The organism is Rhodococcus sp. 2H158 (genome assembly GCF_053764755.1).
This window is the reverse complement of sequence record NZ_JBSNCE010000024.1, coordinates 1-56207: the sequence shown is the minus strand read 5'-3', so window position 1 is coordinate 56207 and position 56207 is coordinate 1. Positions and strand designations below refer to the sequence as shown.

General features: G+C 70.5%; 53 protein-coding genes, 2 pseudogenes and 1 riboswitch (1 of these 56 running past the window's edge). Of the genes and pseudogenes, 25 read left to right on the top strand and 30 right to left on the bottom strand.

Going from position 1 to position 56207, the window contains the following annotated elements; all coding sequences use genetic code 11:
• A protein-coding gene (locus tag ACWPOB_RS21805; protein WP_455402085.1) for a phospholipase D family protein crosses the window boundary here: on the bottom strand, positions 1-1846 show its 5' portion. 161 nt of this gene lie to the left of the window's left edge; the window shows 1846 of its 2007 coding nt (coding positions 1-1846); it begins with the start codon at positions 1844-1846; its stop codon lies beyond the left edge, outside the window.
• Positions 1843-3132, bottom strand: coding sequence for a hypothetical protein (locus ACWPOB_RS21800; protein ID WP_455402084.1), 1290 nt, complete (start codon positions 3130-3132; stop codon positions 1843-1845). The genes ACWPOB_RS21805 and ACWPOB_RS21800 overlap by 4 nt, the downstream gene beginning before the upstream one ends.
• Positions 3133-3513: 381 nt before the next feature.
• Between ACWPOB_RS21800 and ACWPOB_RS21795 the strand changes: the two genes are divergently transcribed.
• Positions 3514-4551, top strand: coding sequence for an excalibur calcium-binding domain-containing protein (locus tag ACWPOB_RS21795; RefSeq protein WP_455402083.1), 1038 nt, complete (start codon positions 3514-3516; stop codon positions 4549-4551).
• Positions 4552-4887: 336 nt separating this feature from the next.
• Here the strand turns inward: ACWPOB_RS21795 and ACWPOB_RS21790 are convergent.
• Positions 4888-5265 (bottom strand): annotated as a pseudogene (locus ACWPOB_RS21790) (aldehyde dehydrogenase family protein); the annotation flags it as partial.
• Between ACWPOB_RS21790 and ACWPOB_RS21785 the strand changes: the two are divergent.
• From ACWPOB_RS21785 to ACWPOB_RS21775, 3 genes and pseudogenes are all read left to right on the top strand, one after another.
• Positions 5265-5396 (top strand): annotated as a pseudogene (locus tag ACWPOB_RS21785) (bifunctional 3,4-dihydroxy-2-butanone-4-phosphate synthase/GTP cyclohydrolase II); the annotation flags it as partial. The pseudogenes ACWPOB_RS21790 and ACWPOB_RS21785 sit on opposite strands and share 1 nt — an antisense overlap.
• Before the next feature lie 145 nt (positions 5397-5541).
• Positions 5542-6822, top strand: coding sequence for a glutaminase (locus ACWPOB_RS21780; RefSeq protein ID WP_455402082.1), 1281 nt, complete (start codon positions 5542-5544; stop codon positions 6820-6822).
• Between the two features lie 70 nt (positions 6823-6892).
• Positions 6893-8107, top strand: coding sequence for a GNAT family N-acetyltransferase (locus ACWPOB_RS21775; RefSeq protein ID WP_455402081.1), 1215 nt, complete (start codon positions 6893-6895; stop codon positions 8105-8107).
• Between the two features lie 28 nt (positions 8108-8135).
• Here ACWPOB_RS21775 and ACWPOB_RS21770 read toward each other — a convergent pair whose 3' ends face one another.
• The 4 genes from ACWPOB_RS21770 to ACWPOB_RS21755 all read right to left on the bottom strand — a co-directional run bounded on the left by ACWPOB_RS21770 (position 8136) and on the right by ACWPOB_RS21755 (position 10740).
• Positions 8136-8816: a DedA family protein gene (locus ACWPOB_RS21770; RefSeq protein WP_455402080.1), complete on the bottom strand. Its 681-nt coding sequence runs from the start codon at positions 8814-8816 to the stop codon at positions 8136-8138.
• A 47-nt stretch (positions 8817-8863) separates the two neighbouring features.
• Positions 8864-10012, bottom strand: coding sequence for a serine hydrolase domain-containing protein (locus tag ACWPOB_RS21765; protein WP_455402079.1), 1149 nt, complete (start codon positions 10010-10012; stop codon positions 8864-8866).
• A 103-nt stretch (positions 10013-10115) separates the two neighbouring features.
• Complete coding sequence (locus tag ACWPOB_RS21760) at positions 10116-10250, bottom strand: hypothetical protein (protein WP_455402078.1); 135 nt, start codon at positions 10248-10250, stop codon at positions 10116-10118.
• A 37-nt stretch (positions 10251-10287) separates the two neighbouring features.
• Entirely contained in the window at positions 10288-10740 is a 453-nt protein-coding gene (locus tag ACWPOB_RS21755) for a DUF5994 family protein (protein WP_455402077.1), read from the bottom strand.
• 190 nt (positions 10741-10930) lie between these two features.
• Between ACWPOB_RS21755 and ppk2 the strand changes: the two genes are divergently transcribed.
• The 3 genes from ppk2 (at position 10931) to ACWPOB_RS21740 (ending at position 12920) form a co-directional block, all read left to right on the top strand.
• The gene (gene ppk2, locus ACWPOB_RS21750; RefSeq protein ID WP_072634924.1) at positions 10931-11878 is read left to right on the top strand and encodes a polyphosphate kinase 2; all 948 of its coding nucleotides are present in this window, start codon (positions 10931-10933) and stop codon (positions 11876-11878) included.
• A 103-nt stretch (positions 11879-11981) separates the two neighbouring features.
• On the top strand, positions 11982-12191 hold the full coding sequence (locus ACWPOB_RS21745) for a hypothetical protein (RefSeq protein ID WP_100056134.1): 210 nt from the start codon (positions 11982-11984) through the stop codon (positions 12189-12191).
• Positions 12192-12224: 33 nt separating this feature from the next.
• A complete protein-coding gene (locus ACWPOB_RS21740) occupies positions 12225-12920 on the top strand; it encodes an alpha/beta fold hydrolase (protein WP_455402076.1) in 696 nt (231 codons plus the stop codon).
• Between the two features lie 19 nt (positions 12921-12939).
• Here ACWPOB_RS21740 and ACWPOB_RS21735 read toward each other — a convergent pair whose 3' ends face one another.
• Positions 12940-15030, bottom strand: coding sequence for an elongation factor G-like protein EF-G2 (locus ACWPOB_RS21735; protein ID WP_455402075.1), 2091 nt, complete (start codon positions 15028-15030; stop codon positions 12940-12942).
• A 147-nt stretch (positions 15031-15177) separates the two neighbouring features.
• Between ACWPOB_RS21735 and ACWPOB_RS21730 the strand changes: the two genes are divergently transcribed.
• The 3 genes from ACWPOB_RS21730 to ACWPOB_RS21720 all read left to right on the top strand — a co-directional run bounded on the left by ACWPOB_RS21730 (position 15178) and on the right by ACWPOB_RS21720 (position 18339).
• Entirely contained in the window at positions 15178-16251 is a 1074-nt protein-coding gene (locus ACWPOB_RS21730) for an alpha/beta hydrolase (RefSeq protein WP_455402074.1), read from the top strand.
• Positions 16252-16346: 95 nt separating this feature from the next.
• Complete coding sequence (locus ACWPOB_RS21725) at positions 16347-17771, top strand: aldehyde dehydrogenase family protein (protein ID WP_455402073.1); 1425 nt, start codon at positions 16347-16349, stop codon at positions 17769-17771.
• Positions 17772-17865: 94 nt separating this feature from the next.
• Positions 17866-18339, top strand: coding sequence for a hypothetical protein (locus tag ACWPOB_RS21720; RefSeq protein WP_455402072.1), 474 nt, complete (start codon positions 17866-17868; stop codon positions 18337-18339).
• Between the two features lie 99 nt (positions 18340-18438).
• On the opposite strand, the gene ACWPOB_RS21715 is transcribed toward ACWPOB_RS21720, so the two are convergent.
• Entirely contained in the window at positions 18439-18738 is a 300-nt protein-coding gene (locus ACWPOB_RS21715) for a chorismate mutase (protein WP_006939464.1), read from the bottom strand.
• Between the two features lie 374 nt (positions 18739-19112).
• Between ACWPOB_RS21715 and ACWPOB_RS21710 the strand changes: the two genes are divergently transcribed.
• Positions 19113-19964 (top strand): hypothetical protein, encoded by an 852-nt coding sequence (locus tag ACWPOB_RS21710; protein WP_455402071.1) that lies wholly within the window; start codon positions 19113-19115, stop codon positions 19962-19964.
• Positions 19965-20079: 115 nt separating this feature from the next.
• On the top strand, positions 20080-21264 hold the full coding sequence (locus ACWPOB_RS21705) for a thiolase family protein (protein ID WP_455402070.1): 1185 nt from the start codon (positions 20080-20082) through the stop codon (positions 21262-21264).
• A 63-nt stretch (positions 21265-21327) separates the two neighbouring features.
• Here the strand turns inward: ACWPOB_RS21705 and ACWPOB_RS21700 are convergent, their stop codons facing one another.
• Both ACWPOB_RS21700 and ACWPOB_RS21695 read right to left on the bottom strand, forming a co-directional pair.
• Positions 21328-22884, bottom strand: a complete 1557-nt coding sequence (locus ACWPOB_RS21700) for a long-chain-fatty-acid--CoA ligase (RefSeq protein WP_455402069.1) — start codon at positions 22882-22884, stop codon at positions 21328-21330.
• A gap of 129 nt (positions 22885-23013) precedes the next feature.
• Positions 23014-24306: a hypothetical protein gene (locus ACWPOB_RS21695; RefSeq protein WP_455402068.1), complete on the bottom strand. Its 1293-nt coding sequence runs from the start codon at positions 24304-24306 to the stop codon at positions 23014-23016.
• 255 nt (positions 24307-24561) lie between these two features.
• Between ACWPOB_RS21695 and ACWPOB_RS21690 the strand changes: the two genes are divergently transcribed.
• The gene (locus tag ACWPOB_RS21690; RefSeq protein WP_006939453.1) at positions 24562-25056 is read left to right on the top strand and encodes a MarR family winged helix-turn-helix transcriptional regulator; all 495 of its coding nucleotides are present in this window, start codon (positions 24562-24564) and stop codon (positions 25054-25056) included.
• Positions 25049-26839: an AMP-dependent synthetase/ligase gene (locus tag ACWPOB_RS21685; protein WP_455402067.1), complete on the top strand. Its 1791-nt coding sequence runs from the start codon at positions 25049-25051 to the stop codon at positions 26837-26839. The genes ACWPOB_RS21690 and ACWPOB_RS21685 overlap by 8 nt, the downstream gene beginning before the upstream one ends.
• A gap of 20 nt (positions 26840-26859) precedes the next feature.
• Here ACWPOB_RS21685 and malQ read toward each other — a convergent pair whose 3' ends face one another.
• Genes malQ through ACWPOB_RS21670 form a run of 3 tightly spaced genes read right to left on the bottom strand, consistent with a single transcriptional unit; the run spans position 26860 to position 31472 of the window.
• Positions 26860-28995 (bottom strand): 4-alpha-glucanotransferase, encoded by a 2136-nt coding sequence (gene malQ / locus ACWPOB_RS21680; protein WP_455402066.1) that lies wholly within the window; start codon positions 28993-28995, stop codon positions 26860-26862.
• Between the two features lie 48 nt (positions 28996-29043).
• The gene (locus tag ACWPOB_RS21675) at positions 29044-29709 is read right to left on the bottom strand and encodes a response regulator transcription factor (RefSeq protein ID WP_455402065.1); all 666 of its coding nucleotides are present in this window, start codon (positions 29707-29709) and stop codon (positions 29044-29046) included.
• The gene (locus tag ACWPOB_RS21670) at positions 29706-31472 is read right to left on the bottom strand and encodes a sensor histidine kinase (RefSeq protein ID WP_455402064.1); all 1767 of its coding nucleotides are present in this window, start codon (positions 31470-31472) and stop codon (positions 29706-29708) included. Before ACWPOB_RS21670 ends, ACWPOB_RS21675 begins: the two co-directional genes overlap by 4 nt.
• Before the next feature lie 266 nt (positions 31473-31738).
• Here ACWPOB_RS21670 and ACWPOB_RS21665 point away from each other — a divergent pair, with 266 nt between their 5' ends.
• Positions 31739-33391 (top strand): protein kinase domain-containing protein, encoded by a 1653-nt coding sequence (locus ACWPOB_RS21665; RefSeq protein ID WP_455402063.1) that lies wholly within the window; start codon positions 31739-31741, stop codon positions 33389-33391.
• An 84-nt stretch (positions 33392-33475) separates the two neighbouring features.
• Here the strand turns inward: ACWPOB_RS21665 and ACWPOB_RS21660 are convergent, their stop codons facing one another.
• Both ACWPOB_RS21660 and ACWPOB_RS21655 read right to left on the bottom strand, forming a co-directional pair.
• A complete protein-coding gene (locus ACWPOB_RS21660; protein ID WP_455402062.1) occupies positions 33476-34861 on the bottom strand; it encodes a T3SS (YopN, CesT) and YbjN peptide-binding chaperone 1 in 1386 nt (461 codons plus the stop codon).
• Between the two features lie 134 nt (positions 34862-34995).
• Positions 34996-35991 carry an alpha/beta hydrolase gene (locus ACWPOB_RS21655; protein ID WP_455402061.1) on the bottom strand — a complete coding sequence of 332 codons (996 nt, stop codon included), beginning with the start codon at positions 35989-35991 and terminating at the stop codon, positions 34996-34998.
• Positions 35992-36282: 291 nt separating this feature from the next.
• Between ACWPOB_RS21655 and ACWPOB_RS21650 the strand changes: the two genes are divergently transcribed.
• On the top strand, positions 36283-37644 hold the full coding sequence (locus tag ACWPOB_RS21650; RefSeq protein WP_455402060.1) for a WS/DGAT/MGAT family O-acyltransferase: 1362 nt from the start codon (positions 36283-36285) through the stop codon (positions 37642-37644).
• 6 nt (positions 37645-37650) lie between these two features.
• On the opposite strand, the gene ACWPOB_RS21645 is transcribed toward ACWPOB_RS21650, so the two are convergent.
• The 4 genes from ACWPOB_RS21645 to ACWPOB_RS21630 form a co-directional block, all read right to left on the bottom strand.
• Positions 37651-38415, bottom strand: coding sequence for an ABC transporter ATP-binding protein (locus tag ACWPOB_RS21645; protein ID WP_100055984.1), 765 nt, complete (start codon positions 38413-38415; stop codon positions 37651-37653).
• Positions 38412-39206: an ABC transporter permease gene (locus ACWPOB_RS21640; protein ID WP_100055981.1), complete on the bottom strand. Its 795-nt coding sequence runs from the start codon at positions 39204-39206 to the stop codon at positions 38412-38414. Before ACWPOB_RS21640 ends, ACWPOB_RS21645 begins: the two co-directional genes overlap by 4 nt.
• Positions 39187-40221, bottom strand: coding sequence for an ABC transporter substrate-binding protein (locus tag ACWPOB_RS21635; RefSeq protein WP_100055980.1), 1035 nt, complete (start codon positions 40219-40221; stop codon positions 39187-39189). The genes ACWPOB_RS21640 and ACWPOB_RS21635 overlap by 20 nt, the downstream gene beginning before the upstream one ends.
• Positions 40218-40937 carry a TenA family protein gene (locus ACWPOB_RS21630; protein ID WP_455402059.1) on the bottom strand — a complete coding sequence of 240 codons (720 nt, stop codon included), beginning with the start codon at positions 40935-40937 and terminating at the stop codon, positions 40218-40220. The genes ACWPOB_RS21635 and ACWPOB_RS21630 overlap by 4 nt, the downstream gene beginning before the upstream one ends.
• Positions 40930-41029, bottom strand: a riboswitch (TPP riboswitch). Its footprint overlaps the gene before it by 8 nt.
• A gap of 124 nt (positions 41030-41153) precedes the next feature.
• On the opposite strand from ACWPOB_RS21630, the gene ACWPOB_RS21625 reads away from it, so the two are divergent.
• The 3 genes from ACWPOB_RS21625 to ACWPOB_RS21615 all read left to right on the top strand — a co-directional run bounded on the left by ACWPOB_RS21625 (position 41154) and on the right by ACWPOB_RS21615 (position 44221).
• Positions 41154-42695 carry a carboxylesterase/lipase family protein gene (locus ACWPOB_RS21625; RefSeq protein WP_455402058.1) on the top strand — a complete coding sequence of 514 codons (1542 nt, stop codon included), beginning with the start codon at positions 41154-41156 and terminating at the stop codon, positions 42693-42695.
• Between the two features lie 129 nt (positions 42696-42824).
• A complete protein-coding gene (locus ACWPOB_RS21620; RefSeq protein ID WP_455402119.1) occupies positions 42825-43559 on the top strand; it encodes a FadR/GntR family transcriptional regulator in 735 nt (244 codons plus the stop codon).
• On the top strand, positions 43556-44221 hold the full coding sequence (locus tag ACWPOB_RS21615; RefSeq protein ID WP_455402057.1) for a sterol desaturase family protein: 666 nt from the start codon (positions 43556-43558) through the stop codon (positions 44219-44221). Before ACWPOB_RS21620 ends, ACWPOB_RS21615 begins: the two co-directional genes overlap by 4 nt.
• 19 nt (positions 44222-44240) lie before the next feature.
• Here ACWPOB_RS21615 and ACWPOB_RS21610 read toward each other — a convergent pair whose 3' ends face one another.
• Entirely contained in the window at positions 44241-44984 is a 744-nt protein-coding gene (locus ACWPOB_RS21610; protein ID WP_455402056.1) for an IclR family transcriptional regulator, read from the bottom strand.
• Positions 44985-44986: 2 nt separating this feature from the next.
• Positions 44987-46483, bottom strand: a complete 1497-nt coding sequence (locus ACWPOB_RS21605; protein WP_455402055.1) for an APC family permease — start codon at positions 46481-46483, stop codon at positions 44987-44989.
• Between the two features lie 201 nt (positions 46484-46684).
• Here ACWPOB_RS21605 and ACWPOB_RS21600 point away from each other — a divergent pair, with 201 nt between their 5' ends.
• The 4 genes from ACWPOB_RS21600 (at position 46685) to ACWPOB_RS21585 (ending at position 50077) form a co-directional block, all read left to right on the top strand.
• The gene (locus ACWPOB_RS21600; protein WP_455402054.1) at positions 46685-48298 is read left to right on the top strand and encodes an FAD-dependent oxidoreductase; all 1614 of its coding nucleotides are present in this window, start codon (positions 46685-46687) and stop codon (positions 48296-48298) included.
• A 28-nt stretch (positions 48299-48326) separates the two neighbouring features.
• Positions 48327-48998 carry a Rid family hydrolase gene (locus ACWPOB_RS21595; RefSeq protein ID WP_455402053.1) on the top strand — a complete coding sequence of 224 codons (672 nt, stop codon included), beginning with the start codon at positions 48327-48329 and terminating at the stop codon, positions 48996-48998.
• A complete protein-coding gene (tatA, locus tag ACWPOB_RS21590) occupies positions 48998-49183 on the top strand; it encodes a Sec-independent protein translocase subunit TatA (RefSeq protein WP_100055976.1) in 186 nt (61 codons plus the stop codon). Before ACWPOB_RS21595 ends, tatA begins: the two co-directional genes overlap by 1 nt.
• Before the next feature lie 207 nt (positions 49184-49390).
• On the top strand, positions 49391-50077 hold the full coding sequence (locus tag ACWPOB_RS21585) for a DUF998 domain-containing protein (protein WP_100055975.1): 687 nt from the start codon (positions 49391-49393) through the stop codon (positions 50075-50077).
• Between the two features lie 73 nt (positions 50078-50150).
• Here the strand turns inward: ACWPOB_RS21585 and ACWPOB_RS21580 are convergent, their stop codons facing one another.
• Positions 50151-50429 carry a GNAT family N-acetyltransferase gene (locus ACWPOB_RS21580; protein ID WP_006940123.1) on the bottom strand — a complete coding sequence of 93 codons (279 nt, stop codon included), beginning with the start codon at positions 50427-50429 and terminating at the stop codon, positions 50151-50153.
• Positions 50430-50603: 174 nt separating this feature from the next.
• Positions 50604-51125 carry a hypothetical protein gene (locus tag ACWPOB_RS21575; RefSeq protein WP_455402052.1) on the bottom strand — a complete coding sequence of 174 codons (522 nt, stop codon included), beginning with the start codon at positions 51123-51125 and terminating at the stop codon, positions 50604-50606.
• A 128-nt stretch (positions 51126-51253) separates the two neighbouring features.
• Between ACWPOB_RS21575 and ACWPOB_RS21570 the strand changes: the two genes are divergently transcribed.
• Complete coding sequence (locus ACWPOB_RS21570) at positions 51254-51571, top strand: hypothetical protein (protein WP_455402051.1); 318 nt, start codon at positions 51254-51256, stop codon at positions 51569-51571.
• Between the two features lie 22 nt (positions 51572-51593).
• Here ACWPOB_RS21570 and ACWPOB_RS21565 read toward each other — a convergent pair whose 3' ends face one another.
• From ACWPOB_RS21565 to ACWPOB_RS21540, 6 genes are read right to left on the bottom strand one after another with little or no spacing between them, the layout of a single operon-like run.
• Complete coding sequence (locus tag ACWPOB_RS21565; protein WP_100055972.1) at positions 51594-52217, bottom strand: Type 1 glutamine amidotransferase-like domain-containing protein; 624 nt, start codon at positions 52215-52217, stop codon at positions 51594-51596.
• 11 nt (positions 52218-52228) lie between these two features.
• Complete coding sequence (locus tag ACWPOB_RS21560) at positions 52229-53101, bottom strand: maleylpyruvate isomerase family mycothiol-dependent enzyme (RefSeq protein ID WP_100055971.1); 873 nt, start codon at positions 53099-53101, stop codon at positions 52229-52231.
• Entirely contained in the window at positions 53098-53538 is a 441-nt protein-coding gene (locus ACWPOB_RS21555; RefSeq protein ID WP_100055970.1) for an HIT family protein, read from the bottom strand. Before ACWPOB_RS21555 ends, ACWPOB_RS21560 begins: the two co-directional genes overlap by 4 nt.
• 4 nt (positions 53539-53542) lie before the next feature.
• Positions 53543-54313 carry an SIR2 family NAD-dependent protein deacylase gene (locus tag ACWPOB_RS21550; RefSeq protein WP_100055969.1) on the bottom strand — a complete coding sequence of 257 codons (771 nt, stop codon included), beginning with the start codon at positions 54311-54313 and terminating at the stop codon, positions 53543-53545.
• A 4-nt stretch (positions 54314-54317) separates the two neighbouring features.
• Entirely contained in the window at positions 54318-54488 is a 171-nt protein-coding gene (locus ACWPOB_RS21545; RefSeq protein WP_455402050.1) for a hypothetical protein, read from the bottom strand.
• The gene (locus ACWPOB_RS21540) at positions 54485-54850 is read right to left on the bottom strand and encodes a DUF488 domain-containing protein (RefSeq protein ID WP_100055968.1); all 366 of its coding nucleotides are present in this window, start codon (positions 54848-54850) and stop codon (positions 54485-54487) included. Before ACWPOB_RS21540 ends, ACWPOB_RS21545 begins: the two co-directional genes overlap by 4 nt.
• 259 nt (positions 54851-55109) lie before the next feature.
• Here ACWPOB_RS21540 and ACWPOB_RS21535 point away from each other — a divergent pair.
• A partial coding sequence (locus ACWPOB_RS21535) for a Re/Si-specific NAD(P)(+) transhydrogenase subunit alpha (protein WP_455402049.1) occupies positions 55110-56207 on the top strand: 1098 nt, incomplete at its 3' end.

Sequence of the window (56207 nt, the reverse complement as noted above, 5' to 3'; positions counted from 1 at the left end):
CCGACCACGGAACTCGCGAGACGGACAGGGCAACCTCTGCAAGGGTGAACAGCGCCTCCGCACTGCTCAGGTGACCGGCTGCCGCATCCTTGACGACCTTCGTCGCCAAAAAACGCGGGCCCAGTGGTCCTGACAACCGTGCTGCGAGCATCTCTGTGGTGACCACCGGGCGGGAGAGCCGTCGCTCGAAAGCGGTCAGTGCCGCGCCGAGCGCCCGCCCGCGTCGCATCAGGGTACTGAGCGAATCGAAGCGCTTCAGCGGATCGATGACCGCGACGGGGGCGCCAGCCTTCGCAATGCCCTGTTCTTGCAGCTCTCGCACGATCTGAGTGACCGAGCGACCCGACGAGAGGGCAGCAAACAGGTGGGAGGACAGCAGATCCTTAAGGCCGAATCCGGGGGGCAATGCATGACGATCATCGACGAGTACCGCCCATGTCGAGGTGTTGCCTGTCCACTGAACGTCGACAAACAACGGAATTTGATCCTCTCCCACAGCGAAGGAGAACCGACCCGGTCGTCCCTCGACATTCCATTTCTCGGAATCGAGAAGTGTTGTTCCCGAGGGAATTCGGATTTCCCAGTTGTCCGGACCGGGTTCCGAAGTGAGCGAGATCGTCAGCTTCCAGCCTTGATGATCAGTGCTCAGGCGGCAGGTCCCGAAAAATGCGGGCAGTGCGACGATCTCGCCGACGTCCTCATCTTCGTCGTCAGGAGCTTCGAACGGGATATCCGACGCGAGCTCCTTGCCGCGAGGGATCAACCCTGACAGAGCCCTACCTTCTTTGCTGTCCAGAGATGCGCCAAGCCAGACATTGAGTTCGCGGTGACGGCGAGGCCCTTTGAGGCCCAGGCCTGCTTCGGTGTGATTGGAACTGCCGACCATCAGGGCGATCCACGCCTTGCTGTACAAAACGAGGCATTTGGCGTGGAGTCGCCTGATCTCCTCGTCCAAGGGTCCGAGCTGCACAACGGAGTCCACGTACTTCTCGGCAAGGAACTGTGGCGGGAACGTTGTCTCACCGGTCGGGCCGAGTACGACAGCAACATCGTGATGCCGTGCCGATGGCGGACGTCCGGTCAGTAGCTCACGGACCGTGGTCAGAACAGTGGGCGAGGTCGAATCCCAGTACGCAGAGACATGCGTGGCCCCCAGTGGCCGGCTGCCTTTCCACACCGACTCGAAGGCGTCCAAAGGGTGAACTGCCGTATTGGTGGGAGCGATCGCCACCGCTACGGAAGACGACGTACTTGATTGAGCGGCGATACGACCTCGGAATTCATCGATCAGCGCGACGGCACGTTGTCGCGCTGGGACGTCATCGGTGAGGCCGGGAACGAGCTCGAGATAGGACTGCAGCTCATCTGCGATGGACTGCAGTACGTTCGCGGGAAACAGACAGCGAGGTCCGAGATCTGCTGCCAGCGCCATTTCGATGTTCCGGCGGTACCCGGCATCAGTGAGATTCGCCGAACCGATCACGACCCGGGTTGCGTGCTCCCACAGGAGTACGACCACTTTGGAATGGAGAAGTCCGCCGTCGACATGACAGTGGAGGACATCCCACCGAAGACTCGATCGTTCCGACTGAGTGTGCCGATCGGCGAGCACGGTTACGGTCGTCGACCGCAAACCCTCTTCGAGCTCGAGCCGTGCAACAAGATCGTCGACCGAGCCGGTGTCCTCGTCGACACTCTCCACCGCGAGAAACCTAGCGAGGCAGTTTCGTTCGAAGAACTCGGGTTCGAGGGTGAACGTCGTGGCAATCACGGCGACGGGTTCACCGGCACCGGTGGGTGCCTGCCAATGGTCGAGTAACGGTGAGGTCTTCGTCTGCTCTTTCACATGGTCTCCCGAACGAATGTGGCGAGCGTGTTGACCCGCATCGGGTGGGTCCAGTACGCGTTGTCGAGCTCCAGACTCTGGTTTCGGTAGGGTGGTCGGACAACCCATCGGTTGTTGAGGTGATCGAGCCACATCCGCTTGTGCTTCGCGTCCTGCACCTCTTGATGTCGAAGGATCAATGAAGTGACGAACTCCGAAGGGGTGAGCTTGCGGTCGAAGCGGGACAGAACCTGGGAGACATCGCTCGCCAACTGCTCATCGAGCGCAGCTACCGCTTCGACGGACCGAGCGGTAAGGTCCTCGAGCTGCGCAGCCGTGTCTGCGATGAGCGGGGTTTCGCAGCCTTGCTCCACGGAAAAAGCCCCGCCGAGGCTTGCGGCGTAGGCGAGCAATCGTCGATACGCATATTCAATTGCAGTAGCGCACCGTTCGAACTTGATTGCAGCGTCCAAGGCGACTCGTGTAGGTGCTGATGCGCGCGGCAGCAGATTCTCGGCAACTACCTGCTGGGGTGCGTCCGACGCTGGCATGTCGGTACGCAGTAGCGCGGCGAGCTCGTCGTGAATCGGGTGCCCAGTGGCGGTTACCAAGTTTCTCAGTTCGGCACGTTCCCGTGCGCGAACTCCTCCAGGCGCGAGAATCCCCGCGAGGCGTCGCATCAACCATCCGGTCGGGGGTGCCACGCTGTGGTTCGCGGCGAGCGCGCGCTGTACCTCACGCTCGATCTCGCGACGAAGCTTGTCGCCATCCGACCGATAAGCACCGTCGGTGAACCCCGGTACGTCGTAGTCGATCTCCCATTCGCGGACGAGGCGATAGGCAGCCTCGCTCGGAAGCCCTTCCTTGGTGAGAACTTCCGACGCGACAGAAAAAGGCCTGTACACGCCCGTGAATCCGAATACCCGAGGTCCGGACAGGTATGTCGAAGGGCCCAGTCTTTCCTTGGCTCTTTGTGCTCGCCGTGCTTTCTGGATGCCGGGAAGTCCGCGGATAGCGTCTGGGTCTGCGTGGCGTACCAGAGCTTCGACGAGGATCCACTCGAAGGAAATGTCCGGCCTGGTCTTGCCGTCCGACGAGACCACGTCCACAAGCTGCTGACAAGCAAACGCGCCTACCCCTGCAAGAGTCACGAATCGCGGTTGGGCCATACGCGCTCGTAAGGCCGGAACGAGGTGGTGCGCGATTCGCTCGGCGACGGAGCCCAGCCCGAGCGGATCGAGACTGCCCTCGCCTTCGGCGCCGGGGTCGTATTGGGAAAAGTGGGGGAGCTGGTCGAGAAGCGTCACGACAGTCGTCGGCCCTCGTTGTGGAGGGTGGGGAGACTCCACCTGTGCTTCCCTGTGTCGCTGTACACGCGTCCTCGCAGTTCCCTCCGCCGGATGCATCCCCCATAGCAACCAGACCAGTTGTAGTGCTTTGTTCGAGAAACTAGATCGTCGGCACGCCGCGATTCGTTTCACTACCGCCGAATGTAAGCGCAGTTGCTGGGCGCGGTGACCATTAGCGAAGCGGTCCAGTGGAGACGGTCTACCTCCGTCTGCTGTACGTCTTCGGTGCGTAACGGTCTATTCGTGCCGAACGATTACTTCAGTGAGTGAATCAGCGTGCATGCGCTTTCGCATTAATGATCTTGAAATGGGACCGGCGAGGGCATTATGGCCGAGAGCATGACTCCATCAGAGGCGAAAACCATCGCTGAGCGCCACCTGAGGTCTCTCGGGTTCGTCCCCACTGCCGGCGGTGGATCGAGCCGCATGAATATTCGGGCGCCGGGGTTGGTTGCGAAGGTAACTGTTCGTGCCGCCCCCGTCAGCCGATCCGAACTGACGAGCTTTTACATGGATCGCGATATGGGTACGGCCGAGGCGCGAGCGTACTTTGCGCTCAACGGCTACGGACCAACGGCTGTCGACTACGCAACGGCGCATCGGATCCAACTGTTCGACATCGATCATGCCGGTCGAGCCACCGAGCGCAACAAGGTAGGACTCCGCGCGCCCGATAGGGTGGCGCCTCCGTCGTCGCCTTCGCAGAAGAAGGCCGAGTCTCGTCGTGAGCGGCCGTCCGACCCCCGAGACCAGGCGATAAAGGCGTGGAAGAGTCCTGAAGCGGAGCAAGTCAGGAGACTGCTACTTGCGGCCGCCAAGTCTGTCGGTGCCGCGATCTTTGCCCGTTTGTCGAAGTTGGCCGAGACGGTGCCTGAGCGGAGGGCGGGGAAGACTTCAGCGAATCAACGTGCAAACAGGGGGCTCGTGGCGGTCGGTGTCGTGATGTTCATCGTTGTCGGGGGAAGCGTGTTGGCCGCCGTGAACAGCTCGAACCCCGACCGCTCCGTAGAACCGGCGCAAGTGTCATCCTCGACGACCACTCGTGAACTCTCCTCGGCAGCCACGACACAGCAGACCGCACCAGAGGTGACTCGCACACCGTCGGAGATCGAGTCATCGGGCGCTGTACCGACGACCACCGTGTTCAGCCCGCCGCCTCCCCTGTACATGCCGTCGGAGACTACGACGTACGTGCCCGCACCGCGGGTGAACACGCCCGAGTACACCCCACCATCCCCCTCGGCCGAATCGTTTGTCTATTACGAGAATTGCGACGCTGCCCGCAATGCCGGCGTTGCACCGCTCTTGCGCGGTCAGGCGGGCTATAGATCCGAACTCGATCGGGACGACGACGGCGTAGCTTGTGAGTGGAATTGATCGTCCCAGGAACAACGCGAGCGCTGAGTGCGGCCGACCACCAAATTCGGCAATCACCGCGCGTGCCGCATCCTGAACATCCGCTTCGCATTCTCACGTCACGCTCAGGGGCGTCGACCGTGCACGGGGTCAGGGGCGGGCGGAACCGTTTCCACCGGCACCGCATGCGGCCGGCTGAATTCGCGTAAGCCGTCCGCGCCGTGGATCGTCCCGAACCCCGAACCCCGAACCCCGACTCGCCGATACCGCCGAAGGGGAGAGCGGGGACGGCACCGAAGGTGAAGACACGGTTCACGGCGACTCTGCTGCTACGAATCCGACGGGCGGCTTGCAGAGAAGAATCGGCTGGTCGGGAGGGATGGAGTTCCATGTGTTCTCGAGCCACATGCCGACACCCGGTGTCAATTCGGACGGCTTGAACATCACCGCGTTGCCTGCAGCGAGGGCGTACGAGATCGAACTCATCGGCGTGAAGGCAGGGATGTTCCACGGACCGATGACTCCGATGACAACGAGAGGCAGGTACTAGAGGATCGCGTTCTGATTCATCAACGGCATTGCGGCGAGAACCCGTCGTGGCCGAAGGACCGTCTGTGCGTTCCGTGCCGCCCAGTCGAGGTGCTCCACAGTGAGCATCACTTCGAAGAATCCGTCGTCGTGCGGCCTTTCTGTTTCGGCGGAGATGAGTGATGCCAGTAAATCTGCTTCAGTGGATCGCCGGCCTCGAGGCCAACGGCATCGTCGTGTCGGGACGGGTGCCGCTGCACGTGGGCAGCGTCCCGGCCAACGCGCGGTACCTGGAGACGAAGAGACGGCGGATGGGGCACCTGCTGCCCGCGGCGGAAAGGTACGCCGCACAGCGATATCGGCGCATGCGGGATCCGCGCTGCCGTCAGTCGTCCGCGGTGACAATCGTTGGGGTGGATGACTGACGGGCGAGCGGGTACGGTGCGCGCCGCCGATACCCCGACGTTCGGGAAGGATGGGGGCATGCGCTCTCCGATACCGGACTACCTGACCGAGGTGCTCGACACGTGCACCGCCGATGTGAGCGGGACCGTCGCCGACTACATCCCGGAACTGGCCGCCGCTGACCCGGATCGTTTCGCGGTTGCTCTGGTGACGGCGGACGGGACGGTGTATTCGGCCGGCGACGCCGAGCACGCCTTCACGATCCAGTCGATCTCGAAGCCGTTCGTGTACGGCATGGCGCTCGACCGGCTGGGCTTCGATGCGGTCCTCGACAAGATCGATGTGGAACCGTCGGGGGAGGCGTTCAACGAGATCTCCCTCGAACACGACTCCGGGCGCCCGCTGAATCCGATGATCAACGCAGGGGCGCTCACCGCCCACGCCCTGCTGTCCGACGATGCGTCGCCGCACGCGCGGGGCGAACAGGTGCGGTCGTTGTTCTCTGAGTTGGCCGGCCGCGACCTCGCCATTGATGAGCGTGTCGCCGCCTCCGAGCTGACCACCACGTACCGCAACATCGCGATCGCGAATCTGCTGCGCAGCTACGAGGTGTTCTTCGACGACCCGGAAGACGTGGTCGCCGGGTATGTGCGTCAGTGTTCGGTGTCGGTGACGGTGACCGATCTCGCGATGATGGCGGGCACGCTCGCTAACGGTGGGATCCAGCCGCGCACGGGGTCCCGGGTCTTCTCCCGGCCCACGGTGCGTCAGGTGCTGTCGGTGATGGCCACGTGCGGGATGTACGACGCGGCCGGCGACTGGCTGACCACCGTCGGCATTCCCGCGAAGAGCGGGGTGTCCGGCGGCATCATCGGGATCCTGCCCGGTCAGCTTGGTATCGCCGTGTTCTCGCCGCGGCTGGATCGGCACGGCAACAGCGCGCGGGGTGTCGTCGCCTTCGAACGTCTGTCCCACGACATGAATCTGCATCTGATGGACGCCCCGATGGTCGCGCATTCGGTGCTGCGCCGGCGCGAGATCGTCGGCGAGGAGCCGGAGGCGGTCACCGTGCTGGAACTGCAGGGCGACATCCAGTTCACCAACGCCGAGACCGTGGTGCGGGCCGTGGTCGACGAGCGGGTGACCACGCGGCGGGTGGCGCTCGACCTGACGTTCGTGCACTCGGTGCTGCCGGTGGGCCGGCGGATGATCCTGGAAGTGCTGCGGCGGCTGTTGCTCGACGGGCACGACGTCACGCTGGTCGACCCGGACGAGCACCTGCCGGACCCCGACGTCGGCGACGGTCGCCGCCCGGACATCCATCGGTCGGTCGACGACCTGCTCGCGGCGTCGGCGTGACCGCAGGGCGGGCACCGTCAGCGGTCCGCGTCGGGACCCGTCCCGGACCGGCGGCCCGTATGCTGCGGTAATGCCGGAGATTCGAGTCCTGGACACCGAGGCCGAGCTGCTGACGGCGGCGAAGCTGTTCCGTACCGCGATGATCGGGATGCCGGCGCCGAATCCGCTCGAGCCGGGGCAGATCCTCACGCAGCGCGAGCAGGGCCGCACCCTCGGGGCGTTCGTCGACGGGCAGATGGTCGGCACGGTGGAGTCGGCGTCGAGCGGCATGGTGCTGCCGGGCGGCCACAGGGTTCCGCACGCCGCCGTGACGCACGTCGGCGTGCTGCCCACGCACACGCGGCGGGGTGTGCTCTCGGCGCTGATGCGTCGTCAGCTGAGCGATGCTCAGGACCGGGGTGAGGTGGTGACGTCGCTGCGGGCCTCCGAGGCGACGATCTACGGCCGCTTCGGGTACGGCGTCGCGACCACGACGCACACCGTCGAGCTCGACGTGCGGCGGGCGGTGCTGCGCCCGTCGGTGGGTGAGGGCGGGCCGGTGCGGCTCGTCGATCCGCACCGCGCGTGGGACCTGCTGTCGCGCATTGCCGACGACAATCCGTCGTCGCGTCCCGGAAGCATCGATCGCATCCCGCCGTGGTGGCGGTCGCAGGAGCACCGGATCGTCGGGGACCGTGAGCCCCGGTACGTCGCGGTGCACGGCGAGCCGGGGGCGGAGACGGGCTTCGCCCGGTATCACCCCGTCGGCACCGACATGTGGTTCGGCAGCCGGGATCGGACGGTCGTCGTCGACGACTTCTTCGCCCCGACTCGCACCGCCTACCTGGGCCTGCTCCGGTTCCTGCTGAACCTCGATCTCGTCGACACGTTCGTCTTCGCCGCGCTCCCGCAGGACGATCCGCTGCCGTGGCTGCTGACGGACTCGCGCGCGGTGCGCTTGCGCAGTGCCGGCGACGAGACGTGGCTGCGCATCGTCGACGTGCCGGCCGCGCTGCGTGCGCGGACCTTCGCCGGTGCCGGAGAGGCGCGGCTGGCCGTCCTCGACGAGCGTCTCCCGGAGAACACCGGGACCTATCGGATCTCGGCGGCGGGGGCCGAGCGGGTGGACGAGCCGGCGCAGCTCGAGGTGGAGGTGTCCGCTCTTGCCGCGACGCTGCTCGGCGGCACGCGGTGGCATCAGCTGGAGGTCGCCGGCTTGGTGCGGGTGCACGACGCGGAGGCGCTGCCGGTGGTCGAGCAGCTGTTCGCGACGGCATCGGCGCCGTTCGCCGGCGTCATGTTCTGACCGCGCCGCCCGGGTGCAGTGTCGTGGGTCAGTTCGCGTCGCTTTGCGCGCGACGTTTCCGGACGCGCTTGACGATGGCGTAGCCGAGGAACAGGACGACGGCGGCGATCACGATGTTCTGGAACACCGCCGCGTACGGCTCGACGCGCGCCCAGTTCGCGCCCAGCCCGTAGCCGGCGAGGACGAAGATCGTGTTCCAGACGAGGCTGCCGGCAGTGGTGAACAGCACGAACCGCCACGCGGGCATGCGGGTGACGCCGGCGGGGATGGAGATGAGGCTGCGGAAGAGCGGGACCATGCGGCCGAAGAACACGGCCTTGCTGCCGTGCCGCTCGAACCATGCGGTGGTGCGGTCGAGGTCCGCGACGTCGACGAGGGGGAGCCGGTCGACGATCCGGCGGATGCGGTCGGGTCCGACGCCGCGCCCGGCCGCGTAGAGGCCGAGGGCGCCGGCGAGCGAGCCGAGGGTGGTCCAGAACAGCGCCCCGAAGAGGGTGAAGCTGCCCAGGCTCGCGGCGAACCCGGCCAGCGGCAGGATGACCTCGCTGGGCAGCGGCGGGAAGAAGTTCTCCAGCGCGATCGCGATGCCCGCTCCGACGCCGCCGAGCCGGTCCATGAGGGACAGCGCCCAGCCAGCGAGGCCCTCGGTGGGGACGGCGGCGTCGGCGGGGATGGCGGCGAGGAGTGGGGCAGTCACCTGATCCACCATAACGACCGATCACACCGGATCCGGGCGACGTGAGGGCCGCCACGGCCTCAGGAGCCGGCGAGCGCGGCCTGCAGCTTCTGCACCACGGCGGGCGCCGGGTTCTGATTCTGGGCGTTCGGGATGTCGCTGTTGACCGCGACGAGGACGATGTCGCGCGTGTCCTGGTTGTAGCCGAAGTAGGTGTTGAAACCGGGCAGCTCGCCGGTGTGGCTGAGCCAGCCGTCGGCGTCGCCGAGACCGAGCCCGTACGCCGCGGTCGCGGTGTTCGGCGGCAGGCCGTACAGGAACGACGACATGCGCACGTCCTGGGTCTGCTGGTCGTAGAGCCCCTCGCCGGTGCCGATGGCCTTCGCCCAGATCTGCAGGTCGTCCAGGGTGGAGATCATCGCCCCGGCGGCCCATGCCCACGAGGGATCCCAGTTGGTGGGGTCGGTGGTCTGTCCCTCCGGCTGTCCCTGTTCGGTAATGCCTTCCAGGTGGGGGGAGGGGATCTCGTCGGTGTCGGGGAAGGAGGTCTCGCGCATCCCGAGCGGCTCGATGATCTTCTCGGTGATGTAGTCGCCCAGGCTCTGCCCGCTGACCTGCTCGACGACCAGGCCGAGGGCGATGAGGTTCGAGTTCGAGTACTCCCACTTCTCCCCGGGCGGGAAGTTCGGCGGCGCGCCGCGCACGATGTCGAGCAGCTGCTCGGGAGTCCAGGGCTTGGTCGGATCGCCGAAGAGCTGGTTCTGGAAGTTCTCGTCGAAGGTGTAGCTGGGGATGCCGCTGGTCATGTCGGCGAGCTGGCGCAGGGTCGCGGTGTCGCCGTTGGGCAGGCCCGGCACGTACTTGCCGATGGGGTCGTCGAGCGACAGCTTGCCGTCCTGCATCAGCTGGAGCACCGCGGTGACGGTGAACGTCTTGGTGATGCTGCCGATGCGCGTGTGGTCGGAGGCGGTCGGGGGCTCGGTGGAGTCCTGGCCTGCCGTACCGGAACTGCCGGTCCACTCGTAGTCGGCGGTGATCACCCGCGCGACGACGCCTGGGAATTTGAAGTCGTCGCGCACGTCGTCGAGCGCGGCCTGGAACTTCTCGGCCTGGGCCGAGTCGGGCGCGCGTGTGGTCGTCGTCGCGGAGTCCTCGGTGCCGGTGTCGGAGCCGCAGGCCGCGGCCACCATCACGAAGGCACTCATGGCGAGGATCGAAAGACGGCGCATCGCAGCTCCCAGAGTCGGCAGGATGACAACATCATCGGACCTCAGTGTGAACCCTGCACCGGCGCAGCGCGTGCAGTTCGATCATGAAAGCGGCGGCGGGCGCTCAGTTCGGTGCGGAGAAGAGGCCGGAGTAGTCGTACGGTCCGTGACGCCGGGTGTCCGCCTCGAGGTCGGCGGTGGTGTCCGGCTCGGCGGGCTTGCCGGGCTGAAGGAAGATCGGGTACTCGTGGGGCTGCATGATGTCCTGTTCTGTGGAGTGATGGGGGAGGGAAGGGTCAGTGGTCGCCGGGCGCCTCGGCGACGGTCCGCATGATTTCGTAGGCGCGGTCCGGATCGGTGTGGGGATCGACGATCGTCAGCGCGATCCGCGCGTCGTGTTCGCCGAACAGATACATCAGGTTCGACGGCTGTCCGGGAATCGGACCGGTGATCTCGATGCCGTCGACGTCGTCGATGCGGCGCTGGGCGGAGCTGACCGCGTTCCATTCGAACGCGATCCGTGCGACGGACCCGAGCCTCGGGGCGAGCGCCGAGATCAGGTCGTGCAGCTCCGAGGTGATGTTCGAGGTCCAGGGGAACCATGCGCCGTCGACGGACGATGTGGGCGCCCCGGCAGGGCGCAGCAGCAGCCGCGGGGTGCGCGTGGGCTCGGGGAACGGTTGCGTTCGTTCGGGCACCGACGAACCACGGCTCATGTCCGGGTGTGCAGGTACGGGCCTGCGCGTCATGGGACGCTCCTTGGTCGGCCGCGAATCGGCCGGAGGTTTTCCGATCGGGGCCCATCGGGCGGAAGCCCGACGCGAATTGCCCATCGATACCCGAAGCGTACACGAAGGGGTGAAACCGGGCGGCCGCGCTGTCGGCCCGGCCGGCCGTGGAACCGCGGCACGTGCACGCGGGCGGCGGTAATCTCGCTGGGTGGACGAGTTGAACGAGAACGGTGAGCCGTTCGAACTCGCGTCGGACGGCCAGGTCGACGTCACCCCGGAGATCGACGAAATCGGCGAGCTGCTGCGCAAGTCGGGCCGCAAGAACCTGGTCGCCGACGTCGACGAACCGTGGCGGCACGGGTATCCATACGACACGAAGATGACGCGACGGCAGTACGAGGCCCGCAAACGCAGGCTGCAGATCGAACTGCTCAAGCTGCAGGCCTGGGTCAAGGAGTACGACGAGAAGATCGTCATCATCTTCGAGGGCCGCGACGCGGCCGGCAAGGGTGGGGCGATCAAGCGGTTCACCGAGCACCTCAATCCCCGCGGCGCGCGGGTGATGGCGCTCGAGAAGCCCACCGAGCGCGAACGCACGCAGTGGTATTTCCAGCGCTACGTCGAGCACCTGCCGGCGGGTGGGGAGATCGTGCTGATGGACCGGTCCTGGTACAACCGGGCCGGCGTCGAACGGGTGATGGGGTACTGCACCCCGAACGAGTATCGCGAATTCACCCGCTCCGCACCGGAATTCGAGCGGATGCTGGTGCAGTCGGGGATCCATCTGGTCAAGTTCTGGTTCTCGGTGGGCCGCGAGGAGCAGCACGCGCGGTTCGTCGCGCGCAGCACCGATCCGGTCAAGCAGTGGAAGCTCTCGCCGACGGACCTCGCGAGCCTCGACAAGTGGGACGCGTACACCGAGGCGAAGGAGGCGATGCTGTTCTACACCGACACCCCGCACGCGCCGTGGACCATCGTCAAGGCGAACGACAAGAAGCGCTCGCGGATCGAGGCCATGAAGTGGGTGCTGCACCGCTTCGACTACACCGGCAAGGATCCGCGCGTGGTTCGCACCCCGGATCCGTTGATCATCGGCTCGCCCGAGACGGTGTACGACGAGGGGGAGCGCCCCTCGGAGTCCTTTCCGACGATGTGATCTGCGCCCGGCGGCCGCCGCGCCGTTTCGGGGTGCGGGAGACCGGGTAATGCGAGAGGGCCGCACCGGCCGAGGCCGGCCGACATCGAAAGGACGTCACACCGTGGGAAGTCCGGAAAAGCGCGATGACCGCGAAGAGCCCGTGGAGGCCACCGACCGCCCCGCCCCGGTCACCCGGGAAGACCTGGAGAACCTGGTGGACGACATGGAGAAGCGGGTCGAGACCGAGCGCGAGGAGGAGGGGGTCGAGGGCAGCGTCTCGGACCGCGAGGAGCAGAAGCCGATCGTGACGGGCGACGAGGCGCCGGACTGACCGGGCCGTGTCGTCACCGACCGGGAGCCGCCGATGCCCGACGCCATGACCCGTGCCTTCGTCCTGCTGCCGGGGGCCGGCTCGGACTCGTGGTACTGGCACCGGGTGGTGCCGCTGCTGCGCGAGTGTGGGCACGAGGTCGTCCCGGTCGACCTGCCGTACACCGATCCCGGCGCCGACCAGTACACCTACGCGGACGTCGTGGTGGCGGCCGGCCGGGACGTCGCGCGGCCGCCGACCCTGGTGGCGCAGTCGATGTCCGCGTTCACCGCGGTGATCGCCGCCGAGCGGATGTCCGTCGACGGACTGATCCTGGTGGCCCCGATGATTCCGGCGCCGGGTGAGTCGCCGGGGCAGTGGTGGTCGGCGGTGGGGCAGGCCGAGGCGAAGCGCGCGCAGGACGTCGCCGAGGGGCGCGATCCGGACGCGCCGCTGGATCCGCGCGAGTTGTTCTTCCACGACGTGCCGGCCGACGTGGTCGACGAGGCGTTCGCGCACGAGCAGCCGGACATGTCGGAGACGGCGTTCGAGCCGGCGTGGCGGGCGCAGCGGTGGCCGGACGTGCCGGTGCGGGTGATCGCGGGCCGCCACGATCGGCTGTTCCCGTTGCCGCTGATCCAGCGCCTCGCTCGCGAGCGGCTGGGCGTGGAGCCCGAGGTGATCGACAGCGGGCACCTGCCCGCCCTCGGCCGCCCGGCAGAACTGGCGTCGCTGCTGCTGCGGGAATGAGGATCCGCCGCCGGACGCGTTACCGGCTTCCGCTGCGGGACTTGCCGTTCGACGCGGTCGTCTCCTGGACGCCGGTGAACTGCGCCGCCACCGCGGCGGGCATCGCCTCGTAGCGCAGGTGCATCCGGGCGAACTCGGCGGTGCCCTGGGTGAGCGACCGCAGATCGACCGGGTAGCGGGCGAGTTCGAGCTCGGGGACCTCCGCGCGCAGCAGCGTCCTGCCCGGCTCGGCGCTCTCGGTGCCGAGGACCCGGCCGCGCCGGGCGGACAGGTCGCCGAGGACGGCGCCGAGGTACTCCTCGGGCAGGATCACCCGCACCGCGGCGACGGGTTCGAGCAGCTTGACCTCGGTGTGCGTGGCGGCGTCGCGCAGCGCCAGCCCGGCCGCGGTCTGGAACGCGGCGTCGGAGGAGTCCACCGAGTGCGCCTTGCCGTCGACGAGGGTGACGCGGACGTCGATGAGCGGGTTTCCGGTGGCCACACCCTTGGCGGCCTGCGCACGCACGCCCTTCTCGACGGACGGGAAGAACTGCCTGGGCACGGCGCCGCCGACGACGCGGTCGGCGAATTCGATGCCGCCGCCGATGGGCAGCGGTTCGACCTCGACGTCGCACACCGCGTACTGGCCGTGGCCGCCGGACTGTTTGACGAGCCGGCCGTGGCCCTTGGCCGGGGTCGCGAACGTCTCGCGCAGCGCCACCCGGTACGGGACGGCGTCGACGTTCACGCCGTGGCGGGTGCGCAGCCGGTCGAGGACGACCTCGGCGTGGGCCTCGCCCGTGCACCACAGCACCAGCTGGTGGGTGTCGGGGTTCTGCTCGAGACGCAGCGCCGGGTCCTCGGCGGTCAGCCGGGAGAGGGCCTGCGAGAGCTTGTCGTCGTCGCTGCGGCTGTGGGCCTCGACGGCCACGGGCAGCAGCGGCTCGGGCAGCGGCCAATGGTCCAGCAGGGTCGACGCCCCCGATTCGGAGAGGGTGTCGCCGGGCTGGGCGGTGACGAGCTTGGCGATGCACACCAGATCGCCGGCGACGGCCTCGGGCACCGGTCGCTGTTGCCGGCCGAACGGGCTGGTGAGGGTCGCGACGCGTTCGGTGGTGTCGTCGTCGCCGGCGGACCCGGCCAGCCGGATCGTCGTGTCGGGGCGCAGCGTTCCGGAGAACACCCGCACCAGGCTGATGCGCCCGACGTAGGCGTCGCCGGCGACACGGATCACCTGCGCCGTCAAGGGCGCCGCGGGATCGGCGGCGGGGGCGGGCGGGCGACGGTGGGTGGGGTCGGGGAAGGCCATCGCGACGAGATCGAGCAGTTCGGCGGCGCCGACCCCGTAGTCGGTGGTGGCGAGCGCGGGATGCAGTGCACAGTCGACGATCTCGTGCCGCAGCCCCTCGTCGAGGGATTCGGTGTCGAGGGCCTCGCCGGCGAGGTAGCGCTCCATGAGGGTGTCGTCCTGGCCGGAGATCGCCTCGACGAGGCTCTCGCGCGCGGCGCCTGTGTCCGGCACGGCGGCGGGATGGCCGTAGCCGCGGCCGGTGAGCAGATCGATCGAGCCGCACGGGCGGCCGCCGTCGAAGACCGGCACGTACACGGGGCGCAGGGTGTCCGGACCGAGGTCGAAGGCGTCGTGACAGGCGGTGAGCATCTCGTCGAAGTCTGTGCGGGCGACGTCGAGCTTGGAGACGACGATGGCGCGCGGGATCGCGGTCTCGGCGCACTCGCGCCACAGGGTGCGCGTGGCGGCAGAGATGGGATCTGTTGCGGAGACGACGAATACGGCCGCGTCGGCGGCGTGCAGTCCCGCGCGGACCTCGGCGTCGAAGTCCGGATGCCCGGGGGTGTCGATGATGTTGATCTTCACGCCGTTCCACTCGAGCGGCAGCACGGCCAGTTGCACCGAGCGGCGGTGCTGCTGCTCGATCGCCTCGTAGTCGGAGACGGTGGTGCCGTCGGCGGTGCGCCCGGCGCGGCCCACGGCGCCGGCGGCCAGGGCCAGGGATTCGGCGAGGGTGGTCTTGCCGACCCCGCTGCAACCGACGAGGACGACGTTGCGGATCTGTGCGGGGCGCTCGACGGCGGGCGCCCGTTCGGTGCGTGCGGCAGAGCGGTCGGGCATCGGCGACTCCTCCCGTGGCCTGTGCCAAGTGTAGGAGGCGGTTCCGCCGCCGTGGCGTCTTTCGGGATCGGCGGCGGTCCGAAAAGACGCCACGGGGGCGACGCTCGAGCTACTCTCAACCTGAACTTGAGGTTTAGGGAGGCCCTCGTGGTTGATGTTCAGCGCCCGGCACTCGTCCGCCTGTTCACGGCCGGGACGGCGCTCGCCGCCGTCTCCGTGCTGGGGGCGGGGGTCGCCGTCGCGGCACCCGGCACCGGGTCGAATTCCGGCTCGTCGGTGCCGGCGGCCTTCCAGGAGGACCCCGGCCCCCTGCCGGAGCTGCGGGACATCGCGACACCGGCCATCGTGGGGGAGACCCCGATCTCCGAACGCGCCGTGCGGCTGACCGTCGCGAGCCCCGCCCTGCGCCGCGACGTGGGCGTCGAGGTCCTGCTGCCCGCCGACAACTCGGCCCCGCGCCCCACCCTGTACCTGCTCGACGGGGTCAGCGCCCGCAACCACACCAGCGGCTGGATGAACATCGGCGGCGCGCCCGCCTTCTTCGCCGACAAGAACGTCAACGTCGTCATGCCCAACGGCGGCCGCGGCAGCCTCTACAGCGACTGGCTGCAGTCCGACCCCAAGCTCGGCCTGAACAAGTGGGAAACCTTCCTTACCGAGGAGCTTCCGCCGCTGCTCGCCGCGCGGCTGAACAGCAACGGGGTCAACGCGATCGCCGGGAACTCGATGGGTGGGCAGGCGGCCATGATGCTCGCCCACCGGCACCCCGAGCTCTACCGGGGCGTCGCCGCCTTCAGCGGCTGCTACTCGACGGGCGACCTGCTCGGCAGCGCCGTCGTGCAGACCAGCACCTCGTCGCAGGGCGGCGACGTCGTGAACATGTGGGGTCCGCCCGGCAGCCGGGAGTGGGCCGAGCACGACACCGTCGCGCATGCCGAGAACCTCGCCGGCAAAGAGCTCTACCTGTCCGCCGCGACGGGCGTGCCCGGCCCTCACGAGACGCCCGAGACCCCGGACCTGGCGCGCACCGTCGTCGCCGGCGGCATCCTCGAGGCCGGCTCGCGGATGTGCACCCAGCGGCTCGAGGAACGCCTCGGTGCCCTGAAGATCCCCGTCACCGTCACCTACGAACCCGTCGGCGTGCACGCCTGGGACTACTGGCGCGACCAGCTGCCCAAGGCGTGGCCGACGCTCCAGCGCGCCCTCGACACCCGGCCCTGACGCGCCGCGACGGGGCCGGTCCCGCTTCCCACGGCCCGACGGGGACGCGTCGTACGCTGCGTGTGAAGCACATCACTCGGCGGAGAAGGAACGACATGAACAACGTGCTCGACCGCACGAAGATCTACATCGGCGGCGAATGGGTGGACTCCGACGGCACCGGCCGGATCGACGTGATCGCCCCGGCCACCGAGGACGTCATCGCCGTCGTCGCCGAGGGCACGGCACAGGACGTGGACCGGGCCGTACGCGCGGCACGGGCGGCGTTCCCGGCGTGGTCGGCGCTCACCGGCGCCGAACGCGGTGCCCACCTCGGCAAGGTCGCGGCCCTCATGGCCGAGCGCATCGACGATCTCGCCGCGCTGGTCTCCCGCGACATGGGCATGCCGGTGACGCTGGCCAAGCCGGTCCAGATCGGCATGCCGCTGAAGAACATCACCCGCTACGCCGAACTCGCCGCGACCTACGACTTCGACGCCGGCGAGGTGGGCAACGCCCTCATCGTGCGCGAGCCGATCGGTGTCGTCGGCGCCATCACGCCGTGGAACTACCCGCTGCACCAGGTGGTCCTGAAGGTGTTCGCCGCCCTCGCGGGTGGCTGCACCGTCGTGCTCAAGCCGACCGAGGTGGCGCCCCTGATCACCTACGCGCTCGTCGAGATCTGCGACGAGGCGGGCCTGCCGCCCGGCGTGTTCAACCTCGTCAGCGGGTACGGGCCGGTCGTGGGGGAGGCCATCGCCGCGCATCCCGGCGTGGACATGGTCTCGTTCACCGGCTCCACCCGCGCCGGCAAGCGCGTCGCCGTCGTCGCCGCGGAGACGGTGAAGAAGGTGGCCCTCGAACTCGGCGGCAAGTCCGCCAACGTCATCCTCGACGACGCCGACCTGACCCGGGCCGTCACCGACGGCGTGGCCCAGTGCTTCCTGAACTCCGGGCAGACCTGTTCGGCGCTGACCCGCATGCTCGTCCCCGCCGAGCGCATGAACGAGGTGGCCGCCCTCGCCGAACAGGTCGCGCGGGCCTACACCGTCGGCGATCCCGCCTCGGCCACCACCCGGCTCGGCCCGCTGGTCAACGCCAACCAGTTCAAGCGCGTGCGGTCCTACATCGACCAGGGCATCGAGGAGGGCGCCGAACTGGTCCTCGACGGCCGCGAAACCGGCCTCGGCACCGGCTATTTCGTCGGGCCGACCGTGTTCGCGAACGTGACCGAGGACATGACGATCGCGCGCGAGGAGATCTTCGGTCCGGTGCTGTCGATCATCGGATACCGCGACGAGGACGACGCCGTGCGCATCGCCAACGACAGCGACTACGGGCTCTCCGGCGGGGTCTGGTCTGCCGACCGCGCCCGGGCCGAGCGGGTCGCACGACAGCTGCGCACCGGGCAGGTCTACATCAACGGGGGCGCCTTCAACACCGACGCACCGTTCGGCGGCTACAAGCACTCCGGCGTCGGGCGCGAAGCCGGCGTCTTCGGTCTCGAAGAGTTCCTGGAGGTCAAGGCACTCCTGCGGTGAACGTATGGGGTACGTCACGTTCGGGTACCGCAGAACGATAGACGGGAAGACAGGATCGGTTTCCCCGACAGGGAAAGCGCGGAGGGAGCGGACGATGTACATCATGCCGCCGGACCCGAGTGGCGGGTCCGCGGGCAACCTGGACGTTCCCCCGCGTGGCCTGCGTGAGGTCATGGAAGGCCAGCTCCCGGACCTCGCGGCCTGCGCGCGGCTGCTGTCCGTCGGTTCCGAGCACGCGGCCCCGGTCTTCGATCGGGCGCTGGCGCGTGCGGTCGCGACGTGGCGGGGCCCGATCGGTCCCGAACTGTGCGCGTACGCCGTGTCGTGGTTCGTGTACCTGTTGCACGCCGAGACGCCCGCGCATCGGCGCGCGGAAGGCTGCGGCGACGACGCCGTCCTGTTCTCGACGTTGCCGCCGGTCGAGCAGATCGCCCTCGTGCTCGGTGAGTTCGAGGAGCTGCCGCCGGCGGGCATCGCCGCCGTCGCCGGCCGCGCGTTCGCCGAGTTCGAGCTGGAGACGCCGCAGCCGGCCTCGGTGCGGGACGGCCTCCTGCATGCGAGGCGCTGACCGCCGTACCTGCGTTCGGGCGGCCACGGCTCTTCGGGCGGCGACGACGACGCGGCCCCCGCACCGATCCGGTGCGGGGGCCGCGCGAAGTCGTCGGGTCTAGGAGGACAGGCGGGTGCGTCCGAGGCGGAGCAGCGTCATCGCCAGGGTCTTGCCGTCGGCGCCGAGCTCGGCGAAACGGTCGAGGACCCGCATCTCGTGGTTCTGGGCCTGCCGAGCGGTCCCGGACTCCTTCGCAGCGATGCCCGCCCGGCGCGACAGCTCGCTGCGGCGCTCGATCGCCTCGAGGATCTGCGCATCGAGCGTCCCGATCTCGTCGAACAGTCGACCGAGGTCTTCCTGGGCCGAAACCACCTCGCGGGCGGACTCGAAGCCAGGCGAATCAAGCTGGACAGTCATGCAGATTCCTCCGGTCTCGTCTGGATCGTCGATGATTGTGTCGTTCCCGTCGGCGCCAGTGTTACTCATCCGTAGACAAGATTTTCGTGTCCCGCGTCCGGCGGCCGGCCAACGTGAGTTGAACACCTTTTGAACTGGGCTTTATGTCCGCCCCGTGGCATTTGTGGCAATGGTCACACCATCGGGTTTCCGCCTCGTCCGGCCCTCGGACGTAGGGTCGAAGGTCCCTTCTCCACCGTGGACGCCCGCCCCGGCGCGTGTCGTGAACCACAATCCGCAGGCCCTGCGGTAGCGTTCCCCACCTACCGGCAACCGGTCGGGGCGGTGGGATCCCCGGCGCTTCCGGAAGGGGAACTCAGTGGGACGGGTGTTTTGTGCACGGCACCGATGAAGACGAGTCCGACGCCGTGCCGCTGATCCGCCCGGAGGAATGGCCGCCCCCGAAGTTCAGCGCCCGGGTCGCCGCCGCGATCGCCCTCGCCGGTGTCGTGATCCTCGTCTCGCTCTGGCGGGCCTGGGATGCCGGGCAGGCGGGAGCCTGGGCGGTGACCCGGTTCTTCCTCATCCTGTCCGGCCTGATGGCCCTCACGGCGCTCTTCGGATACGTGTACTGGCGTCCGCGCCGCGGCGACCCCGAGATCCGGTTCGTGGAGTCCCGGGGCCGCGGGGCCACCGAGATCCGCGCTTCCGGCGCCGTCTTCCACCTGATGGGGGCGATGACGACGAGCGCGGCGTTGCTCTCGCTCGGCGCGGCCGTCGAGATAGTCCTGTTCGACGACGGCGTCCCGTGGGTGAGTGTGCTGCTCGCCGCCTTCGGGCTGCCCTGCGCGGCGTTCGTCGTGGAGGTGCTGCGCGGGGGGATCCGCCGAGGGGCGCTGCTGCTGACCGCGGACGGGATCCGGCAACGCGGCTGGACCATCGAGTCGTATCTGCCGTGGGTCTCGGTGGCCGGGGTGCACGCCGTCCATCACGGATTCCCCGAGATCTGGGTGCTGGGCACGCCGGCCGCCGCCTGGGCGCGACGACGGACCAGCCGGCTGTTCCGCCTGGACCGGTTGCCCCGCGAACCGGTGATCGAGGTCGACTCCCGCAAGTTCGACGGCGACCCGGTGCTGCTGTATCGGATGCTCGACTTCTACGCGAGAAATCCGCAGGCCCGGGCGGAGCTCGGGTCGGCCGCGGCGGCCGACCGCGTGCACCGGGGCGACCTGAGCGACCCGGCCTGACGGCTGCCCGTCTTGCGCCGCAGTGCCACCCGACTGTGTTGCGGCTCACTGCTCCGGTAGCATCGAGGGCAATAAATGGCACTCGGTGCCGTTCCTGCGAGAGATGGGACGTGAGATGAGCACTCCGGAACGGATCGTCGTCGTCGACGGTGCGCGTACCCCGGTCGGCAGCTTCGGCGGCGCGTTCAAGGACGTGCCGGCCCACGAACTCGGCGCGACCGCCGCGAAGGCGGCCCTGCAGCGCGCCGGCGTGGCGGCGGAGGACATCGACGAGGTCGTCATGGGCTGCATCGGGCAGGTCGGCCCGGATGCCTACAACGCGCGTCGCGTCGCGCTGGCGGCCGGGCTGCCGGTCTCGGTGCCGGCCTACACCGTCAACCGGCTGTGCGGCTCGGGCCTGCAGGCGATCTGGTCGGCGGCGATGCAGATGCGCTGGGGCGGGGTGGATCTGGCCCTGGCCGGCGGCGACGAGAACATGTCCCGCATGCCGTTCTACGACTTCGGCGCCCGCTCCGGCTACAAGCTGGGCGACCGCACCCTCGTCGACGGCACCGTCGGCATGCTCACCGACCCGTTCCACGGCATCCACATGGGTGTCACGGCCGAGAACGTCGCCCGCGAGTACGGCATCAGCCGCGAGGCGCAGGACGAGTTCGCCGTCGAATCGCAGCGCCGCGCGGCCACCGCCGCTGCCCGCGCCGCGTTCGCCGAGGAGATCACCCCCGTCGAGATCGGCGGCCGCAAGCCCGTCACCGTCACCACCGACGAGCACCCCAAGCCCGACACCACCGTCGAGACCCTCGCGAAGCTGCGCCCGGCGTTCGCCGCCGGCGGCACGGTCACCGCCGGCAACGCCTCGGGTATCAACGACGGCGCCGGCGTCGTCGTCCTCGCCCGCGAGTCCGTCGCGCAGGAACGGGGCCTGGGTGGGCTCGCGGTGATCGAGTCCGTCGCCACCGCCGCGCTCGAGCCGGAGTTGATGGGCTACGCGCCGGTCCTCGCCCTGCAGAAGCTGTTCGAGCAGACCGGCACCACCCCGGCCGACATCGACACCATCGAGCTGAACGAGGCGTTCGCCTCGCAGGCCGTCGCCGTGATCCGCGACGCCAAGCTCGACCCGGCCCGCACCAACCCGTACGGCGGGGCGATCGCCCTCGGTCACGCGGTCGGCGCGACCGGCGGCATCCTGACCCTGCGGGTGGCCAAGGACCTGGTGTGCCGCGACCTCGAACTCGGCATCGTCACCATGTGCATCGGCGGCGGCCAGGCCCCGGCCGCCCTGCTGCGCCGCGTGCGCTGAGTCGGGCCGCTCCGCGGCCGGTGCTTCCTTTGGGCTGCTGCAGCAGCCCAAAGGACGCACCGCTCAGATGGTCCGTTCGTGACCGGCCCAGTAGGGGGCCCGCAGGGAGCGCTTGAGGATCTTCCCGGTGGGGTTGCGCGGCAGCATGTCGACGATGTCGATGGTTGCGGGGCACTTGAACTTCGCCAGGTGCCGGCGGGTGTAGTCGATGAGTTCCTGCTCGTCGGCCTTCTGGTCCGGGGCGAGCACCACCACCGCCTTGACCGTCTCGCCCCACTTCTCGTCCGGGACGCCGATGACCGCGACCTCGGCGACGGCCGGATGTTCGACGAGGACCCGCTCGACCTCCGGGCAGTACACGTTCTCGCCGCCGGTGATGATCATGTCCTTGAGCCGGTCCTCGATGAACACGAAGCCGCCGTCGTCGACCCGGCCCATGTCGCCGCTGCGCAGCCAGCCGTCGGTCGTGATCGTCTCGGCCGTGGCGTCGGGCCGGTTCCAGTACCCGGGGGTGGTCTGCGCCGAGCGCCACCACAGTTCGCCGATCGCGCCCGGGGCCGCGTCCTCGAGCGTGGCCGGATCGACGATGCGCATCTCCACGCCGGGAATGGGGGTACCGGCCGACGCCATCCGCGCCTCCTGCGCCGGATCGCGGTGCACCTCCGGCAGCAGCGCCGTGATCACCCCGGCGAGCTCGGTCATGCCGTACACCTGGACGAATTCGGTGTCCGGCCACGCGGCGAGCGCGCCGCGCAGCAGCGGCAGCGGCATCGGCGCGGCGCCGTAGGTGATGCGCTTGAGGCGGGAGAACGCCCCGATCGCGTGTGCGCCCGCGCCGAGGACGGCCGCGATCACGGGCGGCACCAGGAAGGCGATGTTCGCGCCGGCCGCGAGACCCGTGAACAGCGACGGCGCGTCGGCTTCCCGGGTGAACACGCACCGGCGGCCGTCGTGGATGCCCATGATCGCGTAGCAGGTGCCGCCCACATGGAACAGCGGCATCGCCACGAGCAGGCAGTCGCCCTCCGTGAACGGAAGCACCGCGAGGACGTCCTCGGAGTGCGCGAACAGGTTGCGGTGCGTCAGCTGCACACCCTTGGGCCGGCCGGTGGTGCCGGAACTGTAGAGCAGCAGCGCGGTGGTCTCGGGCGCGACGTCGGGCAGGGTCGCCGGCGCGGCCGCCGCGAGCCACGGCTCGAACTCGTCGTTCTCCCCGCCCACGACGACGATCTTCTGCACCGTGGACAGCCGGGGTCGCAGCGACTCGATCTCCTGCGCGAATTCCGCTCCCACGAACAGGATCCGGGCGCGCGAGTCGTTGATCACGTAGTCGAGTTCGTCGCCGGCGAGCCGGAAGTTCGGGATGGCGTTCGCCGCGCCGAGCGCGGAGGCGGCGAAGGTGACCTCGAGGCACGCGAGGTTGTTCTTGTCGACGAATGCGACGGTGTCGCCGGGTCCGACGCCGTCGGCGGCGAGGGCGCCGGCGAGGTGGAGCAGTCGCTCGTGCCACTGCGCCCACGTGTGGGTGCGGTCGAGGTACTGCACCGCGACCTCGTCCGGCTTGGTCTGCGCCCAGTGCGCGACGCGGTCGAGGATGACGGACGGGGCGGGGACGGACATGCGTGAGCCTCCTGGGGGAACAGGTGCCGCCGTGTGGCGGGTGTCACACAGGTTATTGCCGGCGGGGCGTGGCGTCTCGGAATCGGACGTATCGCCGCCGGGCGGGTCCCGTGGTCCGGCTCCGCGAGGTCAGGGCAGGCAGGCGGCGTAGCCGCCGGCCTCGAAGGCGGCGGTGTCGCAGTACGCGGCCCGCGGGTAGTAGGGACCCATCGTCGCGGCCGGATCGCCGCCCTGTGCGGCCTGCACGGACTGCGGGTAGAACGCGTCGGCCGGCAGCATGTTCCGGTAGAGCAGAGTCTTCTTGGGGAGCTCGGTCGAGCCCCACGGCAGCACCGTCACCGTCGGATCGGCCGTGGCGCGGGCGGGAACGTCCTGGGGTGCCGCGACGACGTAGGTGAACCAGCCCTCCGCGTCGGTCGCCGTCTCGAAGTCGGCCGCGCACGCGACGACCGGGTACGGGGTGACCTGGTCGTTCTGGCACATCGACCAGTACCGCACCTGGCGGCCGGGCGTGGTGACGGGCTCGCCGGCGCGGGTGTCGGGGAACGTGGGGGCCTTGCCGCGCACGACGAGGATCCGGCCCGGCTGGTACGTCAGCACGGAGCCGATGTACTTGTTGTCGCCGTTCGGGAACAGCCCGGACGTGGTGGCCGGGCTGACGAAGGTCGCCTCGGGGTTGTTGCCGGGGAAGGCGCCGGACGCCGCGCCCTCGACGATGCGGTCGACGGCCGCCTCGGCGGCGCGCTCGACCGGTCCGCTGCCGTAGTCGGCGGGGTCGAAGTCGGAGCTGCACGTGGGCACCGGCACGGCGCGCCCACCCTGGTGCAGCGTCACGTCCGGTAGCGGGACCCCGCCGGTCGGGGAGGCCGGGTCGTCGGGCACATAGACCCGGACGATGAGGAATCCGGCCGGTGCGGTGGGCGACCCGCCGGTGGGCAGCGCGCCGATCTCGTTGCGGGCGTGGTCGGCCGGACCGGTGACGACGGTGGCGCTCCAGCGCCGGGCCGACGCGGGCAGCCCCTCGGCGGCCGCGTCCGCGAACGGGTTCCCGCTGCCCGGATCGGGCGCGATCTGCGCGTCGCGCAGGGTGTCGACCGTGTCGAAGTTCGTTCCGTAGGTGTTGAGCGAGAAGTACCGGGCCGCCGGATAGGTGCCGTGCAGTTCGATGCTGTCGCCCGGGGCCAGCGCGTACGGCAGCACCCAGTAGGTGGCATCGACGTCGGGGAACGCGATGTCCAGCACGGTCGAGTCGGACCGGAACTGCCACGCGCACGACCCGACGGGTTCCTGGGCCGCGGAGGTCGCGGGCGTCAGCAGTGCGTGCGCCGCCGCGAGCAGGCCGACGAGCACGGCGGTCCGTCGCCGGCCGCGCACGGCCGTCGCAGGATCGGGTTCGGCCGTCGAACGATCGGGTGCGGCCACAGGAACTCCTTCGCCGGGGGCCTGGTCCTGTCGCATCATCTGTACCGGAAACGGGCAGGCCGGGACTGCGGTTCGGGGAAATTCGCGATCGACGCCGTGCGTCTCGACGGCCGCGGTCGGGGCCCGGTGCCGGCGACGGTGCCCTCGTCGACGGGGGCCGCGACGAGGTGCTGGACCCGGCCGTCGACGCGTCTGTGCGGTGCCGCGGGGAGAGGCGATTGGGGTGTCGAGCGGCACAGGGCTTACAGTTGCGTCGTGCAACACAAGCGGGAGGTTGCGGCGCAGTCCGCAGCGGCCGGTGTATCCGAGGTATACGACGAGTTCGTGTACCTGATTCGCCATCTCACGGCGGGGGAGCGCGCCCACGACGACGTGCTCTCGCTGGCGCAGCATTCGATGCTCGGCTTCATCGACCGCAACCCGGGCTGCCGAGCCACCGACATCTCGGATGCGTTCAGCGTGAATCGGTCGACCGTCTCCCGTCAGCTGCGCAGCTGCATCGACGCCGGGTTGGTCCAGGCGCAGGCCGGACCCACCCGGCTCGGCCACCCGCTCCGGCTCACCGACCGGGGCCGCGAGACCCTCGCCCGCACCGTCGCCGGACGTCACGACGAGATCCGCGCGGCGCTGACCGGCTGGGGCCAGGACGACATCGATCGGTTCGTCGACATGCTGCGCCGCTTCCGCCAGGGAGTGGAACACCGGTCCACTGCCCGCCCCGACCACAACGAGGGAGACGCTCGTGCGTGAGTACACCACCCCCGCTCAGTTCACCGTCGGCGACGACGAATCGGTCGTCCGCACGGTCTTCACGCACGCGGAGAAGACTCCGCACCGCGTGATGTACTCCCGCCCGGAGGGAGAGGACTGGGTCGCCGTCACCGCACGGCAATTCGCCGAGCAGGTCTCGGGGGTCGCCAAGGGCCTCGTCGCGGCGGGCGTGCAGCCCGGCGACCGGGTGGCCCTGCTGTCGGCCACCCGCTACGAGTGGGCGCTGTTCGACTACGCCATCTGGGCCGCCGGCGCCGCCACGGTGCCGATCTACGACTCCTCGTCCACCGAGCAGATCCGCTGGATCCTGCAGGACTCCGAGGCGGTCGTCGCCGTCGTCGAGACCGCGCGCCACGAATCGCTGTTGGTCGACATGCCGGACACCCTGCGCCGCACGCTGCGGATCGAGGGCGGCGCCGTGGAGACGCTGATCGCCGAGGGTGCCGGCGTCGACGACGCCCAGCTGCAGGCCCGCCTCGACGGCATCCGCGCCGACGACCTCGCCTCGCTGGTGTACACCTCGGGCACCACCGGCCGGCCCAAGGGCTGCATGCTGACCCACCGCAACTTCTACAGCGAGGTCCGCGGCATCCTGACCGCCTCGATCGGTGAGGTGGCCAAGCCGGGCAGCCGGGTACTGACCTTCCTGCCGCTCGCGCACGTGCTGGCCCGTGCCGTCTCGCTGGCCGTCTTCGAAGGCGGTGCGGCGCAGGCGCACTGGTCGGACTTCGGCACCATCTCCGCCCAGTTCGAGCGCTACGCCCCGAACACCATCCTCGGCGTGCCGCGCGTCTTCGAGAAGGTGCGCGACGCCGCCGCACGCAAGGCGGCGGCCGGCGGCAGGTTCAACGCGGCGATCTTCGCGTTCGCCGAGGAGACCGCCGTCGCCTACAGCGAGTCGCTCGACCACGGCGGTCCGTCGTTCGTGCTCAAGGCCAAGCGCAACATGGCCGACAAGCTCGTCTACGCCAAGCTGCGGCAGGCGATGGGCGGTGAGTGCTGGTTCGCGATCTCCGGTGGCGGCGCCCTGAGTCCCCGTCTCGGCCACTTCTTCCGCGGCGTCGGCGTCCCGATCTACGAGGGCTACGGCCTGACCGAGAGCACCGCCGCGCACAGCGTGAACGTGCCCGGCGCCCAGAAGATCGGCACCGTCGGCCAGCCCATGGGCGGCAACAGCACCCGCATCGCCGAGGACGGCGAGATCGAGCTCCGCGGCGGGGTCGTGTTCCAGGGCTACTGGCGCAACGAGAAGGCCACCGCCGAGGCCTTCCACGACGGCTGGTTCCGCACCGGCGATCTCGGCGAGATCGACGAGGACGGCTACGTGAGCATCACCGGCCGCAAGAAGGACCTCATCATCACCGCCGGCGGCAAGAACGTCTCGCCCGGGCCGCTCGAGGACCGGATGCGCTCGCACACGCTCGTCTCGCAGGCCGTGGTCGTCGGCGACGGGCGCACCTTCATCACCGCGCTGCTCACCGTCGACCCCGAGGTGCTCGACAACTGGAAGGCCGAGAACGGGAAGGCGCCGACGGCCACCATCGCCGACCTGCGGCACGACCCGGCGCTGCACGACGCGCTGCAGTCCATCGTGGACGATGCCAACTCGATGGTCTCCCACGCCGAGGCCATCAAGAAGTTCGTCATCCTCGACCGGGACCTCACCGAGGAGACCGGTGAGCTGACGCCGACACTGAAGATCAAGCGCAACGTCGTGACCGAGCGCTTCGCCGCCGACATCGAGAGCATGTACGCGAAGTGACGCGCGGCCGGCCGAGACGCTCAGGCCTCGTCGGCTGCGGAGGGATCCGGGGCCGGCGCCACAGCGGCGAGCAGGGCCGCGAACCGCTCGTTGCCGGGCAGATCGTCGAGCAGCACGGTCCTGCCCTTCTCGTCGGCCAGCGGGATCCGCCAGTTGGGGTACTCGTCGGTGGTGCCCGGCTGATTCTGGCTGCGCCGCTCACCGACCGCGTCGGCCAGCGACACCCCGATCAGCGCCGACGGACTCGCCGCGACGAACCGGTGCAGTGCCTCGACGGTCCGCTGCTCGTCGGCGTCCTCGTCGAGCAGTTCGCGCTCCCGCAGCACCGCCAGCACGGCGTCGCGTTCGGCGGCCGCGTCGGCGGCCTCGGTCTCCAGGTCCCGTTCGAGCAGACCCAGCTCGGATCGCAGCGTGATGTGTTCTCCGGCAAGGAAACCCGACGTCGGTGGCAGGTCGTGCGTGGTGACCGACGTCAGGCACAGCTCCCGGTAGCTCTCCGGGGGCCGAGGGTCGTCGCCGTCGCGCTCGAACCACAGGATCGACGTCCCGGCGATACCGCGGCGGGCCAGGTACTCCTGTACCCAGCTCTCGAACACGCCGAGGTCCTCGCCGATCAGCACGGCGTCGGCCCGGTGCGCCTCGAGCGCCAGGATCCCGATGAGGGCCTCGTGGTCGTACGTGACGTACGTGCCCTGATCCGGCGTGCAGCCCTCCGGGATCCACCAGGTGCGGAACAGGCCCAGGATGTGGTCCACCCGCAGGCCGCCGGCGTGGCGCAGCGCGGTGCGCACCACGTCGCGGTAGGGCCGGTAGCCGAGCTCCGCGAGCCGGACCGGATGCCAGGGCGGCTGGGTCCAGTCCTGACCCTGCCGGTTGAAGTCGTCCGGCGGCGCACCGACCGTCATGTCGCGGATCAGGGCGTCGCCGAGCGTCCAGGCGTCGGCGCCGTCGGGACGGACACCCACCGCGAGGTCGTGCACGATGCCGACGTCCATGCCGGCGGCGCGCGCCGCGGACTGCGCCTCGGCGAGCTGCTCGTCGCACAGCCACTGCAACCAGCAGTGGAACTCGATGCGCTCGGCCAGCTTGGTGCGCTGCCGCGCGACGTACGGCTCGTCGGGAGTCGCCGCCAGGGTCTCCCAGCGGGCGCTGCGGTCGCCGAACTTCTCGGTGAGCGCGCCCCACAACGCGAAGTCGGTCAGCGCGTCCCCGCCCGCGGCGCGGAACGCGTCGAACTCCGCCTGCCGCGCCGGGCTGCGCGGCACCCGGAACACGTGCCCGAGCACGTCCAGCTTGGCCCGGAACGCGGCGTCGCGGTCGATGCGCTTGTCCTTGCGGTTCGACTTGGCGAACTTCCCGGCGTACGCCTCGAGCGTCTTGCGGTGCTTGCGCGGCAGGAACGCCGCCTCGCGGATGTTCTCCACCCGCAGATAGATCGGGTGGACGAACCGCCGCGAGCTCGGCAGGTACGGCGACGGCTCGAGCGGCGGCTGCGGCTCGCCCGCGTGGACGGGGTTGACGAGCACGAAGTCACCGCCGTCCACCGAGGCGGTGATCGCGGCGAGGTCCGCCAGGTCCGCGAAGTCGCCGACGCCCCACGACCGCTTCGAGCGCACCGAGTACAACTGCGCGGCCAGGCCCCGGCGACGTCGCTCGAGGAGCCGGTCGGCGGTGCCGAGACGCGCGGGTGTCACCACCAGGGTGGTCTCGGCCTCGGTGTCGTCGCTGCGGGCGTGCAGGGTGTGCCACCCGAGCGGCAGGTCCGGGACGGCGAACGTCGCGCGGCCGACGAGCCGGCCGTCGACCTCCCGCGGATCGACCCACACGTCGCGCTGCGCGACGTCGACGACGTCGCCGTCCTCGGTGCGCACCTGCACCTGCACCGGAGTGCCGTGAGGCACGTGCACGGGGAAGGTGCGCTCCTCGCCCTGCACGACCACCAGGACGGGTGGCAGCATGCGCCGCCACGGCTCGTTCGGCAGATCCGCGAGGACGGCGTCGATCTCCGCCTCGGTGCCCGCGGACACGCCCAGGGAGGCCAGGACCCGGCGCAACGTGTCGTCGCTCGCGTAGTGGTCCTGCTTGTCCCACCCCACATACGAGGTGGCGATCCCGAATCGCTCGGCCAGTTCACGCAGCTTCACCGTCGATGTCACGACACCCGATCATGCCAGGTCGCGGACCACTCGGCAGACCTGGCGATGTCAGTTGCGGACTGCGGGGCCGAGGTAGGCGAGCACGGCCAGGACGCGGTGGTGCTCGTCGGGTTCGGGGGGCAGACCGAGCTTGTCGAAGACGGCGCGCACGTGCGCGCCGACGGTGCGTTTCCCGAGGGACAGGGCGGCTCCGATCGCCCGGTTCGAACGGCCTTCGACCAGGAGGGTGAGGACCTCCCGTTCCCGGGGGGACAGTTCGTCGAGGGCCACCCGGTCGCGGTGCGGCCGCGAGACCAACCGGCCGACCACGTCGGGATCGATCGCCGTTCCGCCCGCCGCGACGCGGTGCAGCGAGCCGAGGAACCCGTCGATGTCGGAGAGGCGGTCCTTGAGCAGGTACCCCAGACCGGCGGTCCCGCCGGCGAAGACGTTCATGACGTTCTCGGTTTCCACGTACTGGGACAGCAGCAGCACGGCGGTGCCCGGGAAGCACCGGCGAATGGTGAGGGCGGCCTCGATGCCCTCGGTGGTGTGGGTGGGAGGCATCCGGATGTCGACGACGGCGAGGTCCGGGCGCTGCTCGCCGACCAGCTGCAGCAGGGCCTGCGCGTCCGCGGCCTGGCCGACCACCTCGATTCCTTCGTCGTGCAGCAGGCCGGCGATGCCCTCGCGGAGCACCGCGGAGTCGTCGGCGAGCACCACCCGGAGGTTCACGACGGCTCCCCGGATGTCCCGGTGGTGAGGGGAAGGGACAGCGTCAGCGTCGTTCCGCCCCCCACGGGACTGTGCACGGTGAGCACCCCACCGAGGGCCGTGGCCCGGTCCGCCAGTCCGCTCAACCCACCGCCGGCGGTCAGCGTCGCACCGCCGCACCCGTCGTCGGTGACGACCATCCGCAGCATCCCACCGTCCCGGCGAAGGTCGATCTCGATGTGGGTGGCGCCGGAGTGCTTGGTGGCGTTGGCCACCGCCTCGGCGGCGATGAAGTAGGCGGCGAGTTCGACAGAGGCGGGAGCCCGCACGGTGAGGGTGTCGACGATCTCCACCGGCAGCGGCGCGCGCTCGGCCAGGGCGGTCAGCGCGGCGGCGAGCCCGTGTTCCTGCAGCACCGGGGGATAGACACCCCGGGCCAGTTCCCGCAGCTCCACCAGCGCCGAGTCCAGTTCGGCCGTGCCCTCGTCGAGCAGCTCCTGCTTGCGCTCCGGCTGGGATGCCCGCTGCGCACGCCGCAACAGGATCGTCGCGGCAACCAGGCGTTGCTGCGCGCCGTCGTGCAGGTTTCGTTCGAGCCGCCGCCGTTGGGCGTCCCCGGCGGCGACGATCCGCTCCCGGGACCGGCGGACCTCGGCGAGCTGAGCCTGCAACTCGGACTGGAGGCGCTGGTTGTCCAGCGCGAGGGTCGCGGCGCTGCGCACCGCCGCGAGCAGTTGCGGCTGATGTCGCAGCGACCGGTCGTACACCAGCGCTCCGACCGGGACGCCGTCGCGTTCGAGGACGGTCGCCGCGCGGGGGCCGTCGTCGTCCGGCAGGCTCTGCGGCTCCCCGTTCGCGTCGAGGTAGCTGTTCCACTGTGGTGACCACGACCACAGGATCAAACCGGGGTCGCGCAGTGCCTTGCGCAGCGCGTGGACGAACTCGTCCCCGAGCGGGGCCGCGCCGACCTCGATCATCACGTCGCTGACCGCGCTGCGCGCGACCCGGTAGCGCCACAACCCGATCAGCACCGCCAACGGAAACAGCGCGGTCGCCAGGTAGCTCAGGTAGGCCGTCCACACGTTCCCCACGCCGGAAGACCGCGCCGTGACCAGCCCCGTTCCGATCACCGTGGCGAATCCGAGAATGCCGGCGATCCACAGGGGCGCGAACGCGGCCCGGTAGGCCGGGGACCCCGACCGCCAGCGGGCCAGCAGCACGCCGATCACGACCACACTGATGCCGATGGCAATTGCGCCGAAGACGAGCTGCAGCCCCCTGAAGATCGCCGGGTCGTCCCGGACCAGCAGCAGGTTGGGCGCGGTGAAGCGTTCTGTGCCGACCATCACGGAGGGGTTGTAGAACATCAGATCGAGCAGGACCGAGACCAGGAAGTACACATAGCAGCCCCCGACGAACCACTGTTCCCACCGCCGGTTCAATCGCCCCGTCGGAAAACCGAGCAGGATATGGATCAACACCGGGAGATACATCACCGTCAGCGCCGCGCCCACGGTGAAGACGACCGGATTGCGTGACGCACCGCCCCCCTTCACCAGCCACAGCACCCCGGCCAGCACCATCAGCCGTCCCGTGTTGTCGTCCGGGCGGCTCCGCCACGCGATGATGCCCGCCGCGACGAAGGCGACGCCGACCGCGGGGAATGCGACCAGTTCCGCCGGGCCGACGGGCGGACCGCCGGGCCAATCGAGCGACACCACCACCACCGCGACCACCAGCAGGGTGGTCACGGCGACGATGGCCGGCACTGTTCGACGACTCACGACGAGGCCTCCGATCCTCGCTCCCAGCATCCCGCTCCCGGCCCCGCCGGACCACCGTGCTGGCACTGTTCGACCATCTCGGCCGTCACGTGATTCGGCGGCAGCGCCTGCCCGGAGATCCGTACCGTGCCTGCACGGAGCCTCAGCCGGTGTCTGCACGGTGCGCTCCGCGCCGGACCGGCGCCAGGTCGGCGGACAACCGCGCCGCAGCGGTTCCGCCGACGATCCCCGAGGGGTTGAATAGAGGAGGTGGGCCGCTTCGGGAGGTGGTGGCGGTGAAGGGGAACGGGGCTCCCGGGCCGGGTTCGGTATTTGCCGGGTACAGCATCGAGCGGCTGCTCGGCGCGGGCGGCATGGGTTCGATCTACCTGGCGCAGCACCCGCACCTGCCACGCAAGGTGGCCCTCAAACTCCTCCACCCCGCCTTGACCGCCGACGACAGCGTCAAGGCCCGCTTCGAACTCGAGGCCGACCACGCCGCTCGCCTCGAGCACGCCAACATCGTCCAGGTCTACGACCGCGGCTGCGAGGACGGCCGGCTCTGGATCGCCATGCAGTACGTCCCCGGCACCAACGCCGCCGCGCTGCTCGGCCACGGGCCCGTCCCACCCGAGCGGGCAGTCCACATCGTCTCCGAGATCGGCAAGGCGCTCGACTACGCCCACCAGGCCGGGGTGCTGCACCGGGATGTGAAGCCGACGAACATCCTGCTCGCCGAGCCCGCCGGCCCGGGCGAACCCGAACGGGTCCTGCTCACCGATTTCGGCATCGCCAAGGCCCTCGACGAGGCGGGCGGGCTCACCCGCACCGGGATGTTCGTCGGCAGCCTGCAGAATGCCGCACCCGAGCAGTTCGACACCACCGTCGCGCTCGACCACCGCACCGACATCTACTCGCTCGGCTGCACCCTCTACCACCTGCTCACCGGCCGGCCGCCGTATTCCGGCGACACCCTGGCGAAGCTGTGGCACGGGCATGTCCGCAGCCCGATACCCCGGCCGAGCGAGGCCCGGCCCGACCTGCCGAGGGCGTTCGACGCCGTCGTCGCGTGTGCCCTCGCGAAAGACCGCAACGACCGCTACGACACCTGCAGGGAACTCACCACCGCCGCCCGGAACGCCCTCACGTCCGAGACCACGACCACCGTCCCCGCGCCGGCAGCCGACGACACCCTGGCCCGGACGGTGGCGGTGGACGCCGCGTCACCGAGCAGGGTCGACGCGACGCGGCGCGCGACGCGGCGCGGCGACCGCGCGGCACCCCTGCGGGTGGTGCTCGCCGACGACTCCGTGCTGCTGCGCGAGGGTATCGCCCGGCTGCTGTGCGACGAGGGGATCGACGTCGTCGGCGAGGCCGGCGACGCCGCCACCCTGCTCGGTCTCGTCGCCGACGAGCGGCCCGACGTCGCCGTCGTCGACATCCGGATGCCGCCGACCCACACCACCGAGGGAATCGTCGCCGCGGCGGCCATCCGTGCCGACCACCCGGACACCGCGGTGGTACTGCTGTCGCAGTACGTGGAAACCGACCACGTCATGAATCTGCTCGCCGACGGGGCCGCCGGCCTGGGCTACCTGCTCAAGGATCGGGTCGCCGACATCGACGAGTTCGTCGACACCCTGCACCGGGTCGCCGAGGGCGGCTCGGCCATCGACCCCAGCGTGGTGAGCCGGATGGTGGCCCGGCCCCACCGCGACAGCCGTCCCATCGACACGCTGTCCACCCGCGAACGCGAGGTCCTCAGCCTCATGGCCGAGGGCCGCTCGAACCGGGCGATCGGGGCGGCCCTGTTCCTCGGAGAACGCACCGTCGAGGCGCACGTCCGGGCGATCTTCCTCAAGCTCGGCCTGCACCCCGAACCCGAGGACCATCGACGCGTCCTGGCCGTGCTCAAGCATCTCGAGGCGACCACCCCGTGAACCACCCCGGCCGCCGAGTGCCACGCCGGGTGCCCGCGTTGCGGCCGCGCCGTCCCGGGGAAACGGCTCGCCCGCACGAGGTGTTCAGTCGGAGAGTTCGTCGAACAACGTCGGCTCGTCCGGGTTTTCGAACAGCTCGATCTGCTCGGGTGGGGACGGACGCGGCCGCCGCCCGCGCTTCATGGCGGTGCCCGCCGGGGGCACGAGCAGCCGCATCGCTGCGGTGAGCGAGCGGCAGGTCAGCTCCCACTCCTGCGCCTTCGCCTCGGCGTGGGCGGTGCCGGCGCCGTCTCCGGCCGCGGCGCGTCCCATCGCCTCGGCCTGCCAGCAGACCTGCGCGTCCACGCTCATCCGCAGGAAACGCAACAGCTGGTCCGGTTCGTCGCCGGCCATGCGGGCCACCGTCCGGGTCTCGACCTCCGCCCGGCCGTCGAGATGGAGATCGCGCAGCGCCAGCAGCGTCGGCGGCAGGTCCTCCTCGGAGTCCGTCGTCCTCGGCGGCAGCTCGTCCGGGGGTGGCGGCACACCGTCGTGGTCGGTCTCGTGCAGCAGCTCGCCGCCGAGACGGGTGCCGAACGCCTCGTCCAGCCCCTCGAGGAACTGCGCGACGTGGTCGAGCGTGGTCAGCAGGTGGGCCGGGACGAACGGTGACGCGGGCAGGTGCGCCGCCACCGCGACCCGGTCCTCGACCAGCACGAACTTCAGGTGCGGCCACCGGCGGTTGAGGTCGGCGACGACCTCGGCGGCGCGGGTGCGGCCGGTGATGTTGTGGACGATCGGGGCGAACACGTCGACGGTGCGCTCGTGCGGCCCGACGCCGACGAACACGAGCAACCCCGCGACCCGCAACGCCAGGTCGCCGTCCTCGTCCCACAGCGGGACGTCGCCGATCCGCTCGCGCAGCGTCGACTCGATCAGCTCGCGCACGTGCTCCTCGCCCGCGGTCTCGACGGCGAGCGGAAGCGCGGCCGGCGGCGGCGTCTCCTCGGCGGGCGCGGGCAGGTCGAAGGCTGCCGCCCGGCCGGCGCCGAACGTCTCGGTGCGCAGGAACAGCGGATGCGGCACCCCCCACACCCGGCGCAGCGCCGTCACCGCGACGGCCGCGAGCTGGTCCGCCCACGCCGCGGGCCGGTCCATCCAGTAGGCGGGGGACCCGCCGTCCTCCGGGTCCTCCGGTCCCCGGGACGGTTCGCGCCAGCCGAGCTCGGCGAGCAGCGCCTCGTCGGCCGGGCGGAGGCGACGGTCGCCGCCGAGGTGGGCGTTGGACGGCACCTCGCACCGCACCTGGCCCGCACCCCACGCGTAGAACTGCACGCACGGTCCGGCGGGTCCGGTCTCCTCCTCGACGAGCGGCTCGAGGACCAGTCCGTCGCCGTCGCGCATCGACGCCACGTGATCGGCGAGCCGTGCCCGGAACTCGCTCCAGGACCGGTCGACGTCGCGGTCGAATCGGCTCTCGGTGTCGGTCACGATCCGCCCCCCTTTCCCATTGCTGCCGGACCAATCTGTGCCGGAGACACTAGTCGCGCCGTCCGACAGGTGCCGGGCTCGGCGCGGGTGGTGGTCGCCACGTGGCAGCGGCGGGGTGGTCCGGTGGGGGAATCTCAGCCGACGCTGCGGACGAACGCTCCGATCGAATCGACGGCACGCCCCGCCTCGGGCACGAGGCCCGCCGCGGCCTGGAAGACGTGTACCTGCCGTTCCCACACCTGCAGCTCGCAGGGCACGCCGGCGCGGGCGAGACGCTCGGCCATCAGCTCGGCGTCCACGTACGTCATCTCCTCCGAGCCGGTCTGGATGAGGGTGGGCGGCATGGCGGTCAGGTCGGCGTCGACCGGTGACACCGCGCGCGGGCCCGGCCGGCCGGAGGCGGCGTCGATGCGGGCGATCACAGCGGCGAGGGCCGGAACGGCGCGGCGCGGGAACAGGGCACACCGGTACGAATTGGGATGTTCGAGCTTGCCGCGGGTGTCGAGGTCGGTCAGTGGCGACAGCGCCACGTTGCCGGCCGGCCGGCCGAGACCGAGCCGCAGTGCCTCGAGCGTCACCTGGAAGGTGAGGAATCCGCCGGCGGAGTCGCCGGCCACCACGATTCGTTCCGTCGGGTAGCCGTGCGCGATCAGCCACCGCAGCCCCTCGATGCCGTCCTCGACCGCGCTCTCGATCGGGTGTCCCGGCAGCATGCGGTAGGCGACGCTGAGCACGGGTGCCCCGGCCGCCGACGAGATGCGGGAGACCATCTGCCGGTGGGTGGTCAGGCCGCACACCAGGAACGCGCCGCCGTGCAGGTAGAGGATCGCCGTGGCGCCGTCGCCTCCGGGGGCGGCGAGGAACTCGGCGTGGCAGGACGGCAGCCGGACCGGGTGCCGGTGCGTGCCGGGGACCGGCTTGAGGGGGAACGCCAGCCGGTCCACCACGCCCGTCGGCCAGGGCAGGTGCGGGGCGCGCGCCCACGCGTCGATGACCGGCTTGACGGTGCTGCGCACCGAGAAGGTCAGCGCCTGCGACGGAAGACTCACGCCGGCGACCTCGCGGCGGAGCACCGGCCGCGGCGCGGGCGGATACGACAACGACGGATGGTTCGACGCGGTACTCGTCACCGGGACCTCCTCGTCCTCACCTGCTCGGACGGAGCCTTCTCGTCGACGGCTCCCGTCTTCTCACTCGGCCCCTTCTCCGAGGCGTTCGCGACGTTCGTCCGGGTCGGTTGCCCGACAGTACGACGAGGAATCGCCGAGGCGAAGCATCGTGACGCGATGGAGACCGGACAAAGGGAACTCCGCAGGTCGTCGGCGTGCCCGTTATCGATCCGGTACGGCCGTCCGGCCGCGGACGTACCATCCATCCCAGCGTGCGACGGCGGACGAAAGGGGGCTGTCCCGGTGGGATACATGCCTGTGACCGACTCGATGTTCCTGATCGCCGAGTCCCGGGAGCGCCCGATGCACTTCGGCTCGCTCGAGCTGTTCACGCCACCGCCCGACGCCGGTCCGGGGTACGTCACCGACCTCTACAACCGGCTGGTCGCCGACGCGCAGGTCGACGAGCTGTTCCGCAAGCGCCCGGCCGACCCGGTGTCGAGCCTCGGCTACACCTGGTGGGCCGTGGACGACGAGATCGACCTCGAGTACCACGTCCGGCACTCGGCCCTGCCGGCACCGGGCCGGATCCGTGAGTTGTTCACCCTCGTCTCGCGCCTGCACAGCGGCCTGCTCGACCGGCACCGGCCCCTGTGGGAGGCCTATCTGATCGAAGGGCTCGCCGACGGCCGGTTCGCCGTCTACACCAAGATGCATCACGCCCTGCTCGACGGGGTCTCGGGGCTGCGGCTGCTGCAGCGGACCTACACCCCCGATCCGAACGTGCGCGACTTCCCAGCGCCCTGGCACCTGCCGGCCCGCCCCGGCTCCGGCACCCGGGAACAGGACTCGCTGTTCGGTGCGGCGCGCTCACTGGCCGGCGATGTGATCGGCGCGGTGCCCGTCGCGCTGCGGATCGCCCGGACCGTCCTCGGTGGGCGTCGCGTCGCGTTGCCGTACGAGGCACCGCGGTCGATGTTCAACGTTCCGATCGACGGGACGCGGCGCTTCGCGGCGCAGTCCTGGAGCCGCGAACGCATCACGCGGGTACGGCAGGCGGCCGGGGTGTCGAGCAACGACGTCCTCGTCGCCATGTGCGCAGGTGCCCTCCGTGCCTACCTCCTCGAACAGCAGGACCTGCCCGACCTCCCGTTGATCGCGATGGTCCCGGTGTCGCTGCGAGCCAAGGACGCTCCCGATTCGGCCGCGGGCGGCAACAGCGTAGGGGTCACGCTGTGCAACCTCGGCACCCATCTCGGGGATCCGCTCACCCGGCTCTCGACGGTCAGCGATTCGATGGCGGAGGGCAAGACCCTGTTCGCCGGGATGACGCCGCTGCAGGCGACGGTGTGGTCGGCGCTGAACGTCGCCGGGCTCGCGCTGGCACCGATCTCGGGCGCCGTCTCCCTGGCCCCGCCGCCGTTCAACCTCATCATCTCCAACGTGCCGGGACCGCGGGAGCGGGTGTACCGCGGCGGGTCCCGGCTCGACGGGATCTACCCGGTGTCGGTGGTGCTCAACGGCCAGGCACTCAACATCACGCTGACCACCACCGCCGATACCGTCGACTTCGGCGTCGTCGGATGCCGCCGCACCGTCCCCGGCCTGCAGCGGCTGCTCGGCCACCTCGAGGACGCCCTTGCGGAACTCGAGGTAGCACTTGATATTTCGTGATCGTCGTCAGTCCGGCAGTGCGGAACTGCGTGGTCCGGTGGCGTGCAGGACGTCGACGAGTTCCTTCTCGAGGGTCACGAACTCCGGCGACGTCAGCGTGTCCAGCCCCCGGGGGCGGGGCAGCGGCACCGCCACCTCGTGACAGATCCGGGCCGGGCGCCGCGTGAGCACCAGCACCCGATCCGACAGCAGCAGCGCCTCGCGCACGTCGTGGGTGATCATCAGCACCGTCCACCGGTCCCGCTGCCACACCTGCTGCAGCCACAGCTGCATCTCGGTGCGCGTCAGCGAATCCAGGGCGCCGAACGGTTCGTCCAGCAGCAGCACGTTGCGGCCCTGCAGCACCGTCCGTGCCAGGGCCGCGCGCTGGCGCATCCCGCCCGAGAGCTGCCGGGGGGCGGCATCCTCGAACCCGGTGAGGCCGAAGGCGGGGAACAGCTCCCGGGCCCGGGCACGCGCCTCGCCGCGCGGCACGCCCTGCACCTCGAGGCCGAGTGCGCAGTTGTCGAGCACGGTGCGCCACGGGAACAGCAGATCCTTCTGCGGCATCAGGGCGGCCCGTCCCGGTGCGGCCGGCCGGTCGCCCACCGTGACGGCGCCGGTGTCGGGAGAGTCGAGACCGGCGATCAACCCGAACAGGGTGGACTTGCCGCACCCGCTCGGGCCGATGAGCGAGACGAACTCGCCCTCGGCCACCGCGAACTCGGCGCCGTCGAGGACGGTGCGCGCACCGAACGCCTTGTGCACGCCGGTGACCGTGACGGCGTTCATCGCGGGCTCCTCGTCGTCTGCGCCCACGGCGCCACCACCCGTTCCACGGCGTAGGTGAGCAGGTACAGCGCCAGCGAGACCACCGCGGTGACCAGCACCGCCGCGAGCACCAGATCGGTCCGGAACGAGTTCTTCTGGGTGCTCATGTAGATCCCGAGCCCCGACGTGGCGCCGACGTATTCGGCGAAGACCGCCCCGACGACGGCGTAGGTGACCCCGATGCGCAGCGCCGTGAAGAACCGGGGCAGCGCCGACGGCAGCCGCACGTACAGGAACTCCTGCCATCGGGAGGCACCCATGCTGCGCAGCAGCGCTCCCGCCTCCCGGTCCGCGGCCGCGAAACCCTCGATCAGGCCGATCGCCATGGGGAAGAACGTGGCGAGCGCGATCACCAGGATCTTCGGCAGCAGCCCGAATCCGAACCAGATGATCATCAGCGGCGCGATCGCGATGATCGGCAGGGTCTGCGACACCACGAACAGCGGCACCAGGGCGCGGCGCAGCCACGGCGAGAAGTCCACGACGATCGCGAGGAGCCACGCCACGACGAGGGACACCGCGAACCCGACGAGCGTGACCTGCAGCGTCGACCAGGCATGGCCCGCGATGTCGTCGCGGTGCGCCCAGCCCTGCCCGAGAACCCGGGCGGGGGAGGGCAGCACCTGCGGGCGGATGCCGCTGAGCGTCACGTACAGCTGCCAGCCGACGGTCAGCGCGGCGACGACCAGCACGGCCGGGGCGGCGCGCCGCACCCAGGGATTCCGGGTCGGGTCAGGGCGTGAGGTAGTCATCGGTGAAGTACGTCGACCAGTCCGGCTCGGTGGTCAACGGCTTGCCGTCGGGGCCGGAGAGCAGTCCCTTCTCGAACAGGAACCGGGAGTACCCGGTCCACCGTTCGAGGGTGAGGGTGCCGACGCGGCCGTTCTCGTCGCGCAGGTAGCCGGCCGACAGCATCCGCTGGCTCTCGTAGACGAGATCCTCGTCGGGGAAGGCGCCGGGCTCGGCCTCGATCAGCGCGCGGGCTCCGCGGTCCGGGTCCTGCGCGGCGATCTCGTAGCCGCGCTGGACGGCCTGCACGAACGCCCGGGCCTGGTCCGGATGTTCGGCCAGCCAGTCCTCGTTGCCGTCGATCACGATCGCGTAGGCGTCGGGGAACCCGTAGTCGGTGTAGCGGAAGTAGCGCATCGGCAGCCCGCGGTGCTCGGCCTCGATGCCTTCCCACGCCAGGTACGAGACGGTGAAGTCGGCGGTGCCGGAGTACACGGCCTCGTACGCGGAGGTGCCCAGGGTGACGGAGGTGAAGTCGCCACGCCCGCCGTCGTTCCGGATCACCTGGGCGAGCGTCTCCTCGTCGCCCGGGTCGCCGAAGCCCGCGTAGGTGCGGCCGTCGAGGTCCCGGGGCCGGGTGAGGTCGGCGCGGTCGGCCTTGACGGCGATGCCGGTCGCCCAGTGCTGCAGCGGCGCGAGCACCGAGACGGTGCGCGAGCCGGCCGCCCGGGAGAACGTCGCCTGCGCCTGCGTGGAGATGCCGAACTCGGCGTTGCCGGCGTCGACGAGGGTGTCCGGGGTGGTGTTGTTGTAGGGCAGGAACTCGACGTCGAGACCGGCGTCGGCGAACAGGCCCTCCTGCTGGGCCACGTACAGGCCGGTGTGGTTGGTGTTCGGCGTCCAGTCCAGGGCGAACCGGATCGTGTCGCCGGAGTCGTCGTCGCCGGTGCCGCCGGCGCAGGACGCGGTGAGCAGCAGCGCCGCGGTGAGGGCGGCCAGGACGGAGAGCCGGCGACGCAGCCGGGAGGTGGTCGTCATGACGCCGGCCAGTCCTGCGTGTTCAGCGCGGTGTCCCAGAACAGCAGCTCGTAGCGGGTGGCGATCGTGAACGCATCGGCCATGGCGTCGCGTTCGGTGTCGGTGGCGGCCGCCGCCGCGACGTCGACGAGCTCGCGCGCGGTGGCGACCGCGGCGTGGAACTCGGGCGCGTCGTAGGTGGTGACCCACTGGGCGTAGGGGTGGGTGGGGTCCGCGGTGAGCACGTCGGCGGCGCGGACGGCCAGATCGCGGCCGACCTCGGCGTAGATCCAGAAGCACGGAAGCACCGCGGCGGCGCCGACCGGATACGGATCGGTGGCGACCGTGGCGGTCAGGTAGGAGACGTAGCCGAGGCAGGCAGGGGAGTGCGCGGGGGTGTCCTCGGCGGGCGGCAGGACACCACCGGTGAGCAGACCCCGGTGCAGGGCCGATTCCTCGGTGGCGGCCGTCGCCGCGCTGTTGGCCCAGAACGCGGCGGTGCCCGGGTCCGGGGCCTTCGCCGCGAGGAGGGCGAGCGCCTTCGCGTAGCCGGCGAGGTAGAGAGCGTCCTGCTCGATGTAGAAGCGGAACGCGTCGAGCGGCAGGGTCCCGTCGCCGAGCCGGCGCAGGAACTCGAGGTCGTCGATGGCCTCGCGCAGGACCTTCGTACGGCCCCACAGCAGATCGGTGAAGCGGTCGGTCCCCTCCGGGACCGACGCATGGGCAGGCATGGTCATGCCGTGACATCCCTTCGTCAGCATTACCTGATCAGGTTCGACGGGTGTGATCTCAGCTCCCGCTCGTGTGCGGAGCACCCCGTGTCTACGGAGGCGACGATAGCACCGGGTGTGGCTCGCCCCACGCGGGCCCGGGGCGCCCGGTCCGACGGGGCTCCACGTGCAGCCTGTCTGTTGTTGGTACCTTGGCCCCAGACCGTTCGTTCGGGAGGGACCGTGGACGCCGAGACTCTCATCGTCGGGTGCAAGTACGGCGACGTACGCGGCTACCGCGACGGTTCCGTCTACGCGTGGAAGGGCGTCCCGTACGCCGCGCCGGCGTCCGGCGACCTTCGGTTCCGCGCCCCCGAACCGCCGGAGCCGTGGACCGACGTGCTCGACGCCCGCCGGTTCGGGCCCATCGCGCCGCAGGGCCGCAACAATCCGATCCCCATCGACCCGGGCCTGTCGATCGGCGAGGACTGCCTCTCGCTGAACATCTGGGCACCGGAGCCGGACGGGGAGCCGCGGCCGGTGATGGTCTGGATCCACGGCGGCGCCTACGTCCTCGGGTACTCGGGGCAGCGGATCTACGACGGACGGTTGCTCGCCGAGCGCGGGGACGTCGTCGTGGTGACGGTCAACTACCGGCTCGGCGCCCTCGGCTTCCTCGACTTCTCGTCGTTCTCGACAGCCGGGACCACCTTCGAATCCAACGTCGGGTTGCGGGACCAGATCGCCGCGCTCGAGTGGGTGCGCGACTGCATCTCCGCGTTCGGGGGCGACCCCGACCGGGTCACCGTGTTCGGCGAGTCGTCGGGCGGTGGGTCGCTGACCACCCTGATGACCGTGCCCCGCGCCGAGGGCCTGTTCCACCGGGCCATCGCGCAGAGCCCGCCGGCGACGTCGGCATACGGGTCCGAGCGGGCGGCCCGGGTCGCCGAGCGGTTCCTCGAGATCCTCGACCTCACGCCGGCCCGGGTGTGGGCGCTGCGGGACATGCCGCACGAGACGCTGACCGATGCGGGCGACGTGCTCGTCGGGGAGATCCCCACGAAGTTCCCCGGCACGCTCGCGATGGCGCCGGTGGTCGATCGCGACCTGGTGCCGAAGTATCCGGTGGCGGCGTTCCAGAAGGGGCTCGCGCACCGGATTCCCCTGATCATCGGGTCCAACAAGGACGAGCCGTCGATTTTCCGCTTCATGAAGTCGCCACTGATGCCGGTGAGCGACGCCTCCGTGCAGGCGATGCTCGACGCGCTCGCCGCGGATCATCCGGAGCTGCCGCCCGACCGCATCGCGGAGATCATCTCCGCGTATCCGGACGTCTCGAAAACGTCGGGGGCGATGGCGCTTTCGCGGGACGCCGGGTTCCGGATGCCGGTGGTGTGGATCGCCGACGCGCACAGCGCCCACTCGCCGACGTGGGTGTACCGCTTCGACCACGCCACCCCGATGCTCAAGGCGGCGCGGATCGGCGCCGGCCACGCCACCGAACTGCCCTACGTCTTCGGCAACTTCGGGACGCTCGATCGCGACCCCACGTTCTGGCTCGGCGGCCGCAAGGCCGCGACGGTGGTCTCGGGCCGGATCCAGCGCCGCTGGCTGGCCTTCGCGCATCACGGTGTGCCCGCCGCCCTGGACGGGTCCCGGCACTGGGCGCCGTACGACACCGGAAAGCGGATGACCCTGCTGATCGACAGCACCGACACCCTTGTCCCGGACCCCGACAGGCTGCTGCGTGAGGCCTGGGGCGACCAGGTGATGGGCTTCAGCTGATCGGGCGGCTCCGTGCGGGCCGAATTTCACATCGCTTCGCTCTGATCGACCCGCTGTGACATTCGGTCGACAGCAAACTGGTATGACCACTTGACCTCTGGCCGTACTACGGCCTACGGTCGGTCCGTGATGTTCGAGCCGATCGCCCGCAGGTCCGCCTCCGGCGAGGTGTACGACCAGATCGCCGCCCGGGTGCTCGGGGGCGACCTCGCCGCCGGGGCGGCGCTGCCGAGCGAGCGCAACCTGGCCGAAGCGTTCGGTGTATCGAGACCCGCTGTCCGCGAGGCGATTTCCCGTCTGTCCCACGCGGGTCTGGTGGAGGTGCGCCAGGGGGAGGCGACGTCGGTCCGCGACTTCCGCACCCAGGCCGGTCCGGAGCTGCTCCCGCGGCTGCTCGTGCGCGACGGCCGGCCCGACTGGGACGTCGTCCGCAGCGTCCTCGAGGCCCGACGACTCATCGGCCGTCAGGTTGCCCGGCTCGCCGCCGCCCGCGCGACGGACGAGACGGAACACCGGTTGCGCGATGCCGTGGCGCGGCTCGCGACGGGGGAGGACCCCGTCGCGCTGCAGGTCGCCGCCCTCGAATTCTGGGAACGCGTCGTCGACGCGGCCGACTCCCTCGCGTTCCGGTTGATCTTCAACAGCCTGCGCAACGCCTACGAACCGGCCATGACCGCGATGGCCGGCGTCCTGATCGCCGAAGTCGGCCGCACCGACCTCTACGAACGGCTCGCCGGCGCGATCGTCGCCCACGACGAGGACGGCGCCGAACGCGCCGCCGGAGAACTGCTCGACCTGGGCACGTCGGCCCTGACGACCGCCATCGACCATGCGGAACACGCAGATGCGAGGAACCGGGCATGAGTACGAATCGGACCGAACGCCGTCGCACCTCGATCGGCCTGCGGGACGCCGCCGCCGAGTTCGCGCGGCACCCGTCGCCGTGGATGATCGGCGCGGTGCTCGCCGCTGCGATCGTCGCGCGGGTACTCCTCGGCGACTGGCAGGTCTCCGACGCCCTGGTCCCACTGGTCGCACTGCTGGTGTTCCCGGTGGTGGAATGGGTGATCCACGTCGGCATCCTGCATTGGCGGCCGCGCCGGGTCGCCGGGATGACGCTGGATTCGCTGCTGGCCCGCAAGCACCGCGAGCACCACTGCGACCCGCGCGACGTGCCGCTGATCTTCATTCCCTGGCAGACCCTGGTGTGGCTGCTGCCGGTCCTCGTCGCCGGCGCCTGGCTGGTCTTCCCCAGGGCCGGCCTGGCACTGACGTTCCTGGTGACCGTCGGCGTCCTGGGCCTGATCTACGAATGGACGCACTACCTCATCCACACGGACTACCGCCCGAACTCGCGGCCCTACCGCGCGGTGTGGCGCCACCATCGGCACCACCATTTCAAGAACGAGCACTACTGGTTCACCGTCACCACCGCGGGCACCGCCGACCGGATTCTCGGCACCGAACCGGACCCGGCCTCGGTCGAGACGTCGCCGACCGCCCGGAATCTGCACGCGTCCCGCTGACCCGGCGCGTGGACCCCGCTCATGTGCGTCGCGCTGCGCCGGGCAGCCGCAGGCGCCCGGCGTACTCGTGGAGCAGATCGATCAGATCCCGATCGTCGGTGCGGATGCGCCCGGTACCGCCGATCGCCGCGAGGCATCCCACGATCGCGGCGCCGTCGTCGCGCACCGGGACGGCGACCGCGGTGCGTCCCTGACGCAATTCGTCCTGCTCGACGGACACATCGAGGCTCCGGATGCGACTCAGCTCGATCGCGAGCCGGTCGAGCTCGACGATCGTGCGCGGCCCCACTTTCGGCAGGGCAGTGCCGGGGACGAGATGGGGGCGGTCGGCCAGAAGCAGCTTCCCGATCGCGGACGCGTGCAGGTGCCGGGTCAACGACGACTCGCCCAGCAGCTCGTGGTCAGGGTCGCGATCCACCAGTCGGATCCGGTCCCGTTCGTAGGAGGCCAGATACACCCCGTGCCGCACCTGGGCGCGCAGATCCTCGAGCGCCTCGGCCACCGGCCACGTCTCCACGTGCGGTGCTGCCGCCAGTTCCTGTGTCCGTCGGCCGAGCGCGAAACCCGACAGGTCGTGCACCCGCACCAGATAGCCGTCGGCGACGAGGAGATTGAGCAGCCGGTACGCGGTCGCCGGCGGGATGCGGGTGAGCCGGGCCAGATCCTTGGCGGTCGCGCCCGAACCCAGCTGAGCTACCGCCTCGAGCAGGGCCAGCGCACGCTGCACGGCCGTCGGCTCCCGGCCGGTGACCTCGCGCGCCACCGTCAGAGGTCCCGATGCGGGCCGTGGTCGGCACGCACCAGGGTCATCGCGCCGAGCCGGTCGGGTGCGAAGACCCCGGCGCCCGGCAGCACGTCCGCGGATTCCGCGCTGTCGAACACCCCGATCGCCGTCGCAGCGCGCGGCGTCCGCCGCCGGAGCAGGAGGTACCACAGGGGTCCCGCGACGAGCAGCAGCAGGGGGACGGCCACCACGGCGGGATCGACCGCGACGATGCCGGAGCCGACGACGCAGCCGAGCAGCAGCGTGCCGCCCGCGGCCGCAGCACCACCGACGAGTGTCGAGCCGCGGGTGTGCTCGCCGATTCTGGTCAGGAAGCGCAGCGAGGCGACGGCCACCAGGACGTACGCGACGAGCACCGCGACGCGTACCGCGTGCTGAAGCCCTGCGACGAGATGCGGGGCCCCGGTCTTGGTGACGGCGATCGTGAGCGCCACCAGCCCGGCCGCGGCGACGGCGCGGTACGGCGTGCGGTACACCCGGTGCACCGCGGCCAGGGGCCGGGGGAGCACCCGCTCGATCCCCATCGTGTATCCCAGTCGCGAAACCGCGTTGACCGATGCCATCGAGGACGCCAGCCACGAGCAGGTCAATCCGAGATGCAGCGCTACGACGACGGCGGTCGGCACGCCGGAGTCCGTGCCGTGGCGATACGCGTCGATCACCGTCCCGCCCCGGCCACCCCAGACCGCCAGGGCCGCGAGGACGCAGAGCGCCCCGCAGATCAGCGGTGTCCAGAGCACGGTGCGGGTGACCGTCACCAACGGTCGGCGCGCCTCGGGTGCCAGGAAGGTGGCGCTCTCGAATCCGGCGAGCGCGAACACGGCGGTGAGCGCCAGGACCACGAGCTCCCCGGCACCACCGCCGCTGGGTTCCGCGACCGGTGTGGGGACGGCCGGTACGAGGAACAGCGTGAGGATGAACGCGAGCGAGCACGCCTCCACCAGCAGGATCGCGTGGACCGCGAATCTGATCCCGCGGACCAGGCACGCGCCGATCACGCAGGCCAGCACGAGATACAACGGCAGTGCGGGAACGGAGACGCCGGCCCCGTGGGCAACCGCCAGGATCGACTGCCCCCCGTGGTAGAGGGTGAGCCCGGCACTGCCGAGGTACTTCACCGCCAGCGCGGCACCACCGCCGAGCGCGGCGCGGGGGCCGAGTCCCTGCGCGACGAACGTGTACGGGCCACCGGCGGCGGCGAGGCGGCGGGTGAAGGCCGCGAAGCATGCGGCCACCGCGCCCAGCAGGACCGTCGTCGCCGCCACGGTGAGCAGGCCTGCGAGCATCGACTGCCCGGCCACGATCGCGGTCGTCAGGACGACCATCGACGCGGCGGGCGCCGTGGTGGCGACCGACTGCGCGAGCACCTCGATGCCGGACAGCCGGCGCCGGCCGAGGGCTCGTAGCGGCGACAAGGCCGGGCGTTCCGGCTCACGCGCCGTGAAGGACTGCGTGATCGCGTCGGAGAGTGCGGACATGGCACGCGAAGCTATCGGCCCGGTGTTTCCGGTCTGTTTCCGGGGGAAGTCGAACGGGCGCACCGGGATCGAGAATTCGGGTCCGCGGCGGACCGCCGTTCTCGAGCGCCGGTTCGCAAGACGTTGCGCGTGCGAGACATCCCCGCATCCCGCTCTTCCCACCATAGGTGCCGAGCCGATCGAGACGGTCGGTGTTGCACGATGGGAGCAGTCACTGTGGCAGTTACACGTAGGTCTTTCATGAAGGGACTCGGCGTCACGGGCGGCGCCGGCCTGATGTACGGCGCGATGTCCACGATCGGCCTCGCGCCCGCAACGGCGTCGACGCCGGCTTTCCGGGCGCCGGCGCGCAGCGACCTGATCGGCCGGGTGGACGGCCATCATTCGGTCGTCGTCCTCGGCGGCGGCCCGGCCGGATTGTGCGCCGCCTACGAATTGGGGAAGGCCGGGTACGACGTCACGGTGCTGGAGGCTCGGCGTCGGCCCGGTGGCCGGGTCTGGTCCGTGCGCGCCGGAACGGAGGAGACGGACCTGAACGGCGAGAAGCAGGTCTGCACCTTCGCCGACGGGCACTACTTCAACCTCGGTGCCACCCGCATCCCGCAGAGCCACGTGACGATGGACTACTGCCGCGAACTGGGGGTGGAACTGCAGGCGTTCGGCAACCAGAACGCCAACACCTTCGTGCACTACTCGAGCGACACGGCGTTGTCCGACCGGTCCATCACGTATCGGGCAGCGAAGGCCGACACGTACGGGTACATGTCGGAGCTGTTGCAGAAGGCGGCCTCCCGCGGCGCACTCGACGACGTGCTCACCCAGGCCGACAAGGACGCGCTGTCCGAGTTCCTCAGCGACTTCGGTGACCTGTCCGGCGACGGACGATACGTCGGGTCGACCCGCCGCGGGTACACCTCCGAGCCCGGCGCCGGTCTGGACTTCGGCGCGTACGAGCCGCCCTTCGCGATGACGGACGTGATCCGCGGCGGCATCGGCCGCAACTTCAGCTTCGACTTCGGCTACGACCAGGCGATGATGATGTTCACCCCGGTCGGGGGCATGGACCGCATCTACTACGCGTTCGAGGACCGCATCGGTACCGACAGGATCGAATACGGGTCGGAGGTGACGGCCCTGCAGAACACGACCGAGGGGGTGCGGGTGGAGTACACCCGCGACGGTGCGCCGCGGGTGGTGGACGCCGACTTCGCGATCTGCACCATCCCGCCGCACCTGGTGACGCGGCTGAACCACAACCTGCCCGCGGACGTCGTGCACGCTCTCGGCGCGGCCGAGCCCAGCTCGTCGGGCAAGCTCGGCATCGAGTACACGCGCCGCTGGTGGGAACTCGAGGACCGGATCTACGGCGGTGCCAGCAACACCGACAAGGACATCTCGCAGATCATGTTCCCCTACGACCACTACAACTCGGACCGCGGCGTGGTCGTCGGCTACTACTCCTCGGGCAAGAGGCACCTCGGTTTCGAATCGCTCACGCACAAGCAGAGATTGGCCAAGGCGATCGCGGAAGGGGCAGAGATCCACGGGGACAAGTACACCCGCGACATCGCCTCGTCGTTCTCGGGCAGCTGGCGCCGCACCCGGTACTCGGAGTCGGCCTGGGCGTCGTGGCAGGGCGCCGGGGGTTCGCACGGGGGAGAGGCAACCCCCGAATACACCCTGCTGCTCGACCCGGTGCAGAACGTCTACTTCGCCGGCGACCACCTGTCCAACGCGATCGCCTGGCAACACGGCGCGTTCACCTCCGCACGCGCCGTGGTCACGTCGCTGCACGAGCGTGTCGCCGCATCCTGACATCCCCATCCCGGACAAGGAGAGATCCATGAACAAGCGTGCCGCCCGAACCGTTCTCGCGGCCCTGGTCCTGCCCGTCGTCGGCGCCTCGACCGTGGCGTGCTCGTCCACGGACGCGGAGGCCGGCTCGGCGCCGCCCGTGCTCGTGCAGTCGGTGCTGCCGGTCGGGGAGGCCAACCCGATGATCGCCGAGGGCGTGGGCCTCGGCGCCGACGCCGCCGTGTACAAGACCAGCGGCATCGGGCCGTCGGCCGCGAACACCGCCGCGCCACAGGGGTCCCCGGAGTCCTACATCGACACCGCGACCTTCGCGGGCGGTGTCCTCCCGGCCGGGGTGACGGTCACCGAGGCGCAGGGCATCAATGTGCTCCGCAAGATCCGCGACAATCTCGAGGCTCAGGGGCTCGGTCTGGCCGACGTGACCACGATGCGGGTGTTCCTCGACAACGCCCCGGGGACGGAGCGCGCCGACTACGCCGGATGGAACCGGGCGTACCGCCAGTTCTTCGCGAACACCAACCTCGAGACCGGCGACACCGAGCTGGTGCCGATGGGGACCGCCGAGCCCGCCGCGCCGCTCGAACGCAACCCGGCTCGGCCGAGCCGATTCGCGCTGGAGGTGGCGAGTCTGCCGGTGGCCGGTTGGCTCGTCGAAGTGGAGGTCGACGCCGTCTACCCCGAGGGAAAGGGACCCCGCTGATGGGAGCACTCAGCCCCGCCCACTGGGCGATCATTGCCCTCGTGGTGCTGGTGTTGTTCGGATCCAAGCGGCTGCCCGAGGCCGCACGGGGCCTCGGACGGTCGATGCGAATCCTGAAGACGGAAGTGGGTGAGCTGCATACGGACACCGGCCCAGCGGCCGGCGACGCGCCACGGGAACTGTGAACGACGTGGGCCTGCGCCTCGGCGCAGGCCCACGGGCCACGTCCGCCGGTTGCGGTAGGCACCGTCAGCACCGGTGGCGCCCGCCGGGCGATGGGTCGAAGTTCCCATCCCGAGGCGGGCCGAATGGGCAATCCTTCCGATGCCGGTCACCGTCGGTGCTCCTAACGTCCTCTGCGACGGCAGATTCGGACTCGGTCAGGAGCGGTCATGAGCACACACGTCGGCGTCGGACCCGGAACGCGGCTGGTCCCGGGACGTGCCGCCGCACTCGCCGGGATCGTCGCGCCCCTCCTCTTCACCGTGGTGGTGCTGGCGCAGCAGGCGGCCCGGCGGGGCGAGTACAGCCCGACCGCGGAAACGATCAGTGCGCTCGAAGCCGGCCCGAACGGCTGGATCCAGCAGATCAACTTCGTCGTGTTCGGAATCCTGCTGCTGATCCTCGCCGTCGCCGTGCACCGGGGACCGGCGGCCGATCGGACGGGCGTCCTCGGCCCGGTGCTGATCGGTCTCGCCGGCGTCGGCGCACTGCTCGCGGCGGTGTTCCCGCTGCGGGAGGACGCAGCGGGGGTCACCTACGACCCGGGCTACCACTTCGTCTCGGGCTTCACGTTCTTCTCGTGCATCGCGCTCGGCCTGGTCGTGACGTCGCGCCGTCTCGCGCACGACGGGCGGTTCCCGGCGCTGTCGCGCTACGTGCTCGGTGCGGGACTCGTCGCCGCGGCCGGCGTCCCGCTCATGGTCGTGCTCGTGCTGCCCGATGACGCGCCCCTGCACGACGTCGCGGGTCTCGTGCAGCGGGGCATTCTCTGGTTGGTCGTCTTCCCCGCGCTCGTCGCGCTGGGCTTTCGCCTGCGCGCCGGGAGCGCCCCCGCCGGGCAGGCCGGCGCCCGCTGATCGAGGCGGGCGCCTCCGTGCTGATCGAGGCGGGCGGGCGCCCCGGTGCTGATCGAGGCGGCGCCTCGGCGAGTCAGTTCCGGTATTCGGGGTTCGCGTCGAGGAACTGCGCGACGTACCAGCACGAGGCCGCGATCTTCAGGCCCTCGGAACGGGTGGCGTCGAGGGCGTGGCGGACCACCTCGGCGGCGAGCCCGTGACCGCGGAACCGGGGCTGGGTGACGGTGTGGTCGAAGTCGCGCACACCGTCCGAGTCGGTGTAGTCGGCGAACGCGGCGAGGGTGTCGCCGGTGTACAACGCGAACCGGGACTGCTCGGCGTGATGTTCGATGCGGTGCTCGTCGTTGGTCACGCCAACGACCCTACCGGCCGTCGCGCCGGCGGGGGGATCCGCCCGCGGCGGCGGTAATGCGCGCGGCGCGGGCTGCGATGTTCCGGGTGTGGACCTGTGTCGAGGGCGGGCCCCGCGTGACGTGAGCGGTGACGTGGTGGTGGTGACGCGATGCAGTCGACAGTGGCGACGGGCTCAGGCGGGGACCGGGCCGGCCGGCGGGTGGGCGGCGCGGACGGCGTCGACGAATGCGGACTTGCGGGTCAGGTAGCGGTCCCGGAACTCGTCGAGGTCGTCGGTCCCGTCGCTCGAGACGGCGGTGAGGTACCCGAAGAGGGCGACGGCGGCGGCGAGCACCGGATCGGGGGCGGACAGCCGCATCTCGTTGACGATCGCGTCGAGGTCGACGATGCCGCGGGCGACCGAGCGCAGGTGCAGGTCGTCGGATTGCAGGGCCTCGGCGAGGTCGGCCTCGGCGAGGGCGGAGTGATCCGCCTCGAACAGGTGGTTGTAGACGCTGTCGGCGGCGTGCAGGAAGCGGACCTGCAGCGCGCGATCGGCCGCCCGCAGGGGAGCGGCCACGGCGGCATTCCGTCGCGGGGGTCGCGCGCCGATCCGGGTGGCGAGGACGCCGAGGAGCACGCCGGCCGCGAGACCCACCGGTACGGCCCACCAGGGTGCCGCACCGCTCGAGAGCAGGTCGGTCAGTGTCTCCACCGTACGGATCCTAACAGCGGAAGTCACATCAGTCTCACCAGTCACTCTGTTATCGAATCGTTCCGGCTGCGCGATCGGGTGGTTGTCGCAGGTCACTAACGTCAACGGTCGTTCGAAGGAGGTGCCGTATGACCGCATCCGCGCTGCCGGACGCGAAACTCGTCCGCGCGTTGTCCGACGAATTCCTTTCGCGGCGAGTTGATTACAACGCGCTGGAGAGCCTTCACCACGGGAACGTGGCGGACTGGGCCGCCGCGGCGAGCAGGTTCGCGGCGCTGTCGGACGAGGAGGAACGGCAACTCGCCCTGCGCTGGCGGGACAATCCCCGGGAACTCCTCGACATCCTGCTCGCGCGCGCCGACGAGGTCACCGCCCGCCGGTGCCGCACGGCCTGGGTCTCCCTCGACCGGTTCGCGCCGTTCGTCCGCGCGAGCAACGGGCCGTGAGCCACGGCACCGGCACGGGGCCTCAGGACTCGTCCACGACGATCACCTCGTCGTCGCCGAGCGCCCGGAACGGCAGCCGCTCGCGAGTGAGGAAGTCCAGCGTCCGCGCGACGCCCGCGTCGGCCAGGGGCGAGTCCCCGGCGTGCGGGACGATCGCGTAGTCCACCCACCCGAGACCGTCCCAGCGGGCCGGGACCCCGCAGACCGCGTCGACCTCGCCGGGATCGTCGGAGAATTCGAGACCGCGCAGGGACGGCGTCACAAGGCACGCCCCTGCGCTGTATCCAGCGTAGGCCAGCGCACCGGAACGGACCAGGTCCGTGAGGATCTCGTCGCCCCCGCACAGGGCGAGCCGCGCGCGCAGCACGAACGTGTTGCCGCCGCGCACCCACAACGCTCCGCACCGGGACAGCACCGCCCGCAGGCCGTCGGGTGCCCCGGCATGGTCCCGCAGATCCACCTCGGTGGGTTCGTATCCGAGCGCACGCAGCGGCGCCAGCTCGCTCGCCACCGCCGAGTCCCGGGCCCGGGGCGGCCATGCGTCGGCCGCGTTCGCGATCACCCCGATCGGGCACGGCCCCCGCGTGACTCCGAGGAGCAAGCCGGGGTCCGTGCCGAACCGGTACGACGACAGGAACAGCCGCACGAAGCCGCCGATCAGATGGTGAAGGCGAGGTGGTCGACGATCCGCCGGCCCACCGTCGTGTCACCGCCGAGGGTGATCTCGTCGAGACGGTCGAACGCGTGCGTGCGGCCGCCGGCGAGCCGCACGAACAGCCGCGAATCCATCGCCACGGTGCTCGTCGCCGGACCGGACAGGGCCGGCACGACCGTGGCCCGGCCGTCCACCTCGACGTGGAGGGTGCGGGCCAGCGGGCCGCTCAGCTCGAACGTGATCCGCGCCCCGTCGGGAGCCTTGCCGCGTTTGCCGACGACGAACGCGAGCGCCCCGACGATCTCCGCGGCCGCAAGCTCGGCCCGGGCGCCACCCTCGCCGCCGGGCACGCCGAGCGCGTCGCGGAGGTCGAGTTCGTGCATCCAGCAGTCGAAGACGCGGATGCGCATGAAACGGCCGTAGGTGGCCTGCCCCACCGGGGTCAGCGCCGGTTCGTCGAAGTCCTTCTGGGTCATGGCCCCGAGTTGCTCCCGCCGGCGCGCGACGATCTCCCGGTACCGCGCGAGCACCTCGTCGCCGGGCGTGCCGCGGAGGGACTCGATCCACCGTTCGTTGAAGGCGCCGATCTCGTTGCGGACGTGCCCGAGGGCGTGCACGTCGATCTCGACGTGCGGCGCCTCGATGCCGGCGAGCATCGACTCGGTCCCGATCAGGTGGGCCGTGACGTCCTTGACCGTCCACCCGGGCAGCGAGGTGGGCGTGTACCAGGTGTCCCCGTGTACCTCGGCGAGCAGCTCGTCGATGACCCCGAACTGCTCGAGGAGCAGCGCGCGGATCGGCTCGACCGGGAACTCCGGCGCGGCGTTCGTGTCCGGCCCGGTGGTGCCGCCGGTCGTGGTGTTTCCGTGTGTCACAGTGCGTCCTCCGCTTCGAGACGGGCCAGGCCGGCGCGGATCGCCGCACCGGTGGCCTCCGGGTCGTGGGGCCGGCGCCGCAGCAGTCCCGCCGCGAGGCGCAGCTTGTCGCCGCGCCACCGCGGCAGCACGTGCAGATGCGCGTGGAAGACGGTCTGGAAGGCGGACCGGCCGTCGTTGAACACCAGGTTGGCGCCGTCCGCGGCGAAATCCGAGCGTTGCACGCCCCGGGCGAGGCGCTGCCCGGCCCGGAACAGCGCGGCGCCGTGCTCGGGATCGAGGTCGTCGAGCCGGGGCGCGTGGACCCGCGGCACCACCAGCGTGTGCCCGCGGGCGATCGGCCGGATGTCGAGGAAGGCCACCACGTCGTCGTCCTCGTACACCCGCACGGCGGGAGCGTCGCCGCGGATTATGGCGCAGAACACACAGGAGCTCACCCGCTCACTGTAGGCGGGGCGTCTGCTCCGCGGCGACTGCTGCGACGAGTTGCGGCAGGCCAACCGCTGCGGTGGTGCGCCACACCTCGCCCACCCGGTCGGACAGGTCGGTCTGCTCGGGGTTGACCTCGACGACGGGGATGCCGTGCCGGCGGGCCAGCGAGGGCAGGCCGGCGGCCGGATACACGATCCCCGATGTGCCGATCACGAACACCACGTCGGCGGTCAGCACGGAGGCGGTGGCCGCCTCCCACGGTCCGGCCGGCAGCGGCTCGCCGAACCACACCACCCCGGGCCGCACGTCGCCGCCGCACGCACCGCAGTCCGGTGGAGCGAGGCGGGCGACCGGCTCGGTGGGGGCCTCGGGCAGGTCGGCGGGGGTGCCGCACTCGGCGCACCGCGGCGAGAACAAGCTGCCGTGCAGATGCGAGAGCACGGCGCTGCCGGCCCGCTCGTGCAGGTCGTCGACGTTCTGCGTGACGATCGACAGGTCCACGGTGCGCCCCCAGCGGGCCAGCGCCCGATGCCCGGCGTTCGGCTGCACCCGCCGGACCAGGGCCACGCGCCACTGGTACCAGGCCCACACCGACGCGCGGTCGCGGTCCCACGCCTCCGGTGTCGCCAGGTCGGCCGGGTCGAAGTGCTCCCACAGGCCGGTCTGCGCGTCGCGGAACGTCGGCACGCCGCTTTCGGCGGACATTCCGGCGCCCGTGAGCACGACGACCCGTCGTGCGGGCCGGGCCAGATCGAGGATCCGCGCGGGGACAGTGGTCATCGGGTCAGGGTAGGGGGCCGGGGCCGGACTCGTCCGTACTCTCCTCGTCGTGCCGGAGGACGGCGCCGCACCGTGGGCACGGGGCCTCCGGTTCCTCGAGGAAGAAGCCGCAGTCGGGGCAGACCCGGTGCATCCAGCACACGGGGTCGCCGCCGGCGTCGGGCACGTCGTTCACCGCGCACCCCGCATCCGCTCCGCGAGGACGGCGGCGCCGCTGTGCTCGACGTCCCGGGTGGCGGTGAGCAGGACGACGGACCGGCCGTCGGCCAAGTCGTCGAGGCGCGCCAGGGCTGCACGCGCGTCCGGGCCGTCCAGTTCGGCGAGATACCGGTCGCGGAACTCGGCGAACTGCGATGCGTCGTGCGAGTACCACTTGCGCAGCCCGGTCGACGGCGCCAGGTCCTTGGCCCAGTCGTCGTGATGGAACGCGTCCTTGCGCAGCCCCCGCGGCCACAGCCGGTCGACGAACACCCGGAACGCCTCCTCGTCTCCCGGATGGTCGTACACGCGCTCGACCACAACACTGCGACGTGCCATGGACTCGCCCCTCCTCCCTCACCGCGGATACGGCAGAATTGTGAAGTGAACTACCTCACATTCTGGCATCGTTCGACTGTTCGGACTCGATTCAGACGAAACCCAGCGGTTGCGCCGCTGTCGGGGGCGGGGTACGTCTGACTAGGCTCATCGCCCATCGTGCACGGCCCGAGTCGGCCGCTCGTCGCACATGACCCGCCGCTCATCGCGGTGAGGTGCCGATTCAACGCAGGAGTCGAAAACTTTGGAAACCGAGGATATGGGTAGGGGACGTGCGGTGACAGCGCGACCCACCGTCGGCGTCGTTCGGGAAACCAACGACGGCGAGCGGCGGGTCGCGCTGGTGCCGATGATCGTCCCGTCGTTGATCAAGAAGGGGCTCGACGTGGTCGTCGAGTCCGGGGCCGGGCTCGGTGCGCTGATCCCGGACGAGGCCTACGTCGAGGCCGGTGCGCGGATCGGGGATGCGTGGTCGGCGGACGTGGTGCTCAAGGTGGCGCCGCCGTCGGATGCCGAGGTCGCCCGGATGCGGTCGGGGCAGGCGCTGATCGGGTTCCTCGCGCCGCGCAACGCCGAGAACCAGATCCCGGCGCTGGCCGCCGCCGGGGTGCAGGCGTTCGCCGTCGAGTCGATCCCGCGGATCTCCCGCGCGCAGGTGATGGACGCGCTGTCGTCGCAGGCGAACGTCGCCGGGTACAAGTCGGTGCTGGTCGCCGCGACGGAGTCCACGCGGTTCTTCCCGATGCTCACCACCGCCGCGGGCACGGTCAAGCCGGCGACGGTGCTGGTGCTCGGCGTGGGGGTGGCCGGGCTGCAGGCGCTGGCCACGGCCAAGCGCCTGGGCGGGCGCGCCACCGGCTACGACGTGCGGCCGGAGGTCGCCGACCAGGTGCGTTCGGTCGGTGCGCAGTGGCTCGATCTCGGCATCGCCGCCGCCGGGGAGGGCGGCTACGCCCGCGAACTCACCGCCGACGAGCGCGCGCAGCAGCAGGCGGCGCTCGAGGAGGCCATCAAGGGCTTCGACGTGGTGATCACCACCGCGCTGGTGCCGGGCCGGCCCGCGCCGCGGCTGGTCACCGCTGCCGCCGTGGAGGGCATGAAGCCCGGCTCGGTGGTGGTGGATCTGGCCGGCGAGACCGGCGGCAACTGCGAGCTGACCGAACCCGGACGCACGGTGGTCAAGCACGGCGTGACCATCTGCTCGCCGCTGAACCTGCCCGCGACCATGCCCGAGCACGCCTCGCAGCTGTATTCGAAGAACGTCGTGGCCCTGCTCGAGCTGATGCTCGACGAGGACGGCGGGCTCGCCCCGGACTTCTCGGACGAGATCCTCGACGGCGCGTGCGTGACCCGCTCG

Bases quoted from the DNA above. Each gene is read 5' to 3' on its own strand.
- ACWPOB_RS21595 (WP_455402053.1), top strand. From the start codon at position 48,327: ATGAACAAGCGTGCCGCCCGAACCGTTCTCGCGGCCCTGGTCCTGCCC.
- ACWPOB_RS21740 (WP_455402076.1), top strand. From the start codon at position 12,225: ATGCCCGACGCCATGACCCGTGCCTTCGTCCTGCTGCCGGGGGCCGGC.
- ACWPOB_RS21600 (WP_455402054.1), top strand. From the start codon at position 46,685: ATGGGAGCAGTCACTGTGGCAGTTACACGTAGGTCTTTCATGAAGGGA.
- ACWPOB_RS21760 (WP_455402078.1), bottom strand. From the start codon at position 10,250: ATGCAGCCCCACGAGTACCCGATCTTCCTTCAGCCCGGCAAGCCCGCC.
- ACWPOB_RS21615 (WP_455402057.1), top strand. From the start codon at position 43,556: ATGAGTACGAATCGGACCGAACGCCGTCGCACCTCGATCGGCCTGCGG.
- ACWPOB_RS21755 (WP_455402077.1), bottom strand. From the start codon at position 10,740: ATGACGCGCAGGCCCGTACCTGCACACCCGGACATGAGCCGTGGTTCG.
- ACWPOB_RS21770 (WP_455402080.1), bottom strand. From the start codon at position 8,816: ATGGTGGATCAGGTGACTGCCCCACTCCTCGCCGCCATCCCCGCCGAC.
- ACWPOB_RS21570 (WP_455402051.1), top strand. From the start codon at position 51,254: ATGACCGCATCCGCGCTGCCGGACGCGAAACTCGTCCGCGCGTTGTCC.
- ACWPOB_RS21795 (WP_455402083.1), top strand. From the start codon at position 3,514: ATGACTCCATCAGAGGCGAAAACCATCGCTGAGCGCCACCTGAGGTCT.
- ACWPOB_RS21640 (WP_100055981.1), bottom strand. From the start codon at position 39,206: ATGACTACCTCACGCCCTGACCCGACCCGGAATCCCTGGGTGCGGCGC.
- ACWPOB_RS21605 (WP_455402055.1), bottom strand. From the start codon at position 46,483: ATGTCCGCACTCTCCGACGCGATCACGCAGTCCTTCACGGCGCGTGAG.
- ACWPOB_RS21705 (WP_455402070.1), top strand. From the start codon at position 20,080: ATGAGCACTCCGGAACGGATCGTCGTCGTCGACGGTGCGCGTACCCCG.
- ACWPOB_RS21735 (WP_455402075.1), bottom strand. From the start codon at position 15,030: ATGCCCGACCGCTCTGCCGCACGCACCGAACGGGCGCCCGCCGTCGAG.
- ACWPOB_RS21540 (WP_100055968.1), bottom strand. From the start codon at position 54,850: ATGGCACGTCGCAGTGTTGTGGTCGAGCGCGTGTACGACCATCCGGGA.
- tatA (WP_100055976.1), top strand. From the start codon at position 48,998: ATGGGAGCACTCAGCCCCGCCCACTGGGCGATCATTGCCCTCGTGGTG.
- ACWPOB_RS21725 (WP_455402073.1), top strand. From the start codon at position 16,347: ATGAACAACGTGCTCGACCGCACGAAGATCTACATCGGCGGCGAATGG.
- ACWPOB_RS21720 (WP_455402072.1), top strand. From the start codon at position 17,866: ATGTACATCATGCCGCCGGACCCGAGTGGCGGGTCCGCGGGCAACCTG.
- ACWPOB_RS21650 (WP_455402060.1), top strand. From the start codon at position 36,283: ATGCCTGTGACCGACTCGATGTTCCTGATCGCCGAGTCCCGGGAGCGC.
- ACWPOB_RS21645 (WP_100055984.1), bottom strand. From the start codon at position 38,415: ATGAACGCCGTCACGGTCACCGGCGTGCACAAGGCGTTCGGTGCGCGC.
- ACWPOB_RS21630 (WP_455402059.1), bottom strand. From the start codon at position 40,937: ATGACCATGCCTGCCCATGCGTCGGTCCCGGAGGGGACCGACCGCTTC.
- ACWPOB_RS21550 (WP_100055969.1), bottom strand. From the start codon at position 54,313: ATGACCACTGTCCCCGCGCGGATCCTCGATCTGGCCCGGCCCGCACGA.
- ACWPOB_RS21620 (WP_455402119.1), top strand. From the start codon at position 42,825: ATGTTCGAGCCGATCGCCCGCAGGTCCGCCTCCGGCGAGGTGTACGAC.
- ACWPOB_RS21635 (WP_100055980.1), bottom strand. From the start codon at position 40,221: ATGACGACCACCTCCCGGCTGCGTCGCCGGCTCTCCGTCCTGGCCGCC.
- ACWPOB_RS21585 (WP_100055975.1), top strand. From the start codon at position 49,391: ATGAGCACACACGTCGGCGTCGGACCCGGAACGCGGCTGGTCCCGGGA.
- ACWPOB_RS21700 (WP_455402069.1), bottom strand. From the start codon at position 22,884: ATGTCCGTCCCCGCCCCGTCCGTCATCCTCGACCGCGTCGCGCACTGG.
- ACWPOB_RS21765 (WP_455402079.1), bottom strand. From the start codon at position 10,012: ATGCGCCGTCTTTCGATCCTCGCCATGAGTGCCTTCGTGATGGTGGCC.
- ACWPOB_RS21715 (WP_006939464.1), bottom strand. From the start codon at position 18,738: ATGACTGTCCAGCTTGATTCGCCTGGCTTCGAGTCCGCCCGCGAGGTG.
- ACWPOB_RS21775 (WP_455402081.1), top strand. From the start codon at position 6,893: ATGCCGGAGATTCGAGTCCTGGACACCGAGGCCGAGCTGCTGACGGCG.
- ACWPOB_RS21780 (WP_455402082.1), top strand. From the start codon at position 5,542: ATGCGCTCTCCGATACCGGACTACCTGACCGAGGTGCTCGACACGTGC.